54 protein-coding genes and 5 tRNA genes (2 of these 59 running past the window's edge) are annotated in these 56,299 nt (G+C 67.0%); 28 read left to right on the plus strand and 31 right to left on the minus strand.

What is annotated here, in order from left to right:
* The 3 genes in view from B4A39_RS03260 to B4A39_RS03270 are tightly spaced (at most 50 nt apart) and all read left to right on the plus strand, a layout consistent with a single transcriptional unit that may run on beyond the window.
* Positions 1–43: the end of a S9 family peptidase gene (locus B4A39_RS03260; protein WP_292033204.1), read on the plus strand. It extends 2,240 nt beyond the left edge of the window; 43 of the gene's 2,283 nt are visible here — the last part of the coding sequence; its start codon lies off the left edge, out of view; it ends in the stop codon at positions 41–43.
* 50 nt (positions 44–93) lie between these two features.
* A complete protein-coding gene (locus B4A39_RS03265) occupies positions 94–570 on the plus strand; it encodes a low affinity iron permease family protein (protein WP_292033205.1) in 477 nt (158 codons plus the stop codon).
* Positions 567–836 carry a SemiSWEET family sugar transporter gene (locus tag B4A39_RS03270; protein ID WP_292033206.1) on the plus strand — a complete coding sequence of 90 codons (270 nt, stop codon included), beginning with the start codon at positions 567–569 and terminating at the stop codon, positions 834–836. Before B4A39_RS03265 ends, B4A39_RS03270 begins: the two co-directional genes overlap by 4 nt.
* Here B4A39_RS03270 and B4A39_RS03275 read toward each other — a convergent pair.
* Positions 820–2,274, minus strand: coding sequence for an amidohydrolase (locus tag B4A39_RS03275; protein ID WP_292033207.1), 1,455 nt, complete (start codon positions 2,272–2,274; stop codon positions 820–822). The two genes, B4A39_RS03270 and B4A39_RS03275, sit on opposite strands and share 17 nt — an antisense overlap.
* An 81-nt stretch (positions 2,275–2,355) precedes the next feature.
* A complete protein-coding gene (locus tag B4A39_RS03280) occupies positions 2,356–5,475 on the minus strand; it encodes a TonB-dependent receptor domain-containing protein (protein ID WP_292033208.1) in 3,120 nt (1,039 codons plus the stop codon).
* A gap of 324 nt (positions 5,476–5,799) precedes the next feature.
* Here B4A39_RS03280 and ggt point away from each other — a divergent pair, with 324 nt between their 5' ends.
* Positions 5,800–7,539: a gamma-glutamyltransferase gene (gene ggt / locus B4A39_RS03285; protein WP_292033209.1), complete on the plus strand. Its 1,740-nt coding sequence runs from the start codon at positions 5,800–5,802 to the stop codon at positions 7,537–7,539.
* A 34-nt stretch (positions 7,540–7,573) separates the two neighbouring features.
* A complete protein-coding gene (locus B4A39_RS03290; RefSeq protein WP_292033210.1) occupies positions 7,574–10,039 on the plus strand; it encodes a zinc-dependent metalloprotease in 2,466 nt (821 codons plus the stop codon).
* Positions 10,040–10,063: 24 nt separating this feature from the next.
* On the opposite strand, the gene B4A39_RS03295 is transcribed toward B4A39_RS03290, so the two are convergent.
* The 18 genes from B4A39_RS03295 to B4A39_RS03380 all read right to left on the minus strand — a co-directional run bounded on the left by B4A39_RS03295 (position 10,064) and on the right by B4A39_RS03380 (position 30,205).
* On the minus strand, positions 10,064–11,197 hold the full coding sequence (locus B4A39_RS03295) for a P1 family peptidase (RefSeq protein WP_292033211.1): 1,134 nt from the start codon (positions 11,195–11,197) through the stop codon (positions 10,064–10,066).
* Complete coding sequence (locus B4A39_RS03300; protein ID WP_292033212.1) at positions 11,194–12,810, minus strand: ABC transporter ATP-binding protein; 1,617 nt, start codon at positions 12,808–12,810, stop codon at positions 11,194–11,196. Before B4A39_RS03300 ends, B4A39_RS03295 begins: the two co-directional genes overlap by 4 nt.
* 2 nt (positions 12,811–12,812) lie before the next feature.
* Positions 12,813–13,667: an ABC transporter permease gene (locus B4A39_RS03305; protein ID WP_292033213.1), complete on the minus strand. Its 855-nt coding sequence runs from the start codon at positions 13,665–13,667 to the stop codon at positions 12,813–12,815.
* Positions 13,664–16,252, minus strand: a complete 2,589-nt coding sequence (locus tag B4A39_RS03310) for an ABC transporter substrate-binding protein (protein ID WP_292033214.1) — start codon at positions 16,250–16,252, stop codon at positions 13,664–13,666. The genes B4A39_RS03305 and B4A39_RS03310 overlap by 4 nt, the downstream gene beginning before the upstream one ends.
* Positions 16,253–16,304: 52 nt before the next feature.
* Positions 16,305–17,624, minus strand: coding sequence for an aspartate aminotransferase family protein (locus B4A39_RS03315; protein ID WP_292033215.1), 1,320 nt, complete (start codon positions 17,622–17,624; stop codon positions 16,305–16,307).
* 186 nt (positions 17,625–17,810) lie between these two features.
* On the minus strand, positions 17,811–20,006 hold the full coding sequence (locus B4A39_RS03320) for a TonB-dependent receptor (protein ID WP_292033216.1): 2,196 nt from the start codon (positions 20,004–20,006) through the stop codon (positions 17,811–17,813).
* A 293-nt stretch (positions 20,007–20,299) separates the two neighbouring features.
* A complete protein-coding gene (locus tag B4A39_RS03325) occupies positions 20,300–20,869 on the minus strand; it encodes a cupin domain-containing protein (protein WP_292033217.1) in 570 nt (189 codons plus the stop codon).
* Positions 20,870–20,874: 5 nt separating this feature from the next.
* Positions 20,875–22,161: an acetylornithine deacetylase/succinyl-diaminopimelate desuccinylase family protein gene (locus B4A39_RS03330; protein ID WP_292033218.1), complete on the minus strand. Its 1,287-nt coding sequence runs from the start codon at positions 22,159–22,161 to the stop codon at positions 20,875–20,877.
* A 10-nt stretch (positions 22,162–22,171) separates the two neighbouring features.
* The gene (gene leuB / locus B4A39_RS03335; RefSeq protein ID WP_292033219.1) at positions 22,172–23,293 is read right to left on the minus strand and encodes a 3-isopropylmalate dehydrogenase; all 1,122 of its coding nucleotides are present in this window, start codon (positions 23,291–23,293) and stop codon (positions 22,172–22,174) included.
* Positions 23,277–24,041 (minus strand): glucose 1-dehydrogenase, encoded by a 765-nt coding sequence (locus tag B4A39_RS03340; RefSeq protein WP_292033221.1) that lies wholly within the window; start codon positions 24,039–24,041, stop codon positions 23,277–23,279. The genes leuB and B4A39_RS03340 overlap by 17 nt, the downstream gene beginning before the upstream one ends.
* Positions 24,042–24,059: 18 nt before the next feature.
* The gene (locus B4A39_RS03345; RefSeq protein ID WP_292033222.1) at positions 24,060–25,505 is read right to left on the minus strand and encodes an aldehyde dehydrogenase family protein; all 1,446 of its coding nucleotides are present in this window, start codon (positions 25,503–25,505) and stop codon (positions 24,060–24,062) included.
* 237 nt (positions 25,506–25,742) lie between these two features.
* Positions 25,743–25,832, minus strand: a tRNA-Ser gene (locus tag B4A39_RS03350).
* A gap of 95 nt (positions 25,833–25,927) precedes the next feature.
* Positions 25,928–26,890: an NUDIX hydrolase gene (locus B4A39_RS03355; protein ID WP_292033223.1), complete on the minus strand. Its 963-nt coding sequence runs from the start codon at positions 26,888–26,890 to the stop codon at positions 25,928–25,930.
* Positions 26,891–26,898: 8 nt separating this feature from the next.
* Positions 26,899–27,492 (minus strand): HD family hydrolase, encoded by a 594-nt coding sequence (locus B4A39_RS03360; protein ID WP_292033336.1) that lies wholly within the window; start codon positions 27,490–27,492, stop codon positions 26,899–26,901.
* 156 nt (positions 27,493–27,648) lie between these two features.
* Complete coding sequence (locus B4A39_RS03365) at positions 27,649–28,551, minus strand: methyltransferase type 11 (protein WP_292033224.1); 903 nt, start codon at positions 28,549–28,551, stop codon at positions 27,649–27,651.
* A gap of 82 nt (positions 28,552–28,633) precedes the next feature.
* Positions 28,634–29,494, minus strand: coding sequence for an AAA family ATPase (locus B4A39_RS03370; protein ID WP_292033225.1), 861 nt, complete (start codon positions 29,492–29,494; stop codon positions 28,634–28,636).
* Between the two features lie 73 nt (positions 29,495–29,567).
* On the minus strand, positions 29,568–29,774 hold the full coding sequence (locus tag B4A39_RS03375; RefSeq protein ID WP_292033227.1) for a hypothetical protein: 207 nt from the start codon (positions 29,772–29,774) through the stop codon (positions 29,568–29,570).
* Positions 29,771–30,205 (minus strand): hypothetical protein, encoded by a 435-nt coding sequence (locus B4A39_RS03380; RefSeq protein WP_292033228.1) that lies wholly within the window; start codon positions 30,203–30,205, stop codon positions 29,771–29,773. Before B4A39_RS03380 ends, B4A39_RS03375 begins: the two co-directional genes overlap by 4 nt.
* Positions 30,206–30,384: 179 nt before the next feature.
* Between B4A39_RS03380 and flbT the strand changes: the two genes are divergently transcribed.
* Together flbT and flaF are read left to right on the plus strand one after the other, a co-directional pair.
* Positions 30,385–30,810, plus strand: a complete 426-nt coding sequence (gene flbT, locus B4A39_RS03385; RefSeq protein ID WP_292033229.1) for a flagellar biosynthesis repressor FlbT — start codon at positions 30,385–30,387, stop codon at positions 30,808–30,810.
* Positions 30,770–31,132, plus strand: coding sequence for a flagellar biosynthesis regulator FlaF (gene flaF / locus B4A39_RS03390; protein WP_292033230.1), 363 nt, complete (start codon positions 30,770–30,772; stop codon positions 31,130–31,132). Before flbT ends, flaF begins: the two co-directional genes overlap by 41 nt.
* 283 nt (positions 31,133–31,415) lie before the next feature.
* On the opposite strand, the gene B4A39_RS03395 is transcribed toward flaF, so the two are convergent.
* From B4A39_RS03395 to B4A39_RS03425, 7 genes are all read right to left on the minus strand, one after another.
* Positions 31,416–32,195, minus strand: coding sequence for an exopolysaccharide biosynthesis protein (locus tag B4A39_RS03395; RefSeq protein WP_292033231.1), 780 nt, complete (start codon positions 32,193–32,195; stop codon positions 31,416–31,418).
* 81 nt (positions 32,196–32,276) lie between these two features.
* Positions 32,277–32,465 carry a DUF3008 family protein gene (locus tag B4A39_RS03400; protein ID WP_292033232.1) on the minus strand — a complete coding sequence of 63 codons (189 nt, stop codon included), beginning with the start codon at positions 32,463–32,465 and terminating at the stop codon, positions 32,277–32,279.
* 52 nt (positions 32,466–32,517) lie between these two features.
* The gene (locus tag B4A39_RS03405) at positions 32,518–33,684 is read right to left on the minus strand and encodes an isovaleryl-CoA dehydrogenase (RefSeq protein ID WP_292033233.1); all 1,167 of its coding nucleotides are present in this window, start codon (positions 33,682–33,684) and stop codon (positions 32,518–32,520) included.
* Positions 33,685–33,726: 42 nt separating this feature from the next.
* On the minus strand, positions 33,727–34,578 hold the full coding sequence (locus B4A39_RS03410) for a lysozyme (RefSeq protein ID WP_292033234.1): 852 nt from the start codon (positions 34,576–34,578) through the stop codon (positions 33,727–33,729).
* A gap of 41 nt (positions 34,579–34,619) precedes the next feature.
* Complete coding sequence (gene mgtE, locus B4A39_RS03415; RefSeq protein ID WP_292033235.1) at positions 34,620–36,035, minus strand: magnesium transporter; 1,416 nt, start codon at positions 36,033–36,035, stop codon at positions 34,620–34,622.
* Positions 36,036–36,098: 63 nt separating this feature from the next.
* Positions 36,099–36,183 (minus strand) — tRNA-Leu (locus tag B4A39_RS03420).
* 149 nt (positions 36,184–36,332) lie between these two features.
* Positions 36,333–36,638, minus strand: coding sequence for a FliM/FliN family flagellar motor switch protein (locus tag B4A39_RS03425; protein ID WP_409449549.1), 306 nt, complete (start codon positions 36,636–36,638; stop codon positions 36,333–36,335).
* A gap of 9 nt (positions 36,639–36,647) precedes the next feature.
* Between B4A39_RS03425 and lipB the strand changes: the two genes are divergently transcribed.
* A complete protein-coding gene (gene lipB / locus B4A39_RS03430) occupies positions 36,648–37,364 on the plus strand; it encodes a lipoyl(octanoyl) transferase LipB (RefSeq protein ID WP_292033236.1) in 717 nt (238 codons plus the stop codon).
* Here the strand turns inward: lipB and B4A39_RS03435 are convergent.
* Positions 37,340–37,744, minus strand: a complete 405-nt coding sequence (locus B4A39_RS03435; RefSeq protein WP_292033237.1) for a DUF805 domain-containing protein — start codon at positions 37,742–37,744, stop codon at positions 37,340–37,342. The two genes, lipB and B4A39_RS03435, sit on opposite strands and share 25 nt — an antisense overlap.
* Before the next feature lie 174 nt (positions 37,745–37,918).
* Here B4A39_RS03435 and B4A39_RS03440 point away from each other — a divergent pair, with 174 nt between their 5' ends.
* From B4A39_RS03440 to B4A39_RS03455, 4 genes are all read left to right on the plus strand, one after another.
* A complete protein-coding gene (locus B4A39_RS03440) occupies positions 37,919–39,397 on the plus strand; it encodes a hypothetical protein (protein WP_292033239.1) in 1,479 nt (492 codons plus the stop codon).
* A gap of 110 nt (positions 39,398–39,507) precedes the next feature.
* Positions 39,508–39,999, plus strand: a complete 492-nt coding sequence (msrB, locus tag B4A39_RS03445; RefSeq protein WP_292033242.1) for a peptide-methionine (R)-S-oxide reductase MsrB — start codon at positions 39,508–39,510, stop codon at positions 39,997–39,999.
* 49 nt (positions 40,000–40,048) lie between these two features.
* Positions 40,049–40,651, plus strand: coding sequence for a hypothetical protein (locus tag B4A39_RS03450; protein WP_292033243.1), 603 nt, complete (start codon positions 40,049–40,051; stop codon positions 40,649–40,651).
* A gap of 119 nt (positions 40,652–40,770) precedes the next feature.
* Positions 40,771–41,427, plus strand: coding sequence for a DedA family protein (locus B4A39_RS03455; RefSeq protein WP_292033245.1), 657 nt, complete (start codon positions 40,771–40,773; stop codon positions 41,425–41,427).
* Positions 41,428–41,500: 73 nt separating this feature from the next.
* Here B4A39_RS03455 and B4A39_RS03460 read toward each other — a convergent pair whose 3' ends face one another.
* Positions 41,501–44,797 (minus strand): amidohydrolase family protein, encoded by a 3,297-nt coding sequence (locus B4A39_RS03460; RefSeq protein ID WP_312217378.1) that lies wholly within the window; start codon positions 44,795–44,797, stop codon positions 41,501–41,503.
* 186 nt (positions 44,798–44,983) lie between these two features.
* Positions 44,984–45,058: transfer RNA gene (locus B4A39_RS03465), tRNA-Thr, on the minus strand.
* Positions 45,059–45,120: 62 nt separating this feature from the next.
* Here B4A39_RS03465 and B4A39_RS03470 point away from each other — a divergent pair.
* The 15 genes from B4A39_RS03470 to B4A39_RS03540 all read left to right on the plus strand — a co-directional run bounded on the left by B4A39_RS03470 (position 45,121) and on the right by B4A39_RS03540 (position 54,340).
* A complete protein-coding gene (locus tag B4A39_RS03470) occupies positions 45,121–45,327 on the plus strand; it encodes a hypothetical protein (RefSeq protein ID WP_292033248.1) in 207 nt (68 codons plus the stop codon).
* A gap of 102 nt (positions 45,328–45,429) precedes the next feature.
* Positions 45,430–46,719, plus strand: a complete 1,290-nt coding sequence (murA, locus tag B4A39_RS03475; RefSeq protein ID WP_292033250.1) for a UDP-N-acetylglucosamine 1-carboxyvinyltransferase — start codon at positions 45,430–45,432, stop codon at positions 46,717–46,719.
* Positions 46,709–47,206 (plus strand): DUF2948 family protein, encoded by a 498-nt coding sequence (locus B4A39_RS03480; RefSeq protein WP_292033252.1) that lies wholly within the window; start codon positions 46,709–46,711, stop codon positions 47,204–47,206. The genes murA and B4A39_RS03480 overlap by 11 nt, the downstream gene beginning before the upstream one ends.
* The gene (locus B4A39_RS03485) at positions 47,203–47,670 is read left to right on the plus strand and encodes a UPF0262 family protein (RefSeq protein ID WP_292033254.1); all 468 of its coding nucleotides are present in this window, start codon (positions 47,203–47,205) and stop codon (positions 47,668–47,670) included. The genes B4A39_RS03480 and B4A39_RS03485 overlap by 4 nt, the downstream gene beginning before the upstream one ends.
* A gap of 101 nt (positions 47,671–47,771) precedes the next feature.
* Positions 47,772–47,990 carry a translation initiation factor IF-1 gene (infA, locus tag B4A39_RS03490; RefSeq protein WP_003164348.1) on the plus strand — a complete coding sequence of 73 codons (219 nt, stop codon included), beginning with the start codon at positions 47,772–47,774 and terminating at the stop codon, positions 47,988–47,990.
* 8 nt (positions 47,991–47,998) lie between these two features.
* Entirely contained in the window at positions 47,999–48,598 is a 600-nt protein-coding gene (locus tag B4A39_RS03495; protein ID WP_292033256.1) for a Maf family protein, read from the plus strand.
* Between the two features lies 1 nt (position 48,599).
* Positions 48,600–49,637, plus strand: a complete 1,038-nt coding sequence (locus B4A39_RS03500; protein ID WP_292033258.1) for a ribonuclease E/G — start codon at positions 48,600–48,602, stop codon at positions 49,635–49,637.
* On the plus strand, positions 49,634–49,792 hold the full coding sequence (locus tag B4A39_RS03505; RefSeq protein WP_292033338.1) for a DNA gyrase inhibitor YacG: 159 nt from the start codon (positions 49,634–49,636) through the stop codon (positions 49,790–49,792). The genes B4A39_RS03500 and B4A39_RS03505 overlap by 4 nt, the downstream gene beginning before the upstream one ends.
* Before the next feature lie 72 nt (positions 49,793–49,864).
* A tRNA-Phe gene (locus B4A39_RS03510) sits at positions 49,865–49,940 on the plus strand.
* Positions 49,941–50,381: 441 nt separating this feature from the next.
* Positions 50,382–51,296: a MotA/TolQ/ExbB proton channel family protein gene (locus B4A39_RS03515; protein ID WP_292033260.1), complete on the plus strand. Its 915-nt coding sequence runs from the start codon at positions 50,382–50,384 to the stop codon at positions 51,294–51,296.
* A gap of 5 nt (positions 51,297–51,301) precedes the next feature.
* A complete protein-coding gene (locus tag B4A39_RS03520; protein WP_292033261.1) occupies positions 51,302–51,730 on the plus strand; it encodes an ExbD/TolR family protein in 429 nt (142 codons plus the stop codon).
* 18 nt (positions 51,731–51,748) lie between these two features.
* Entirely contained in the window at positions 51,749–52,462 is a 714-nt protein-coding gene (locus tag B4A39_RS03525) for an energy transducer TonB (protein WP_292033263.1), read from the plus strand.
* A gap of 137 nt (positions 52,463–52,599) precedes the next feature.
* The gene (locus B4A39_RS03530) at positions 52,600–53,346 is read left to right on the plus strand and encodes a M48 family metallopeptidase (protein WP_292033264.1); all 747 of its coding nucleotides are present in this window, start codon (positions 52,600–52,602) and stop codon (positions 53,344–53,346) included.
* An 82-nt stretch (positions 53,347–53,428) separates the two neighbouring features.
* A tRNA-His gene (locus tag B4A39_RS03535) sits at positions 53,429–53,505 on the plus strand.
* A gap of 43 nt (positions 53,506–53,548) precedes the next feature.
* A complete protein-coding gene (locus B4A39_RS03540; RefSeq protein ID WP_292033266.1) occupies positions 53,549–54,340 on the plus strand; it encodes a methyltransferase domain-containing protein in 792 nt (263 codons plus the stop codon).
* On the opposite strand, the gene B4A39_RS03545 is transcribed toward B4A39_RS03540, so the two are convergent.
* Positions 54,273–56,060, minus strand: a complete 1,788-nt coding sequence (locus B4A39_RS03545; RefSeq protein ID WP_292033268.1) for a patatin-like phospholipase family protein — start codon at positions 56,058–56,060, stop codon at positions 54,273–54,275. The genes B4A39_RS03540 and B4A39_RS03545 overlap by 68 nt on opposite strands.
* Before the next feature lie 79 nt (positions 56,061–56,139).
* Here B4A39_RS03545 and B4A39_RS03550 point away from each other — a divergent pair, with 79 nt between their 5' ends.
* On the plus strand, positions 56,140–56,299 hold the start of the coding sequence (locus B4A39_RS03550) for a carboxyl transferase domain-containing protein (RefSeq protein WP_292033269.1). 1,433 nt of this gene lie beyond the right edge of the window; 160 of the gene's 1,593 nt are visible here — the first part of the coding sequence; the start codon lies at positions 56,140–56,142; the stop codon falls past the right edge of the window.

Below are 56,299 nucleotides of genomic sequence, written 5' to 3' on the forward strand. Positions count from 1 at the left end.
GGACCGCACCATCGGCGCGCGCGCGCCTGAAGCAGACAAATAGCCTGATCCTGTCCCGGCGGAACAAGCGGCAAGCGCCGCCGTTCCGCCGGAATGGAAAAGCTGTTCAACCATTTCGCCAATGCGACGGCCAAGATCACCGGCCGTCCGTGGACCTTTATCGCCTGTCTGTTGCTGGTCCTAGTGTGGGCGGCGACCGGGCCGGTCTTTCAGTTCAATGAGACCTGGCAACTGGTGATCAACACCGGCACGACCATCATCACCTTCCTGATGGTCTTCCTGATCCAGAACACCCAGAACCGCGACGCGGCCGCCATGCACGCCAAGATGGACGAGCTGATCTATGCGGTCAGGAAGGCCGACGCCCGTTTCATCGGCATCGAACACCTGACGGACAAGGAACTGGCCCTGATCCTCGCGGAGGTTGAACAGCGGGCGTTGGCGATCCATGCGGGCAAGCCGGCGCAGGCGATCAAGGGCAAGCCGGCTGCGCGGGCTGATGAGATCGAGGCCGAACAGCCCCCGAAGGCGCGAACCGCCAGGCGAGCGTCCGCAAAGGCCCGATCGTGAGCGCCTTGGTCGCCAATGTCGTGGGTACGGCGGCGGCCCTATGTTCGATCACAAGTTTCGCGCCCCAGATGATCAAGATCTGGAAAACGCGAGACGCCTCATGCGTCTCGCTGAAAACCTATTCGCTGACCGTCACATGCTTCTTGTTGTGGACCGCCTATGGCGTGATGATCGGCGCCTGGCCGGTCGCCGTGGCCAACGCCTGCGCGTTGATCATGGCGGCCGGGGTGCTGGTGATGAAGTGGCGCTTCAGTCGCGGTAGTTGAGCGCTGGAGCGCGGTCGCCGAGCAGGGCCTGATACTGGAAGTCCGGGCCGCGACGGCGTTCGAACTCGACCTTGGCCGCCGCGATGGTGTCAGGGCTCTGGAACAGTTCGGCGGTGGTCAGGGCCAGGGTCTTGGCGGCCAGATGGGCGCCCTTCAGGCCGATGGTCGAACCGGCCGCCACGACGTTCTGCCAGCTGTGGCCGGCCGAGCCGGGGACGAAGGTGGCGGTGGACAGGCCGACCGTCGGCGTGACCCAGGACACATCGGAAACGTCGGTCGAGCCGCCGAAGTCGCCGCCGATCACGGCCGGTTCGATCTGACCGACGCTGGCCAGGTCGGGCTTGGTCGGCAGGGTCTTCTGGATCTCGGTCGCCAGGGCGACTTCCTCGGGCGTCCAGGTGATGCCGCCGACATGGCGCAGATTGCGGTCCATGACGTTCATCAGGGCCTCGTTCGGCAGCATGGAATAGACGCCGCCGATAGCCTCGAACTCGACGCGGGTGCCGGTGCCCAGCGCCGCGCCCTCAGCCGCCTTCTTCACCCGTTCCAGCACGTCGCGAACGATCTGCGGGTCGTTGTGGCGGACATAGTAGTAGCTCTCGGCGAAGGCCGGGACGACGTTGGGGGCCTTGGCCCCGTCGGTGATGGCGTAGTGGATGCGGGTGCGGTCAGGCACGTGTTCGCGCATCAGGTTGACCATGGCGTTCATGGCCTCGACCCCGTCCAGGGCCGAGCGACCCTTGTCGGGCGCCGCAGCGGCGTGGGACGAGACGCCGTAGAAGCGGAACTTGCCCGAGACATTGGACATGGTGTCGCCCTGGCGGGCGCTGTTGACGTTGCCGGGATGCCAGTGGACGGCCACGTCAACGTCGTCGAACAGGCCGTCGCGGACCATGTAGACCTTGCCCGAACCGCCTTCCTCGGCGGGGGTGCCATAGACCCGAAGTTCGCCCTTGATGTTGTTGGCGACCATCCAGTCCTTGACCGCGATGGCGGCATGGACGGAGGCCGCGCCGAACAGGTTGTGACCGCAGCCGTGACCGGCGTGGCCCCCAGCGGATTCCTGCATCGGGTTCAGGGTCTGCGACAGGCCGGGCAGGGCGTCGTACTCGGCCAGCACGGCGATGACCGGGCCGTCGCCGTTCTTGAAGCTGGCCAGGAAGGCGGTCGGCTCGTTGGCGATGCCGGGCGTGACCTGGAAGCCCGCCTCGGTCAGTTGCCCTTGCAGGAGTGCGGAGCTCTGAGTCTCCTGGTAGCCCAGCTCGGCGAACTTCCAGATTTCGAGCGCGGCGTGGTCCAGGGCAGGCTGGTTGCGCTCGACTGCACCGGTGATCTGGGCCCGGGCCTGGGGCGACAGTTCGGCCGCCTGCGCCGGAAGAACGGCGACGCTGGCCAGGGCGGCGGCCACGGCCAGCACGCGCATCGAGACGGGTTTCATCAGGAACTCCACAAGGGCATCAGAATAGTCGGAAGGGCGAGAGGCGACGTCGCGCCTCCCGCCCTGGATCGGTTCGTCAGGTCAGAACGACTTGCGGACGCTGGCGTACCAGTAGCGGCCGTAGGGCTGGTGAACGGTGCCGAGGTAGCCGTCCACGGCCAGAGGCGGCGCCTCGTCCGTCAGGTTGCGCACGCCGATGCGGATGGCGGTTCCGCTCATGCGGCCGTCTTCCCACTCGTATTCGCCATACAGGTTTCCGGTGATCTGCGAGTCGACGGTCCAGACCTCGCCGGCGGCGTTGGTGAGCGTGTCCTGATCGACGCTGCCGATGTAGGTGGTGTAGGCGCCGACAGTGATGTTCTGATAGCGCCAGGTCGCCGTGCCGGACCATTTCCACTCGGGACGCCCGCCCGAGCGGACCAGATCGCCCGCGCTGCCGCTGAAGGCGACGACCGGATCAATCTCGCCCCGGGCCTTGGCCTCCATGAGGGCCTGAACGCCCGGCGAGGGCTCCAGATAGTATTTCAGCAGGTGCGAGACGCTCAGATTGACGTTGAAGTCGCCCATCCGGGTGCCGCGCAGGCTCCACATGACGCCGAGGTCGACACCCTCGACTTCCTGAGGCTGGAGGTTGTCGTACAGATCCTTGACGTAGAGGATTTCGCCAGCGGCCTGCAGGCCGGTGCCGGCGAAGATGGCTACGTCTTCCGGCGTCGGCGCGGCGCGGACCACGTTCGGATTGGAGCTGCCCTGCTTGCGCAGCAGGTAGTCCAGCGTCAGGGCGTTCTGACCGCGGAAGACGCCGACCATGCCGGTCTGCTTCACGTTCCACCAGTCGATCGTGATGGTGAAGTCGCCCAGTTGGGCCGGGGTGAAGTCGGGCTGGATGACCGTGCCGAACGACAGGGTTTCGGACTCTTCCGGCTGCAGGTCGGGGTTGCCAGCGCGTTGCTCGGCGACGTTGCGGCGGATGCGGGCGGTGTTGACCGAGGCGGCGTCCGAGAAGCCGGGGCGGATCGTCGGGCTGACGCAGCTGCCCAGGCCGGCGATCGCGGTGCGCCGGGTCAGCGCCTCGCAATAGGTCCAGTCGGTGCTGCTGTTCGAGCGGGTGACGATGCTGGCGTTGATCTGCTCCAGGTTGGGGGCGCGGAAGCCCTGGGCCCAGGAACCGCGCAGCCGCAGGCCTTCGGCCAGGTCCCAGGCCACGGCGACCTTGGGCTTGGCGATGTCGCCGAAGTCCGAATAGTGCTCGTAACGACCGGCGATCTGGGCTTCCAGATTTCGTACGAACGGGATGTTCATCTCGGGCGAGATGATGGGCACGGCCAGTTCAGCGTAGGCCGAGTAGACCGTGCGGTCGCCCTCGGTGTCCGGGTTCATCGACGAGTTGATCAGGTCGCCATAGACCGCGCCCGAGGCGTCGGTGAAGGTGATGGTTCCGTCGATCCGGGCGTCGCGGTCGTCCAGCTGGGTCTCGCGACGAGCTTCGACGCCGGCCGCCATGCCCAGGTCGCCGGCGGGCAGGGTGAAGAGATCGGGGCGCGACACCTTGAAGTCCCACAGCGCCAGGCTGGTTTCCGTGTAGCGCCGCAATTTCTGGCGGATGGCGTCGAGCGCGGCCTGGCTGCTAGGCGTGCCGTCGCCGAAGCTGGGATTGTTCAGATCGCCGCCGTTGAAGGGGTTGTAGGCGTCGGGCGTCGACAGGGCGAGCTGCTTCTGCAGAGCCGTGGTCGAGACGTTGTCGCTGATGTCCTCGGCGCTGGCCTCGGAATAAAGGAGGGCGCTTTCCCAGTCCCAGCCGGCGAACTCTCCGCGCAGGCCGCCCAGGACGCGGTACTGCTTGTTGGTGACGTTGACCTCGATCGGGCCGAGGTCGTCGAAGCGATAGCCGCTGAGCAGCAGGTCGACGCCGCCGGCGGGGGCGGTGATGCCTGGCAGTCGATTGGGATTGGCCGCGCCCCCCGGCAGGGTTGTGGCCCCGAACGGGTTGTAGAAATTGGTCTTGGGAATGGTCAGGACGATCGACGACAGGGTGCTGATCGGCGCCTGATAGGCAGTCGTTTCCGCCTGATAATAGCCCAGCTCGCCGAAGGCCTCGACGCTGTCGTTCAGCCGATACTTGCCGTTCAGGAAGACGTTGAGCCGTTCGACCTTGGGCATGACGCTGACGCCCTGGGCGGCCGAGTCCGAATAGAGGCGCGAATCGATTGCGGTGCCGGACTTGAGGCACAGACCGGAGCCCAGCGCGGCGCTGCAGCCGGCGAAGCTCGACGGTTGCGTGCTGAAGGCTGTCAGGTTGGACGTGGCGCCGGGCAGGCGCACCGTGCCGCCGGTGGGGCGGAACAGGCCCCAGGCCGTCAGGGACGAGCGGCTGTTAAGCGTGGTGGCGGTTTCATAGCCGGTGCCGGCGAACAACGGGCGCTTGTCCAGCGACGCCGTGTAGTCCTGATCCGTCGTCGACAGTTCGGTGCGATGGTCATAGTTCAGGAAGGCCGAGAGATTGCCTCGTCCGTCGTTGAAGTCGCGACCGCCATAGGCGCTGAAGTTGGTTTCACGCATGCCGGTGCCTTCGGCCCCGCCGTACTGGGCCGAGACGGTCAGGCCGTTCAGGTCGTCGCGCAGTACGGTGTTGATCACGCCAGCCACCGCATCGGCGCCGTAGATGGCCGCAGCGCCGTCGCGCAGCACCTCCAGGCGCCGCAGACCGGTCACCGGAATGGCGTTGGTGTTGTAGGTCAGAACCGGGACCAGGTGTTCGTTGGCCTGGCTGGTCGGGTGCCCGACGACGCGACGGCCGTTCAGCAGCACCAGGGTGTTGCCGATGCCGAGGCTGCGCAGGTTGACCGAGCTGGTGTCGCCGCGCGCCGAGTTCGAGCTGGCCGGCAGGTAGGCCGAGTTGAACGTCACGTCGCCCATCTGGGGAATGGACCGCATCAGGTCGTCGCCCGACGTCGCGGCGACCGCCAGGATCTGCTCTTCGTTGACCACGGACACGGGCAGGGCCGCCGTCACCTTGGCCCCGCGGATCTGCGAGCCGACGACGACGATCTCGTCGACCTGTGTGGCCTGCGGCTCCTGAGCGTCCTGGGCGACGGCGCCCGTGGCGGCGCCGAACAACGCCGTGGTGGCCAACATGGCCGTCTTCAGGCTTCGACGAGCGAAGGCTTCACGCATGGTCTGGTAGTCCCCGTTGGTGGTCATCGAACCCGGCATCCCCGATGTTCGCTTGGCGGCGGTTTTTCAGGCGCGAGGCGTCCGTCCCGGAATGCGCGATTGAAGTGAACTGCGTCTGACCCGGAGCTTTCCCCTCAGTCAGGACTAGAAACGGACACAATCCCGCCGTCAACCGTTTCAGGTTAAATATTGCTGTTATTCAATATAATGGGCAAGGTAATCACTTTTAATCACCCTTGAGTTCGTCATTTGAGCAATGCTATCGCTCGATCAGATGCGTCGGCATGTGATGTGAGTTTAAGCTTTCGTCCCGTCGTCGGATGAAATCATGCGAATTGTGACGGGGTGGCTATGCGTTCTCATCTGACAGTTCTGGCGGTCGCGGCGGCGGCCTTGATTGCGGCGGCGCCCGCCCTGGCGCAGCAGGCCCCGGTCCAGACCCGGCCAGCGGTCGGCAGCGGCGGCGACATCGTCAACTACGGCCAGATCCACAGCCCGACGATCGGGCGGGGCGGCATGGTGGTGAGCCAGAGCGCGCTGGCGACCCAGGTCGGGGTGGATATCCTGAAGCAGGGTGGCAACGCCGTGGACGCGGCCGTGGCCGTGGCCTTCGCCGAGGCGGTGACCCTGCCGCGCGCGGGCAATATCGGCGGCGGCGGCTATATGATCGTGCACATGGCGGCGACGGCGGACCGCCCGGCCCAGGACATCGCCATCAACTATTACGGCACGGCGCCGCGCGCCACGACGCCGGACTTCCTGCTGGACGACAGCGGCAAGTTCGACCGCCGCGCCCCCTCCAGCTTCCGAAACGTCTCGGTGCCCGGCACGGTCGCGGGCATGTGGGAGGCGCACAAGCGGTTCGGCGCCCTGACCTGGGCCCAGGTAGTGGCGCCTTCGGTCAAGCTGGCCGAGGACGGCGTGATCCTGTCGGACGGCGAAGCGGACGCCACCGCCGGCCGCGCCACGGTTCTGGCCACCGACCCCGGCGCGCGCGAAGCCTATCTGAAGGCCGACGGCACGCCCTATCGCGCGGGCGAACTGTTCAAGCAGCCGCAACTGGCGTGGAGCCTGCGTCAGGTGCAGCAGGGCGGAGCAGACGCCTTCTATCGCGGCGAGTTGGCCAAGAAGATCGTCGAGGGCGTGCAGGCGCGCGGCGGCATCATGGATGCGCAGGACATGGCCGATTACCGCGCCGACGTGACCGCGCCGATCTGGTCCACCTATCGCGATCACCGCATCGCCTACATGCCGCCGACCGCTTCGGGCGTCAGCGTGGCCGAGGGGCTGAACCTGCTGGAGCACTTCCCCATGCGCGAACTGCGCTGGGGCAGCGTCGACAGCCTGCATCTGATTTCCGAGGCGATGAAGATCGTCTCGTCGGACCGCCGCCTGATCGGAGGCGCGCCGCAGTGGACGACGCCCGCGCAAGGTCTCGCCAGCAAGGAATTCGCCGCCGAACGGGTCAAACTGATCCAGATGGATCGTTCGCTGGCCGCCGCCGACATCCCGGAGGGCAACCCCTATCCGTATGAGAGCCAGGACACGACCCACTATTCGGTGGCCGATGCTCACGGCAATGCGGTGTCGAACACCTACACCCTGTCCAACTCCTATGGCGCGCATGTCGCCCCGGTCGGGACCGGCATCCTGCTGAACAACTCGCTCGACAACTTCTCGTGGGGGACGCGGGGCGAGCCAAACTCGCCAGCGCCGGGCAAGCGTCTGGGCTCGACCATCACGCCGATGATCGTGTTCGATGACGACAAGCCCTGGCTGGTCACCGGCACGCCGGGCGGCGGCTACATCATCGCCACCATGGTGCAGCTGATTTCCAACGTCATCGACCATCAGTTGAACATCGCCGAGGCGGCCATGCGCCCGCGCCTGAACCAGGGCGGCGGCGACAGTCCGCTGGAACTGGAGGGCGGCTTCTCGCCCGACGTCGAACGCCTGCTGGAGGCGCGCGGCCACACCGTTCGTCCATCCATGACAATGGGCAGCACCCAGTCCATCATGATCGAGGGCGATCGATTCCTGGGCGCGGCGGACACGCGTCGGCCCGACGCCCTGGCGCTGGGCGTCCAGTAAGCCGTTCAGTTTCAGTCAACCGCGGGGGCGGCCTATGGTGCGCGAAATTCTGCTGGCGAGCGTCGCCAGCCTGGTTCTGGTCGCGGGCGCCGGGCCCGTCATGGCTCAGACGGCTAGCGGGCGTCCCGCTGCGAGCGCCGCCTTCCAGGAGGGGCCGTTCGGCGTCCGTGTGGATCGCGAGAAGGGCAAGGTTCTGGTGCGACTGCCGGCGCCGGACGAAGGCGGGGTTTTGGGCCGCTACCTCTATCAGCCCGGCCTGTCTGCGGGTCTGGGCATGGACGGGGTCGGGCTGGACCGTTCGGGTCTGGGCCAGACCCAGATCATCGCCTTCCAGAAGGTCGGCAACCGCGTTCTGGCGCGGTTCGAGAACAACCGCTTTCGCGCCGTCGGCGCCGGGGCGGACCAGCAGAACGCCGTGACGGCCTCGTTCGCCCCGTCGGTGATCTGGGCGACCGATGTCGCCGAGACCCACGCCGACGGCTCGGTCACGGTGGACCTGTCCAGCTTTCTCGAACGCGATGCGGTCAACGCCGCCGCACGGTTGAAGCGCGGGCGGCAGGGCACGTTCAAGGCGGCGCCGACGCTGGGCTATCTCGATCTCGATCAGACCCTGGTCTTCCCCGACAACGTCGAGTTCCAGAGCGTCCAGACTTTCACCAGCGACGAACCGGGCATGGAGTTGTCGCGGGTGGCGCCGGATCCCCGCTCGGTGACCATCGCCGTGCGCCATTCCTTCATACGGTTGCCCGACGACGGGTTCGTCAGCGTGCCGCACGATCCGCGCTCCGGCACCTCGGCCCAGATTCTGGTGACGGATTTCGCCGCCGATCTGGATCAGCCGGTGGTCAGCCGTCTGGCGCGCCGCTTCCGTCTGGAGAAGACCGATCCGACCGCCGCGCGCTCGACGGTGAAGAAGCCCATTGTCTTCTATGTGGACCGCGCCGCGCCCCAAGCCATCCGTGAGGCCTTGATCGACGGCGGCAATTGGTGGGCGCAAGCCTTTGATCGCGCAGGCTACGTGGACGCCTTTCGCGTGGAGCTGCTGCCCAAGGGCGCGCACCCGATGGACGCGCGCTACAACATCGTTTCCTGGGTCCACCGCGAGACGCGCGGCTGGTCCACGGGCACCAGCGTCAATGATCCGCGCACCGGAGAGATCGTGCGAGGGGTGGTGCAACTGGGCTCGCTGCGGGACCGTCAGGACAAGATGATCTTCGAGGGCCTGGTCGGCGCCGACCGCAGCGGCACGGGGGGCGAGGACGACCCCGACCGTCTGGCCTATCAGCGCCTGCGCCACCTGTCGGCGCACGAGATCGGTCACGCCCTGGGCATCGCTCACAACTTCGCCGCTTCGACCTATGAGGATCGCGCCTCGGTCATGGATTATCCGGCCCCCTGGGTGATCGCTGACGGCGATCGTCTGGACTTCAGTCGCGCCTATACGACCGGGGTCGGGGCCTGGGACCGATACGTGGTGGACTGGCTGTATGGGGACGCGCCGGGGCAGGATCCGGTCGCACGCCGCGCCGCCCTGGCGGCCGACTCTCAGGCCAAGGGGTATCGCTTCGTTTCGGACAGCGACACGCGGGCGCTGGGCGGGGCCCAGCCCTACAGCGCCATGTGGGACAACGGGACGGATCCGGTGGCCGAGTTCGCCAACGTCATGGCGGTGCGCAAGATCGCGCTGGACCGTTTCGGCCTCGACAACATCCCCGACGGCGCGGCGGCGGCGGACCTGCAAAGGGTGATCGTGCCCATCTACCTTTATCACCGCTATCAGACGACGGCGGTGGCGCGCCTGATCGCGGGGGTGGACTACCGCTATGCGGTCAAGGGCGATGGGAACGAGACCGCGGAGGTCGTGCCCGCCGAACGCCAGCGCGCGGCGCTGGGCGCCCTGATGCAGGCCCTGTCGCCCGAGGCGCTGGATCTGCGCGATCTCTTGATCGACCTGCTGTCGTCGGGTCAGTCAGGCAATAGTGATCGCCAGACCGACATCGAACTGTTTGCGGGCAAGACCGACGCCGTGTTCGACCCGTCCTCGGCGGCGGCGACGGCCTCGGAGGTGGTGTTCGAATCCCTGCTGGCGCCCGAACGTCTGAACCGCCTGGTCGAGCAGCAGCGTCGCGATGAGGGGCAACTGGGCCTGCCCGAGACGCTGGATCGCGTGGCGGCGACGGTTGGCGGCGGCGTTGCGCTCAGTCCGCGCCAGATGGAGCTGCGTCGTGCGGTGCGCGCGCGTTACGTCGCCGGTCTGGCGACCCTGATCCAGGGCAAGGACCTGTCGTCGACGGCCCAAGGCGTGGTGCGAGACCATGCGCGGCGCTTTGGCGAGCAGTTGAAACGCTGCCGTGGCGACCGGCTGGAGACGGCCCAGTGCGCCTATCTGGGCGGGCTGCTGACCGGGCCGGTCGAGGATCTGAAAGCCCTGACCGAAGGGGAGCGGGCGGTTCAGCCCATTCCCCCCGGCGCCCCGATCGGCAGCGACGACTGGCTGTAGATCCCCCAGCCGCCGGGCGAGGGCTTACAGCTCCCGCCAGGTCTGGCCGGTCTGACCTTCGTAGTTGGCGGCGTGATAGACGCCGCGGGCGATGGCGCGGGCCAGCACGTCCGCGGCGACATTGCCGAGCTGCGCCACCGCGACCTGACGCATGGCCGGGTTGTCGATGACCTTCTTGCCGGTCGACAGGCAGAACAGGGTGTCGCCGTCGAAGGGGGCGTGGCTGGGGCGGATGGCGCGGGCCATGCCGTCCTGGGCCATGATCGCCAGACGCTGACACTCCACGCGGGTCAGGGCCACGTCGGTGGCGATGCAGGCGATGGTGGTGTTTTCGCGCGGACGGGCGCGGCCTTTCGACAGGCCCCAGTCCTCGGCCGAGGCGGCGAGGCCGGCCGAGCCCATGCCGCCGAACTCGTCGCCGATCTCGAACGGCGCGGCCCAGAAGGTCTTGCCGCCCGGCGCCACCACGGCGCCGACGCTGTTGACCGCCACGATGGCGCCGACGGTCCAGCCGTTGGCCATCAGGGCGGAGGCCGAACCGATGCCGCCCTTCAGCGCGCCCGCCTCGGCGCCATAGCCGGCGCCGGCGGTGCCGAGGTCGAAGCGGTCGCCCGCCGCCTCCAGCGCCTCGACGGCGAGGCGGCGATAGGGGGGATCCATTTCCCAGTTCTTGTTCCCGCCATTGGCCAGGTCATAGAGGCAGGCGGTCGGGACGATGGGCGAGGGCGGCACACCGGGCGCGCCGCCCATGCCGTAGCCGCGTCCGCGCATACCCATCCAGGCGGCGATGCCGTCGCCGGAGGCCAGACCGTAAACCGACCCGCCCGACAGGACGATGGCGTCCACCTCCTGCACCAGGTTTTCGGGCTTCAGCACGTCGGTCTCGCGCCCGGCGGGACCGCCGCCGCGCACGTCCACGGCGGCGACGGCGGGCTTTTCGGCCAGGATGACGGTGACGCCGGTACGGACGCCCGCGTCATGGGCCTGACCGATCTGAATGCCCTCGACATCCGTGATCAGGTTCAGCGGGCCGGTGCGGCCCGAAGCCTGGCTTTGGGCGCGGGCGGCGGACTGCGCTGCCGGTCTGGCGCTGGCGACGCCGGCGGCGGAGGCGGCGGCGCCGATCAGGGCCGAGCCGAGGACGGTTCTACGGTTCATCCGGCGGTTTCCTTTTCCAGAGCGTGATTGCGGACCAGATCCGGCGTCGCCGCCAGAAGTTTCTGCGTATAGGGGTGCGAAGGCGCGGCGAAGACGGCGGAGGTCTCGCCCTGTTCGACGATCTGTCCGGCCTGCATGACCAGCAGACGATCTGTCACGGTCCGCACCACGGTCAGGTCGTGGGTGACGAAGAGGTAGGACAGGCCGAGGCGATCCGACAGATCGGCCAGCAGGTCCAGCACCTGGGCCCGGACCGAGACGTCCAGGGCCGACACCGCCTCGTCCAGACAGATGACCGAGGGCTCGGTGATCAGGGCGCGGGCGATGGCGATGCGCTGGCGCTGGCCGCCCGAGAATTCGTGCGGGTAGCGGTCGGCGGCGGCGCTGTTCAGGCCGACGCGTTCCAGCATTTCATCGACGCGGCGGCGGGCCTCGGCGGCCGACGGCTTGGCGTCCAATAGGTGGAAGTTCTCGGCCACCAGATCGCTGACCTTCCAGCGCGGATCGAAGCTGCCGTAGGGGTCCTGGAACACCACCTGGATGTCGCGACGGATGGTCTTGAGCGCGGCGCCGCGTGCGGCGGTGATGTCGCGGCCCTTGACCCGGACGCGGCCCGCCTGCGGCGCCTCCAGCGCCAGGATGGCGCGCAGCAGGGTGGACTTGCCGCAGCCGCTCTCGCCGACCAGACCGACGCTCTCGCCCGGCTGGATTGACAGGCTGACCTGATCGACGGCGCGGAAGGACCTGGACTTGCCGAACAGGACAGGCGCGCCGCCGTATTCGCGGACCAGACCCTCGACCTGAAGCACGGGGGCGGCGTCAGTCTGTGGGCGGCTGCGGCGGGTAGGGGCATGGACAGCATTGGCCAAAAGGCGCTGCGAATAGGGATGCGTCATCCCGGTCTGGATGCGCGCGACGGGGGCGTCCTCGACCAGTTCGCCGTCCTTCATCACCGCTAGCCGGTCGGCGGTTTCGGCCACGACGGCCAGGTCGTGGGTGATGAGGATCAGGCCCATGCCGTCCTCGCGCACCAGCCGCTTCAGCAGGTCCAGAACCTGAGCCTGCGTCGTCACGTCCAGCGCCGTCGTCGCCTCGTCCGCGATCAGAAGCCTGGGCGTCAGAGCGATGGCGATGGCGATGGCGACGCGCTGCCTCTGGCCTCCTGACAGCTCGTGCGGATAGCGGGACAGGGGAAAGCGCTCGGCGGGCAGGCCGACGCGGTCCAGCACGGCGCGGGCGACGGCGAGGGCCTCCTTGCGCGACACCTTCTTGTGCAGGCGCACCGTTTCGGCGACCTGATCGCCGATGGTCATGACGGGGTTGAGGGCCGTCATCGGCTCCTGGAAGATGACGCCTACGTCGCGGCCGCGCACCTTTTGGAGGGCGGCGTCGGGGGCGCCGGACACAAGCTGGCCGTTCAGGCGGATTTCGCCGGTCATGGTCGCGCGCGGCGGCGTCAGGCCCAGCACGGCCAAGGCGGTCATCGACTTGCCCGAGCCGCTCTCGCCGACCAGGCCGAGGATTTCGCCGGGGGCGACGGACAGGCTGACGTTCTTCAGGATCGGCGTCGAACTGATCGACAGGCTGAGGTCGCGGATGTCGAGGACGCTCATGCTCAACGCTCCCGCCGCACGCGCGGGTCGAACAGGTCGCGCAGGCCGTCGCCGGTCAGGCTGAGGCCCAGCACGGTCACGAAGATGGCGAGGCCGGGCATTATGGCCAGCCACGGCGCGAAGCCGATCATGGTCTGGGCCTCGGCCAGCATCCGGCCCCAGCTGGCCGCGGGCGGCTGGGCGCCAAGGCCGACATAGGAGAGGCCCGCCTCGGCGACGATGCCAACGGCGAACTGGATCGCGGCCTGGACGACCAGCAGGCTCATCAGGTTCGGCAGGATGTGCTGGAGCGAGATCAGGGCTTTCGACTTGCCCGCCGTGCGGGCGGCCAGGACGTATTCGCGGGTCCATAGCCCTTGCGCCGCGCCACGCGCGACGCGGGTGAAGACGGGGATGTTGAAGACGCCGATGGCGATGACGGCGTTGATCGCGCCCGGTCCCATGACGGCGGTGATCATCACGGCCAGCAGCAGGGCCGGGAAGGCGAAGATCAGGTCGTTGCCGCGCATGACCAGTTCGTCGATCCAGCCGCCGCGCGCCGCCGCCGTCAGACCCAGCGGCGTGCCGACGCCGACGCCGATGCCAACGGCGACGAAGGCCACAATCAGGGAGTTCTGCGCGCCGGCCATGATCATCGACAGGACGTCGCGACCGAAGTGATCCGTGCCCGTCCAGTGGGCGGCGGAGGGGGCGGTCAGCTTGGCGGCGATGTCCACCGCTTCTACGTCATAGGGCGTCCAGACCAAGGCCAGCAGGGCGGTGGCCAGCACCACGGCGGTCAGCATCGCGCCAACGATCAGGGACAGGGGCCAGCGCACGCGGGGCTTCGCGACGGGGACGGCGGGGGCGTCGGTCATGCGCGGCGTCCCCTCAGGCGCGGATCGGCGAACAGATAGGCCAGGTCGATCAGGAAGCTGACCAGGACCACGGCGAAGACCAGCACCACCACCACGCTTTGCACCACGATCAGGTCGCGCTGGGTGATGGCCTGGAAGACCAGACGGCCGAGGCCGGGCAGGGAAAAGACGTTCTCGATGATGATGCCGCCTGCCAAGAGGAAGGGAAACTGAAGGCCAAGGATGGTCAGGACTGGGATCCAGGCGTTCCTAAGGGCGTGTCGCCACAGGGCCTGATTGACGCTCAGGCCCTTGGCGCGGGCGGTGCGGACATAGTCCTCGCTCATGGTGTCGAGCAGGGCGGTGCGCAGAACGCGGGCGAGGATGGCGGCCTGCGGCGCGGCCAGAGCCACGGCGGGCAGGATCAAAGCCTTGAAGGCGGGCCAGAAGCCGGCGCTCCAGCCGGGGAAACCGCCGGCCGAGAACCAGCCCAGGTTCACTGAAAACAGCAGGATCAGCAGCATGGCGATCCAGAAGTTCGGCAGGGCGACGCCGACCTGGGTGACGCCGATCAGGCCGGTGTCGATAGCGGTTCCCCTGCGGCTGGCGGCGGTGACGCCGATGGGCAGGGCGACGGCCAGAGACAGGATGGTGGCCATCAGGGCGAGCGGCGCGGAGACGGCCAGGCGCTCCGCGATCAGGCCGCCGACCGGCACCTGATAGGTGTAGCTGGTCCCGAACTTTCCGGTCAGCAGGTCGCCCAGCCAGGCGAGGTAACGTTCGAGACCTGTGCCCCCCAGACCCATCTGCTGACGCAGGGCGGCGATGGACTCCGGGCTGGCGTTCAGCCCCATCATGTAGGCGGCCGGATCGCCAGGCACGACCTGCAGCAGCAGAAAGATGACGACGGTGGCCGCCAGCAGGGTCAGGGCGTGTCCGCCCAGCTTCTTCAGCAACCAGGCCGCGCTGAAGCGCCAGGCGACGAAGGCCAGCAGGGCGACGCCCGCGATCAGGCTGATCCAGCCCCAAGGCAGGCCGCCGCCCGCGCGTTCGGTGGCAGCGGCGGACGCAGCCCCCGCGCCGGTCCAGTAGGCCCCGGTGACGTCGTTGGCGGCGATGGGGCCGTTGATCCACAAGCCGTTCAGGTCGGCCTTCCACACGCCGATGCGCGAGGACTGGAACAGGAAGCCGTTGACCGCGTCGTCGGCGATACGGCGTTGCAGATCGCCCAGCAGGCGGTTGCGCGCCGGCTCGTCCGGGGCGGCGTTGACCTGGGCCAACAGGGCGTCGAAGGCGGGGCTGTCGTAGCCGAAATAGTAGTCCTTGCGGCCATAGATGTCGTAATCCATCGGTTCGACGTGCTCGACGATGGTCAGGTCGAACTGGCGGCGCTTGAACACCTGATCCAGCCACTGGGCCCATTCCAGATTCTCGATCTTCGCGCGTATGCCCGCCTGGGCCAGTTGCGAGATCAACACCTCGCCGCTGCGCCGGGCGTAGGGGCGGGGCGGCAGGCGCAGGGTGACGTCGATGCCGTTTGGATAGCCCGCCTCGGCCAGCAGGGCGCGCGCCTTGGCCGGGTCGTGCGGATAGAGGCCGGTCAGTTCGACATAGCCCGGCGCCTGACGTGAATAGTGACTGCCGATGGGCTGACCGAAGCCGAACATGGCGCCCTGGATCAGGGCGTCGCGGTCGATGGCGTAGGACAGGGCGCGGCGCACACGCACGTCGTTGAACGGCGCCCTGGTGTTGTTGATGCCAAGGATGACCTTGCCCTCGGACGCGCCGACGACGACGCGGAACCGCGGGTCGCGCTGAAACTGGGCCACGTTTTCGGGCGCGGGGTAGTTGGGAAAGGCGTCCACGTCGCCGGCGCTGACGGCGGCGAAGGCGGCGGTCGGGTCGCTGATGAAGCGGAAGACGACGGTGTTCAGGCGGGGGGGCGTCCCCCAGTAGCCGTCGCGGCGGATCAGGGTCAGCTGGCTGCCGCGCTGCCAGCCCTGCAGCTTGAACGGGCCGGTGCCGACCGGCGTGACGGCGTTGGTCGCGGCGCTGCCGGGCGAGACCATGACTGCGTCGCCCCAGGCCAGAACGTAGGGCAGGGTCGCCATCGGCCGCGACAGGTGAATGCGCAGCGTCGCCGGATCGACAACCTCGATGTTGCGGATTGGCTCGAACAGGGCCTTCTGGGCGTTGGTGGAGCTCTCGGCCGTGATGCGATCCAGAGCGAACTTCGCCACCGAGGCGTCGAAGGGCGAGCCGTCCGAGAAGGTGACGCCGCGCCGCAGATGGAAGGTCCAGGTCAGGCCGTCGGGCGCGGCCTCCCACGACTCGGCGAGGGCGGGGGCGACGGCGCCGTTCTGGGTCAGCCGGGTCAGGCCCTCAAAGACGTTGCCGTACACCACTTCGTCCACCGCTGCCGCGGCGCCCGAGGTCGGGTCGAGGTTGGGCGGTTCCAGCGGCAGGCCCAACACCAGGCGGTCGCGGACAGGGGCGGCCTCAGCGCCGTGCGTGGGCGCGAGGACGGTCAAGCCGACCAGCAGCGTCGCCGCCAGCAGCGTGCGGCCCAGCCGATTCCATGCCTGACGCCCCCAGCCTCGCTTCACGCAGCCTCGCTTCCCGGTTGATGATGCAGCATCGCCCAAATCGCGCACGGCGTCAGGGCGTGTTTCGCAGAATGTCGGCCAGCCGTCCGACCAGTTCGTCGATCTGTTCGCGGCTGATGATCAGGGGCGGCGACAGGGCGATGACGTCGCCGGTGACCCGGATCAGCAGGCCTTCGTCAAAGGCGCGGTGGAAGACCTCTGTGGCGCGGGCGCCGGGCGCGTCGGGACGCGGGGCCAACTCGACGGCGGCGACCATGCCCAGGTTGCGGATGTCGATGACGTGGGGCAGGCCCTTCAGGCCGTGGACCGCCTCTTCCCAATAGGGCGCCATGTCCGTGGCGCGCTGGAACAGGCCTTCGCCTTCATAGACGTCGAGCGTCGCCAGACCGGCGGCGGCGGCCAGGGGATGGCCGGAATAGGTGTAGCCGTGGAAGAACTCGATGCCGGGGGCTGCGGCGCCATTGACCACGGCCTCGTATATCTCCCCGCGCACCCCGACCGCGCCCATGGGCACCGCGCCGTTGGTCAGGCCTTTGGCGCAGACGAGCAGGTCGGGAATGACGTCCAGGGTTTCGCACGCCGTCGCGCCGCCGACGCGGCCGAAGCCGGTGATGACCTCGTCGAAGATCAGCAGGATGCCGTGCTGACGGGTGATGTCGCGCAGCCGCTTCAGATAGCCGACCGGCGGCACGATCACGCCCGCCGACCCCGACAGGGGCTCGACGATGACGGCGGCGATGGTCTCGGCGCCGTGCTCGGCGATCAGGGTTTCCAGCTCTTCCGCCAGATGGCCGCCCCAGGTCGGCTGGCCGCGCGAGAAGGCGGCTTCGTCCAGGTTCAGCGTGTGCGACAGGTGATCGACGCCGGGCAGGGTGGGGAAGCCGCGTCGATTGTTCTCAAGGCCACCTACCGAAATGCCGCCAAAGCCGACGCCGTGATAGCCCTTCTGGCGGCCGATCAGGCGGGTGCGTTCAGGCTGGCCCTTGGCTTGCTGATAGGCCAGGGCGATCTTCAATGCGGTGTCGACGCCCTCAGACCCCGAGCCGGCGAAGAAGACATGGTCGATGTCGGCGGGAAACAGCATCGCCAGACGCGCGGCCAGTTCGAAGACCAGCGGGTGGCCGAGCTGAAAGGTCGGAGCGTAGTCGAGGATTTCGGCCTGGCGCTGGATCGCTTCGACGATCGGTTTGCGCCCGTGGCCAGCGTTGACGCACCACAGGCCCGCCGTGCCGTCGAGGATAGGGCGACCGTCGGGCGTGAAATAGTGCATGTCGCGGGCCGAGGCCAACAGGCGCGGCTGGGCCTTGAAACTGCGGTTAGCGGTGAACGGCATCCAGAAGGGATCGAGGTCGTTGGCGGCCCGTGTGGTCATGCGTGCACCCTTTCACTGCGTCCAGTAGCGGTTGAATGGCGAAGACTGGAAAGACTGTTATTTGCGCGGCTCAAGTCATTGAAATCATGATGCGCGCGCGGGCGTCGATCAGGATCATGAGCGTCCGGATCGCCAGCTTCGCCGGATCGACGCAGAGGGGGTTCCCGCCCTCTGCGTCGTCGGCGCTCAATACTGGAGGTTGAGCCGCACGCCGATGGTGCGCGGTCGGCCCGGCTGGGCGATGTCGGCGCTGGTGAAGAAGTTGCGTGTCAGGTCGTATTCCTGATCGAACAGGTTGCGCGCCCAGAAGGCGACCGACCAGTTGGCGTCCTCAGGCCCGACCGTCACGCTGGCGTTGGCCAGCCAGTAGGCCTCGACGTCGTACTTGGCGCCCAGCCATGACGGGTAGTCGTCGCGATAGGAGTAGTTGGTCTCGGCGGTGACGGCGAAGCCGCTGACGGTCCAGTCGTAGGAGATGGCGCCGTTGTAACTCCATGCGGGGAAGAGGATCGGGTCGCCCGCCTTGTCCTCGAACACGGCCATGTTGGCGGCGCGCGAGGCGGGCACGTCGAGGGCTTCGTATTCGTCATACTCGCCCTTCTTGTAGCTGAGCGCCTGGCTGATGCGCAGGCCCGGCGCCGGCTTCAGCACCGCCTCGAGTTCGGCGCCCCAGATGTGGGAGGACGGAGCGTTGGCGAAGCGGCCGACGGGACCATTGGCGCCCCATACCGCCGACAGGACCTGCTGATCCGTGTAGTCGTAGTAGTAGGCCGCGCCGTTGATCTGGATGGCGCGCGACGGATCCGCCTTGAAGCCGACCTCGTAGGCCCAGAGGATTTCCGGGTTGAAGGGCTCGATGCCGCTGCGGTCGCCGGTGTTGTAGGTGGTGAAGCCGCCCGACTTCGCCCCGCGGCTGGCCGAACCATAGATCAGCACGTTGTCGGAAGGCTTGAACTCCAGCGCCGCCTTGCCGGTCAGGGGCGTCATCTTGGTGTCGACGCTGGTCGGCGGCAGGGCGGTCGCGCCGCCGAAGGCGGAGCCGAAGCCCTGCAGCTCGCGGGTTTCTTCTTCGTAGCGCAGCCCGAAGATGGCCTTCAGCTGATCGGTGAAGGCGTATTCCGCCTGGCCGAACAGGCTCCAGGACTCGACCTGCTGATCATAGGTGACCTGAGCGTAGGTGCCGTAGATGTCGGTGAAATCCGAGAAGTAGCGTTCGTTCAGGTCCTGCTTCGAATAGTAGAATCCGGCGACCCATGTGAGGGCGCTGTCGTTATCCGAGGACAGCCGCAGTTCCTGGGACACCACGTCCACGTCGCTGCCGAAGAAGGTGTCGGCCTCGATCGAGGCGCTGGAGTCCCAGTCGCCATATTCGCTGCGTGTCAGCGTTTCGAAGCTGCTGATGCTGGTCAGGTTCATGCCCTTGAGCGCCAGGTTGGCGTTCAGCGACGTGCCCCAGGACGAGTTGTCGCGACCGGGCTTGGCGTCCACATCGCGTCCGATCGAGGCGGCGAAGCGAGGCGACAGGCCCCAGCCGGTCTTGGAGTGATCCTTGTCGGCGGGAATGGTGGGGCCGGTCCCGCCGCGCGTCGCCAGATTGCTGAAGAGATACAGGGCCTGGTTCTCGGACTTGTCGATCCCGCCGTGAACGTCGAGCAGGAAGGAGAGGGTCTCGCTCGGGTCCCAGGCCAGCAGCGCGCGGGCGCCTGTCCGGTCCGCGTCGCCGATGGTCTCGCCAGTGTCACGATTGCGCTGCCAAGCGCCGCCCTGCTCGGTCGAGATCGCCAATCGGCCGCGCAAGGTCGAGGCCAGCGGTCCGGAGACATAGCCCTCGGCGCGGAACTGCTCCTCGCTGCCCCATTCGGAAATCAGTCCGGCGGACAGGTCTTCGGTCGGGCGACGGGTGACGAAGCTGATGGCGCCGCCGGTGGTGTTGCGGCCGTAGAGCGTGCCCTGGGGACCGCGCAGAACCTCGACGCGATCGACGTCGAAGATCAGCCCCTGAGTCATGACCGGGACCGGATAGGCCACTTCGTTCACATAGACGCCGACGGTCGGCGAGTTGTTCGAGGCGTAGTCCTGGAAGCCCACGCCGCGCAGACGGAACTGCGCCGCGCCGCCGCCGAAGGCCGGCTCGACCTCCAGGTTGGGCGTGGCGTTCTGCAACTGGTTGACGTTGGTGATGCCCTGCTGGACCAGGCTCTCGCCGCTCAGGACGCTGAGGGCGATGCCGACGTCCTGGGCCGCCTGTTCGCGTCGCTGGGCGGTGACGATGACTTCGTCGATTGTCGTGGCGCGCTCAGGCGGAGCCTGCTGGGCCATGGCGGTGGTGGAACACAGGGCCGCAAGCGCCCCGGCGGATACGCTGACCAGAAGACGATTCATCGCCTCATCCCTCCCAATGAAACCGCGCGGATCGTTCTGAGCGATCTCGTCGCGGCTGTGAGCGGGACGAAGGTCCCGCCACCCCTGCATCTATCCTCAGCCTCAGGCCATTGAGCAATGCAGCAAGCAGTGCCTTACCTTCGGCCGCCTCCCTGTGTCATTCAAATGTCACGCATGAAGTAGCTGGCGATTTAGGCTGTCCGGCAAGCCTGTTTCTTTGATTGGCCAGCCGACTGACTTCATGGGGAATTTCATTCCGCTTGCTCACTATTTCGAGCAATCGCAACGCAGCATCAGAAGGTGGGCGGGGTGCAGGCGCTGATGACCACGCAGGGGACGTCGCCGACGTTTCGGAAGCGATGGGGCAGGGGGCTGGGGAAGAGGTATCCGTCGCCCGCCTTCAGCACCCGCGACTGGCCGTCGACGGTGACCTCCAGACGCCCGGAAATGATCAGGCCGCCTTCCTCGCCTTCGTGAGACAGCATGACCCGCCCGCTGTCGGATCCGGGCTGATAGGTCTCGTAGAGAATCTGCAGGCTGCTGTCGTGCCCTGAGCCGAGTTGGCGATAGGATACCTCGCCGCGCGAAATGTCCGTCAGCTCATCGTGGCGATAGAAGTGCTTGGTAGGCGTTTCGAACTCGGAGCTGAAGAACTCGCCCAGGGACACGCCGGCGGCGTCGAGCAGACGTTTCAGGGATCCGACCGACGGGCTGGTGCGGCCGCTTTCGACCAGGCTGACCGTGCTGGACGGCACGCCCGCCTTGCGCGCCAGGGCGCGCTGGGAAAGCCCCAGCCGATCCCGAAGCGCCCGCAGGCGCGGGCCGATGATGTTGTCGCCGTCGTCTGCATCGCCACGGGCCATGTCGCTCATCCTCGCTTGCGGGTCAGCAGGTCATAGGCCGCGCGGGCCATGACCTTGGCCGAGTTGGTCATGTCGTCGATGCCGACCCATTCGTCCCGCTGGTGCGCCAGGTCCAGCACGCCGGGACCGTAGGCGATGCAGTCCTTCAGCTTGCCGATGCGGTCGACGTGCTTCTGGTCGTAGGTGCCGGGCGAGCAGACGAACTGGGCCTTGCGTCCCAGCACCTCCTCGATGGCGGCGGCGGTGGTGCTGGCGACGGGACCGTCGCGGTCGGCCATGCTGGGGGCCACCTCGAACAAATCGCGCATCTCGTAGCGGAAGCCGTGGCGTTGCGCCGCCAGCCCGTCGAGGATGGCCTTCACCTCGCCCTTCACATCCTCCAGCGTCTCCTCGATCAGGAAGCGGCGATCAATGATCATGCGGCTGGAATCCGCGACGCAGGGCGCGGGCAGCCCATCGAAGCCTTCGGCCTGACCGCCGTGGATCGAGTTGATGTTCAGGGTCGACTGGCGCGCGCCTTCCGGGACGACCGGCATATCGGAATGGCGAGCAGCCATGACCGGATAGAGCTTGTCCTCAAAGGCCTGCATCACCGCATTCATGTGGCGGATGGCCGAGTCTCCGAGGAAGGGCATCGAGCCATGGGCGATGCGCCCCTTGGTCTCGATCTCGGCCCACCAGACGCCGCGGTGGCCGATGCAGACCCGGTCCACGTTCAGCGGCTCGGGGATGATGACGTGATCGACGCGCGGGGTGGAAAACCAGCCGCGTTCGGCCAGATAGGCGACGCCGCCGTAGCCGCCGGATTCCTCGTCCACCGTGCCGGAAATCTCCAGGGCGCCCGGCAGGGGCAGGCCGGAGTCGATCAGGGCCTCGACGGCTATGATGGAGGCGGCGAGGCCCCCCTTCATGTCACAGGCGCCCCGACCATAGACGCGGCCGTCCTTCACCTCGCCCCCGAAGGGATCGACGGTCCAGCCGGACCCGACCTCGACAACGTCGATATGGCTGTTGAAATGGACGCATGGGCCGGGCTCGGATCCTGTCCAGCGGGCGATGACATTGGTGCGGGGGTAGGCGTCGCTGTCGCCCGGCGAGCCCTCGCCGCGCACATATTCAACGGTGAATCCGCGCTTCTTCAGCCGCTCGCCAATGTATTCCGCGCAGGGGCGATAGGCCTCGCCCGGCGGGTTGATAGTGGGGAAGCGGATCAGGTCCTGGGTCAAGGCGACCAGGTCGTCGGTGCGCCCGTCGATCAGGTCCATGACGGTCTGCATTGTTGGGGCGCTCATCGATCGGACCTCATGCGGACAGGTGGTCGAGCGCGGCCAGAACCGCGTCGGTCATCTGGATGGTGGAGACGGGAGCGACGCCGGCCTCCGCGATATCGGGCGTTCGGACGCCCTGGGCCACGACGCGGCGCACGGCGCGTTCCAGCCGGTCAGCCAGGTCCGAGCGATTGAAGGAATGGCGCAGGCACAGGGCGAAGGACAGGATGGTCCCGATCGGATTGGCGACGCCCTGGCCCGCGATGTCGGGCGCAGAGCCGTGGATCGGCTCATAAAGGGCGCGGCTGCGGCCGGGGTTGTCGAGCCCTGACAGAGACGCCGAGGGCAAGAGGCCTAGCGACCCGGTCAGCGCCGCCGCCGCGTCCGACAGGATGTCGCCGAACAGGTTGTCGGTGACGATGACGTCGAACTGATCCGGCCGCCGCACCAACTGCATGGCGCAGTTGTCGGCGTACATGTGCGACACCTCCACGTCGGGATAGTCGGCCGCGACCTCGGTCGCCACGGTCCGCCACAGGGCGCCCGTTTCCATGACATTGGCCTTATCCACCGAGCAGACACGGCGCTGGCGGCTACGGGCCAGCTCAAAGGCCGTGCGGCAGACGCGGGCGATCTGGTCTTCCGTATAGGCCTGGGTGTCATAGGCGCGACGCTGGCCGTCCGCATCAATCTCGTTGGCCCGCGGCAGGCTGAAATAGACGCCCGCCGTCGCCTCGCGCACGATCAGGATGTCGAGGCCGCGGATCAACTCGGGCTTCAACGCCGAGGCGTCCAGAAGGGCGTCGAAGCAGACGGCGGGGCGCAGGTTGGCGTAGAGGTCCAGCGCCTGCCGCAGCCTCAGGATGCCCATTTCGGGACGCTGGCCGCGCGGCAGGTGGTCCCAGCGGGGGCCGCCTACGGCCCCGAACAGGACGGCGTCCGACGCCAGGGCATGCTCCACCACGTCTTCCGCAATGGGAGCCCCGACGGCGTCGATGCTGGCGCCGCCCGCCAGCGCCTCGCGCGTTTCGATCCGTAGGTCGCCGTTCCGGACGAACCAGTCGGCGATGCGCAGGGTTTCGCGGATGATTTCAGGCCCGATGCCGTCGCCCGGCAGAACCAACAGCTTGAACGCGCGGTCAGATACAGCGGCCACCATCCACCTCCATGGCCACGCCGGTGATCATCGAGGCGTCGTCCGAACAGAGGAAGGCGGCGGCGGCGCCCATGTCCTCTGGGGTCGAGAACCGACCTATGGGGATTGAGGCCAGGAATTTGGCGCGCACCTCGGGGGTGTCCTCGCCCATGAAGGTCTTCAGCAGGGGCGTGTCGCCCGCCACCGGGTTCAGGGCGTTCACGCGGACCTGGAAGGGCGCCAGCTCGACCGCCATGGCCCGGGTCGCGGTGATGACCCAGCCCTTGGAGGCGTTGTACCAGGTCAGGTTGGGCCGGGGGCTGACCCCTCCGGTCGAGGCGATGTTCAGGATGGCGCCTGATCCCTGCGCCTTCATGCTGGGCACGAAGGCTTTCGACATCAGGTAGATGGAGCGCATGTTGACGGCGGTGATCCGCTCGAACATCTCGTCCGACAGCTCGTCCAGCGGCTGGGGCATGTGACCGACGCCGGCGTTGTTGACGACGATGTCGACCCCGTCCAGCAGGTGGGTGGCCGTCTCGGCCAGGGCGGCGACGTCGGCGGCGCTGGAGACGTCCACCGTCATGCCCAGCGCCTGATCGCCCAGGGCCGTCGCCAGAGCGCGCGCGGCCTCGCCGTTCAGGTCGGCGACGATGACGCGGGCGCCTTCCTCGGCGAAGCGGCGCGCGATGCCGGCGCCGAAGCCGGACGCTCCGCCTGTCACGATCGCCCGCTTGCCCTCCAGCCGCTTCGATCTGTTCCCCTCCAAGTCGCCCGCTCCCTTGCGTTATCCGTGATGGGCCGCGACGGTCTTGAGCGTGGTGAAGGCGTAGAGCGCCTCGAACCCCTTCTCGCGACCGTGGCCCGACTTGCCGACGCCGCCGAAGGGCAGTTCGACCCCGCCCGCCGCGCCGTAGTTGTTGATGAAGACCTGTCCGGCGCGCAGCCGTTTCGCCAACCGCATCTGCCGTCCGCCGTCGGCGGTCCAGACTCCCGCGACCAGGCCGTAATCCGTGCCATTGGCGATGGCGACGGCGTCCGCCTCGGTGTCAAACGGGATGACGATGACGGCGGGACCGAAGATTTCTTCCTGGGCCAGGGGATGGTCTGGCGCGACACCGGCGAACAGGGTGGGAGCCACATAGGCGCCGCCCGGCGGCAGATCGCCCAGCGTCGCCTGCGCCGCGATCAGGCCGTCTGCGCGGCCCATCTGGATATAGCGCTCGACCATGGCCTGCTGCTTCTTCGAAACCAGCGGGCCGACGTCGAGGTCGTCCATCGCCGGGCCGACAGTCAGGGCGCGGAAGCGCTCGGCCATGCGGCGCACCACTTCGTCATAGACGCCGCGCTGGACCAGGACGCGCGATCCGGCCGAACAGGTCTGGCCGGCGTTCTGGACGCCTGCGTTGACAAGGAAGGGCAGGGCCTTGTCCAGATCGGCGTCGTCGAACACCAGTTGGGGCGACTTGCCGCCCAACTCCAGCGTCACCGGCACGGCGTTCAGCGCCGCCGCCTGCTGAATGGCCACGCCGACGCCGGTCGAGCCGGTGAAGGAGAGGTGGTTGACCCCTGGATGCGCCGCCAGCGCCGCACCCGCCTCGGCCCCCGTCCCGGTCACGACGTTGAGCGCACCGGCCGGCAGGCCGCAGTCGGCGGCCACATGGGCGAAGGCCAGCGCCGTCAGCGAGGCCTGTTCGGCGGGCTTCAGCACCACGGCGTTGCCGACGCACAGGGCCGCCACCACGGACCGGCCGATGATCTGCATCGGATAGTTCCAGGGGATGATATGCCCCGTCACGCCGTGCGGCTCGCGCAGGGTGTAGACGGTGTAGCCGTCCTGAAAGGGAATGGTTTCGCCGTGTAGCTTGTCCGCCGCGCCGGCGTAGAATTCCAGGTAGCGCGCCAGGGCGATCACATCGTTGCGCGCCTGTTTCAGCGGCTTGCCGACATCCAGCGCCTCCAGCTCCGCCAGAAGGTCGACGCGGGCTTCGACCTCGCGGCCGATGCGCGCCAGGATGCGTCCGCGTTCGACGGCCGTCTTGGCGCCCCACGCCCCGTCCAGCGCAGCCTGGGCCGCGCGCACCGCCGCGTCGATGTCCTCGATCCCGCCAGCCGCCAGCGCGCCTATCTGTTCGCCGGTCGAGGGGTTGTCGATGGCCAGAACGCCGCCGCCAGCCGGCGCGCGCCACTGGCCGCCGATGAAGACCTGATCGGTGGGAAAGGGCGCGACCATCAAGCTCTGCTCACCATCACTGCTCGCCGGAGCGACCATTCGCGGTCAGTGGGCATGATTATCGTTTATGCAACAAGCCCTTTATGGCGCGTGCCTAAGTCGCTGATTTGTCGTTGGTGATGATCAATATTCTGATCAAAAAGCCCGATCATGATCATGATCGGGGACTTGCGCGGCGTTCGGCCCTGAAGCGGGCGGCGGCAAGGTTGAATGTCTGGGGCGGGCCGGACAGGCCGGTGGCGGAGAGGGTGGGATTCGAACCCACGGTAGGCTTCCACCTACGCCGCATTTCGAGTGCGGTACATTCGACCACTCTGCCACCTCTCCGCGGGGCCGATATTCGCTTGGTCGAGCGAGGGGCTTCTCTAGTCAAAGGCGCGGCGGGCCGCAAGCGATTCGAGTGAAGAAATTCGATAAAAGTTTCAGCGCTGTCCGGGCAGGGTCAGGCCAGGCGCGGGACCGCCCAGCGGATCAGCGCCGACGAAGCGGAAAAGCTCGGCTGGACGGCCGCCGGTGTCGCTGGAAAACACGCCCGTCGCCTGCACCAGACCGGCGCGTTCGACGCCGCGACGGAAGTTCTGTTTGTGCAATGAAAGCCCCGCCACAGCCTCGGCGGCGGACTGTAGAGCCGACAGGGTGAAGGTGTCTGGCGTCAGGTCGAACAGGACTGGGCGGTACTTGAGCTTGGAGCGCAGGCGGCCGAGGGCCGTGGCGACGATGCGGCGGTGATCCGAAGCCATCGGCAGGCCGGTCTTGTCGCCGGTGGGCGATGGAGCGGGCCGGTCGTGGTCACGCGCGGACTCGGCGACCAGACCGGCTTCGTAGAGCAACTCATAGCGCTCAAGCACTCGCTCCTCGTTCCAGCGACGCTCGGGCGTCAGGGCGAACAGGGTTTCGACGCGGCCGAGGCGGCGGGCGTCGCCGTCGGCCCAGGCGCGCAAGGCGGGTTCAAGCGTCGCCATCGCGGCGGGCGGGCCGCTGCGCCAGTCCTCCCACGGGAAGATGTCGAAGACGGGGGTCCAGGCGGCGTCCCGGCCGGGAGCCTCAGGGGCGTCAGCGGTCAGGGCCAGGTAGCCGACCGAAACCTCGCGCGCGCGATCCGGGCCGGGCGTGGCGCGGGGCGAGGCGCGGCCCGCGTCGCCAAAGGTGTAGAGCTGCTCGACAAAGCCGAGGGGAAAGCCGGTCTGGGCCGTGACGAAGGCGCGCAGGGCTAGCTCGAATGTGCGGTCGCGGGCCGGGTCGAACGGGCCGAAGGGCAGGGCCGGCGCGCCGTCGGCGGCGTGGGTGGTCAGGACGACGGCCTGGCCCTCGCGCAGGGCGATGACCACCGCGGACAGGCCGATCCGTACGCCCTGCTCGTAACCCTGCCCCCCCGCTTGCGTCATGCCGTCCCTTATTCCGTGTGCCAGGCGTCGGCGCCGGGCAGGATGCCGACAGCTTCGGCCAGAACGCGGTAGCGGTCCAGATAGCGTTGCTGCGCCACTGAGGCGGGCAGGGGGTCGATGGTCAGGTCGTAGCCCGCGGGCGGGGCGCCGAAAATCTGAAGCGACTCGCGACGGTTGAAGCCCGCCAGTTGCGTCGCTTCATAGAAGGCGCAGGCCCGGTCGGCCTTCTTGATCAGGGTCTTGATCGTCTGCGGCGTCTTGGGCGGCAACTGGAAGCGGACATGGATGGCTGCTTCCAGGCGCGCTTCAAAGTCCTTGTAACCGGCGCCCAGCGCCGACTTGAAGGGCGAGATCATGTCGCCGATGACGTATTCCGAGGCGTCGTGCAACAGGGCGGCCAGGCGCCATTTCGGCTCCAGGCCCGGCCGGATGTGGGCGGCGATCTCTTCGACCACCAGCGAGTGCTGGGCGACGGAAAAGGCGTGCTCGCCGATGGTCTGACCGTTCCAGCGCGCGACCCGGGCCAGGCCGTGGGCGATGTCCTCGATCTCGATGTCGAACGGGGACGGATCGAGCAGGTCCAGACGACGACCGGACAGCATCCGCTGCCAGGCGCGCGGGGGTTTGGGCGTCTTGGGTTTGGGCTTGGGCGCCAGGTCTTCGTAGTCTTCGGGCAAGTTCGGCATCCTGCGCATGGGGCAGGTGAGGTGACGCATCCCGAACGCCCGATCAAGGGCAAGCGTTGCGATTCGTGGGGGTTAATCCCCGACGTTCAGCGTCACCAGCGCCTTGGCGGCGTCCATGACCCGGTTTTCATTGCGGTCCTTGGTGCGGACCGTGGCCACGACAATGGGGCCGCCGACCGGGCCGCGCGCCTCATAGCCGACCATTCGCCAGCCCGTTTCGGCGTCGGCGCCGTTGGTGGTCATGAGGAAGGTGGCACGCACCGACTGGCCGGGGGCGCTGGTGCGAATACGGGCGGCGCCGTCGTGGGCGTCGATGCTGACGGCTTCGTCGTTGGAGCGGACGTTGACCTGGCTCGACTTGTCGTCGGCGCGGATGGTCAGGCCGCCGATCCGAATATTCGCCCGGTCGCCGTCGGCGTCGATCCTCATGCCCGGCAGGCGAACCGTGGCCTTTTCGTCCTGGGTCTCGATATGCACGCCCGGGGCCGTGACCTGGGCGGTGGAGCCAAGGCCGCCGTGCGCCTCGGCGCGAGCGGCGTCAGCTTCTGCGCGGGCGACTTCGGCGTCGGCGCGCGCGGCGTCAGCGTCGGCTCGCGCCGCCTCCGCCTGATTGCGAGCCTCAGCGGCGCGAACCTCGGCCAGGGCCTGCGGCAGGTCGCCGGCCAGCCGATCCTCGAAGGCTTTCAGCGCTTCCTGACTGGAGCGGCCGTTCAGGGGGACGAGATGCAGCATCACCTCGGCGCCGCGCGGACCGCTGTAGGTGCAGGTGGCGCCGTCCGCCTGGGCGGATCCCTTGCGGGTCAGCACGCCCTGGGTCTGGGGGCATTGCAGGGTGTCGACGACCTTGAGCACGCCCTTGCCGTCGTTGTCCGACGATGAGGTGGTGATGCGCACCTTGCTGCTGCTCCCGCCATTGTCGTCGCAGGCGGCGGTCAGCAGAGCCAGAGCGCAGACGGGCCAGAGGAGGTGATGCATGGTCGGCTCCTGTTCGAGACCCGATTGTGCGCGCAGAACGCGGCTAATCCAGTGAAATCGCGGTAATGGCGGGCGACGGAAGTCAGCTTCCGGGCCGACCGCCCTCGCGACGGTTCAGAAAGGCCAGCCGCTCGAACAGGTGCACGTCCTGCTCGTTCTTCAACAGGGCGCCGTGCAGCGGCGGGATGAGCTTGCCCGGCGTCTTCTCGCGCAAGGTCTCGGGCGAGACATCATCGACCAGCAGCAGTTTCAGCCAGTCGAGAAGCTCCGACGTCGAAGGTTTTTTCTTCAGGCCCGGCGTATCGCGGATTTCGTAGAAGGTCCGCAGGGCCTCGGCGACCAGGCGCGGCTTGATGCCGGGGAAGTGGACCTCGACGATATCCTGCATGGTCTCGGCGTCGGGAAAGCGGATGTAGTGGAAGAAGCAGCGGCGTAGGAAGGCGTCCGGCAATTCCTTCTCGTTGTTCGAGGTGATGACGACGACGGGGCGGACTTCGGCGCGGATCGTCTCATCCGTTTCCTGAACGTAGAACTCCATGCGGTCGAGTTCCTGCAGCAGGTCGTTCGGAAACTCGATGTCGGCCTTGTCGATCTCGTCGATCAGCAGGACGGGGCGAACCGGGGCGGTGAAGGCCTCCCACAGCTTGCCCTTTTTCAGGTAGTTGCGGACGTCATGGACCCGCTCCTCACCCAGTTGGCTATCGCGCAGACGGCTGACGGCGTCGTACTCATAGAGGCCGTTGTGAGCCTTGGTCGTGGACTTGACGTGCCAGGTGATGAGCGGCGCGTTCAGCGCCCGCGCCAGTTCATAGGCCAAGACCGTCTTACCCGTGCCGGGTTCGCCCTTGATCAGCAGGGGGCGCTCCAGCGCCACCGCAGCGTTGACGGCGACCTTGAGATCATCCGTGGCGATATAGTCGGACGTGCCTTCGAACCGGCTCATGAAGGACCTGCTCCAATCCAGGGGAGAGGAGCAGGTAGCTTATCGAGACGCGCCTGAACAGACTGCGCGCAGGTCAGGTGATGCGCTTGGCGGAGACGGGGTCGCTGGCCGGGAAGGTTTCCTCGACGCCTTCGTCGATCAGGGCTTCCTGACGGTTTTCGGCCGTCTTCTCCTTGTCCTTCAACTGATCCGGCTTGCCGTCCTCACGCTCGGCCCGCTTGGCCGGGGGCGTGTTGGAGTCGCAGTCTTCCTGAATCTTGGTGGGGCGATGGTCGGTCATGCGGTCTCCTTGCTGTCGGGCCCATAGCCCAGGTCCTCAATGTCGTCGTCGGACAGGCGTTTGGCTTCCCAATGGGCGGCGCTTGACTGGGCCCCGCGCTGGTTGCGCATCAGGCCGGCGTAGACGAGTTCTATTTCCTCGGGACTGGCGCCTACCTCGCCTCCGGCGTCGGACTCGCTCAGGCGAACTGAATCTAGGCCAAGCAGGGCGTCCGCTTCGGCTTCGACGCCATCCAGGGCCAGGTCGCGATCCAGGTCGAGGTCGTCTTCGTCGAAGGCCTCCGCATCGGCGTCGCCATCGGCCTGGGTGACGTCCAGCACGTCGTCGACCTCGTCCAGCGACAGATCGCCGTCGCCTTCGTCGTCGATATGGGTCTCGTCATAGACTTCGGCTTGATCCTGAGGATCGAAATCGCTTTCCGGCCTGCTCATCTGCCTCTCCTTGCTGAGGAGGTAACGGCGACGGCTGGCGCGGCGTTCCGTGCGGTCGCCGTGTTGTGGAGGCCTCTACGTGTTTTCCAGGACAGGCGGGAAGAGATGGTTAACCACGCCGGTTTACGGTTCTTCAGCCGTGAACCGTTCAGGTTGCCGGTGCGCCACGGAGATGCCCTTTGCCGCTGAAACTATCGCTCAAGCCTGGCGAGAAATTCGTCCTGAACGGCGCTGTCGTCCAGAATGGCGATCGACGCGGCGTGCTGGTGCTGCAGAACAAGGCCAGCGTCCTGCGTGAAAAGGACATCATGCAGCCCGAAGACGTCACCACGCCGGCGCGCCGCATCTACTTCCCCGTCATGATGATGTATCTGGACGAGACGGAAGCGCCTAAATTCTATGACGAATTTGCGTTGCGGCTGACCGAGTTCATGGGGGCGATCCGCAATCCGGATATCCTGTCGGAATGCGTGTCCTGCTCCAAGCATGTGCTGGCGAGACAATACTATAAGGCCCTGATGGGCGCCCGTAAGATCGTGGATTACGAAGACCAAAGGCTCGGCAATGTCGCTTCAAGCGTACAAGACGGCGGCGACGCGGGCTGAATCACCGCGCGAAATGGAATACCGGCTGTTCGGACAGGTGACGCGCGCCCTGATGCACGCGTCCACGGTCGACAAGGCGGACATCACCACCCGAATTGACGCAATCGACTGGAACCGTCGGCTGTGGTCGACCCTGTCCACTTCGTGCAGCGAGCCTTCTAACGCCATGCCGCAGGCGCTGCGCGCCCAGATCATCTCGTTGGACCTTTTCATCGGCCGGCACAGCTCGGCGGTGATGCGCGGGGACGGGGATTTCGAGACTCTCATCGACATCAATCGCATGGTCATGCAGGGCCTGGCGCCGCCGGCCCAGGCGGCCTGATGGTTATCCTGACGCTTGCCTGATCACGATGGCGGGAGCGGTCTTTACGAACGCCGGGGGCCGGTTCTAGCCTGACCTTCCTGTTCAGCAGCTGAAAGGAGGTGGCCAGTGTCTCATTGTCATCAATCGCGAGCGACAGCCGCGATCTGGACCTCGCGGGAGGTCCGGGCCTGATCCTTCGGGAAGGCAGCGGTTCGGCCGTTCACGGTCAGACAATGAAGCGCCGCTGGGGCGACCCGGCGGCGCTTTTTTTGTGGTGTTGCGCCGCGTCGTTTTGCTTCCGTCAGAACAGGGCGCCGAACCAGTGGGCGATGCCGTGCACGATGGCGACGACGGTGGTCCAGACCAGGGTGACATAGACTCCGCAGATCGCCGTGCCGATCAGGCCCGCCAGAATGAAGACGCCGTCTCGCTGAATGATGCCGAGGCCGAAGATCACGAGAGTCAGGCCGGGCAGGGCGTCGCCGAACGGCACGGGCAGAGCCATCATCATGGCCAATAGGATGCAGATGATCCCGATCAATATGTCGGCGGCCTCGCCCGTCATGATCGGCCAACGCGGGCGGGTCAGGCGCTCGGCGCGACGCAGAAGTTCTATGGTCTTGGGGCTGTCCGGGCGCTTCCTGATGGCCTGCCGCACCCAGTCGGAAAAACCGTAGCGCGCGGTCCAGCGCCCGAAGCCGATCTGGACCTCGCCCAGCAGCACCCGGCGGCGCAGCCAGCGCGGCGCGGCGAAATGAGAGGCCAGCAGCCGTCGGTAGGTCTCACGGCCGATGGTGACCTTCATCAGCCACCGGGGTAGCCAGACCTTGTTGCGTTGCAGGGCCAGTTCGGCCGCGATCAGGATGATGGGAGCCGAGAAGACGGCCTTTCCCCCCGGCGGCCAGGGCAGCAGAGCCATCAGCGACAGCATCAGGATGACGGCGCCGAAGCCGCGCTCGCCAAAGGCCTCGACCATCTCCTTCAGCGTCAGCTTGGGATCTTCGCCGTCGCCGAGAGATTCCAGGACGTCGGAGAAGGTCCGATCCTCATCTGGCGGCAGGGGCGTGGAAACAAGCGTCATCAGGCGCGACTCGGGGAGCGAAGGTTCGCCAAGTTAGGGGCGGCGCGAACCCCACGCCATCCCTGTCGCACGGGGTGCGGCTTAATGTTTCGTCACGTGCTCGGGTTTGCCCTTTCGGGACGTATGGGCCAGCTCTTCGAGCTGGGCCTCGGTCATCGATTTCACCATGGATTTCGAAGCGCCCTTCAACTTGGACTTCGGCGTTTCGCCACGTTTGGCGGACAGGGCGGCTCCGGCGGCCTTCTGTTGAGCGGCGGATTTGGCGGGCATGGCGGCTCTCCTGCGTGAGGAGGACAAACCGCCCGCCCGCCGTCCAGTTCCGTCAGCCCAGCAGTTCGCGGCCGATCAGGAAGCGGCGGATTTCGTTGGTGCCGGCGCCGATGTCGTAGAGCTTGGCGTCGCGGACCAGACGTTCGACCGGCCATTCCTTGGTGTAGCCGGCGCCACCCAGGGCCTGGACGGCCTCCAGCGACACCTTCACGGCGTTTTCCGAGGCCAGCAGGATGGCGCCCGCCGCGTCGTAACGGGTGGTCTTGCCTTGGTCGCAGGCGCGGGCCACGGCATAGACATAGGCCCGGGCGCTGTTCAGGGCGACGTACATGTCGGCGACCTTGGCCTGCATCAGTTGGAAGCTGCCGATCGGCTTGCCGAACTGCTTGCGCTCGCGAACGTAGGGCAGGACGACGTCCAGCGCGGCCTGCATGATGCCCAGAGGGCCAGCCGACAGGACCGCGCGCTCATAGTCCAAGCCGCTCATCAGCACGCCGGCGCCGCCGCCGACCGGACCCATGACGTTTTCTTCCGGGATTTCGCAGTCCTCGAACACCAGCTCGGCGGTGTCTGAGCCACGCATGCCCATCTTGTCGAGCTTCTTGGAGACCGAGAAGCCCTTCATGCCGCGCTCGACCAGGAAGGCGGTGCAGCCCTTGGAGCCGGCCTCGGGATCGGTCTTGGCGTAGACCACCAGGGTGTCGGCCGAGGGGGCGTTGGTGATCCAGAACTTCGTGCCGTTCAGGACGTAACGATCGCCCTTCTTGTCGGCGCGTGTGCGCATCGACATGACGTCCGAGCCAGAACCAGCCTCCGACATGGCCAGGGAGCCGACATGCTCGCCCGAGATCAGCTTGGGCAGGTACTTGTGCTTCTGTTCGGGCGTGCCCCAGCGGCGGATCTGGTTGACGCAGAGGTTGGAGTGGGCGCCGTAGCTGAGGCCGATCGAGGCCGAGGCGCGCGAGACTTCCTCCATCGCCACGACGTGTTCGAGGTAGCCGAGGCCCAGGCCGCCGAACTCTTCCTCGACCGTGATGCCGTGCAGGCCCAGCTCGCCCATCTCGGGCCAGAGTTCGCGTTTGAACTCGTTCTTCTCGTCGATTTCAGCGGCGAGGGGCGCCAGCCGGTCGGCGGCCCAGCGGGCGGTGGTTTCACGAATGGCGTCGGCGTTCTCGCCGAGGCCGAATTCCATGGATTGGGGCGCGAAGGGAATGCTCATGCCGCAAGGCGTAGCATCGCGCACAGGCTTCGCAAAGCGGCCTTATGCGACGCGTTTATTGTTCCGCTTGCGCGTCAGGTTCCAGCCCGCGACGCCGATGAAGATCAGGCCGATGACGGCCAGAGCCCCGCCGATCAGAACGGTGCCGTCGGACGACTGTTGTGCAGCCAGAACGCGACGGAAGGCGGCGACGCCGGCGGCGAAGGCCAGCAGACCGATACCGCCGATGAAGATCACGGCGCCCGTGTCGTTCAGGACCGGCGCCTGCGCTGCTCGCCGCTCGTGACGAAGAACCTGCACGGTCGCGGGGGCCTCGTCATCGGCGCGCGAGCCGGAGTGAGGTCCTCGCACCGGCGCGGTCAGCAGCAGGTCCAGCGGGGCGGGACGGTCTGGCGCGGCGTCGAACAGGGCGCGCTCGGCCGAGCGACGGCGATAGGGCGCGTCGACGGGGGGCTGGACGCGGTCGGGCCAACCGCTCAGCGCCTCGGCCGCGCGCGCGGGCGCGCCGGCGTTCAACTGCTCCAGCACGTCCGAGCCCTCGAAGCGTTGGACGCCGACCGAGAAGATGAAGCTGGCCAGGGCGTCGAACTGATGCTGGTTCAGCGGGATCGAGACGCGGCTGTTGATCGCATCGACGATGGGCAGCAGGTCGTATTGCAATAGCAGTTCGGCCTCGACCTCGGTGATCGTCGCGCCGGCGCGGGCCGACTTCGTGTGGCCATAGCCGATGACCGGCGCTCCGTCGCGGCGACGCACGGTCCGGGGCCGGAAGCCCTCGAAGCTCTTGATCAGAAGCAGACCCTCGCGGGACACCTTCAGACGCTGTGACGGGGCTGCGGACACGGAATGACCCATTTCGAAACGGGCGCGCTCGCCCGCCAGGCGAAGCAGCAAGCCGCGTTCCGAACGGCGTCGGGTCAGAGCAGGACGCCTCCTTAAAGGAGGACGATGGTCGCCAGGCCGAGGAAGATTAGGAAGCCGAAGAAGTCGGTCGTCGCCGTGACGAAGACGGCGGACGACACGGCAGGGTCGAATTTCAGCTTCGACAGGGTCAGCGGGGTCAGCACGCCGACCGTGGCCGCCACCAGCAGGTTCAGGATCATGGCCGTGGCGATGACTGCCCCGATACGCCAGTCGTGGAACCAGAAGCCCGCCGCCAGGCCGACCAGGGGCGACAGCACCAGACCATTGGCCAGGCCCACGGTCAGCTCGCGCCAGAAGGTGCGCACGGCGTTGGAGGAGGTCAGCTCGCGCGTCGCCAGCGCGCGTACGGTGACGGTCAGGGCCTGGGTGCCGGCGTTGCCGCCAATGGCCGAGACGATGGGCATCAGGACCGCCAGAGCGACGATCTGCTGGATCGTGCCTTCGAAGAAGGCGATGACTCCGGCGCCCAGGATGGCCGTGAAAAGATTGATGCCCAGCCAGGGCACGCGACCGCGCACGATCTCCAGCACGCCCGACGACCGGTCTTCGTCCGAGACGCCGGCCAGACGCAGGATGTCCTCGCGGTTCTCTTCCTGAATGATGTGGACGATGTCATCGACCGTCAGCTGGCCCACCAGCCTTCCGCCGCTGTCAACGACAGGCGCCGAGATCAGGTTGTACTTCTCGAAGATGTAGGCGACCTCTTCCTGATCGACGTCGACGTCGATCTCGTTCACCGGCTCCATCAGCTCGGACAGCGGCGTTTCGCGCGGCGCGCGCAGCAGGCGGCTGATGGCGACGCCGCCGATCGGGCGGTTCACCGGATCGACGACATAGATGTCGAAGAAGAGTTCGGGCAGGTCTTCGCCCTGGCGGCGGACGTGGTCGATGGTGTCGCCCACGCTCCAGAATTGCGGCGCGGCCATCACCTCGCGCTGCATCAGGCGGCCGGCGGAATCCTCGGGGTAGCCCAGGGAGCTTTCGATCGCGGCGCGATCGCCCTCGGGCATGGCGGCCAGCACTTTTTCGCGCTGATCGTCTTCCAGGTCCTCGACCACGGCGGCGGCGTCGTCGGAGTCCAGCTCCTGCAGGGCCTCGGCCAGGGTCAGGTGGGGCACCCGCTCCAGCACTTCCTCGCGGATGCCGTCGTCCAACTCAGGCAGGGTGTCGGCCAGAAGGTCCGGCGGCAGCCACTGGACCACCACGGCGCGATGCTCGGCCGTCAGGAAGCCCATCAGGTCGGCGACGTCGGCGGGGTGCAGGTCTTCCAGCAAGCCGCGCAGGCGCATGCCGTCGCCGTCGTCGGCGGCGTCCACGACCTTTTCGACGAAAGACGCCGTCAGGGCGTAGTCCTCGCCCAGGGCGACGTGATCTTCGGTTTCGATTTCGTTTGCAGGGGCCGAGGAGGCGGAATCCGTGTGGGTCACGTGTCTGCCTCCCCGAATGTTTCAGCCTTGGTAGAAAGCCGAATGTCGCCCTGTCAGATCAGATGGTGCGGTCGAGAAGACTCGAACTTCCACGGGTTGCCCCACAGCGACCTCAACGCTGCGCGTCTACCAATTCCGCCACGACCGCTCGCATCGGAGGGCGGGCAATAGCGGAGAGGCGGCGCAAAGAAAAGGGGGTTTTGAGGAAATAGGCGAAGTCCCGGCTTTTCCTGCCGATTTCCTCTGACGAGCCGCGTCGGGTCGAGAAGGCGGAGCCTTCTGACCGCGGCTCCAAGATTATGCCGCGCCGGCCATGAAGTCGTAGATGTCGGCGGGGCGAGTCACGGTGATGGCGATGCGGTCGTCGCGAATCTCGATCTCGCCGCGGGCGACCGGGTGGTTGTTGGCCAGGATCCAGACCTCGTCGCGCTCGGAGGCGTCGAGCGGAATCACCGCGCCGCGGCCCATGCGCAGCAGCTGTTGCATCGGCAGGACCGAACGGCCCAGCACGACCGAAATCTCGACATCGACGGCTTCGATCTGGCTCAAGACAATACTCACAATCAACGGGCGGCCCTTGCGCCGTCGCGTCAGCAGACACATTGAAGCGTCATGCTTGCCGACCCGTTAAGCCTGACCGCAACTTCGTTGATCCGCGCCGACGGCCACCCTGTGCAGTGGGCGGTCTCGTTCGGCTATGTCGACTATGAGCCCGCCGTCGCCGCCATGGAGGCGCGCGTCGCCGCGATCGCCGCAGGTGAGGCGGAGGAGGTGGTCTGGCTGCTGGAGCATCCGCCGCTTTATACGGCGGGCGTCTCAGCCAGGGACGACGACCTGCTGGCGCCCGATCGTTTCCCGGTCCACCAGACGGGGCGGGGCGGGCAATTCACCTATCATGGGCCGGGTCAGAGGGTGGCCTATGTCCTGCTGGACCTGAACCGGCGCGGAAAGGACGTGCGCGCCTTCGTGCACGGATTGGAGGACTGGATCATCGGCGCCCTGGGCCAGTTCGGCGTCGAAGCCGGAATGCGCGAGGGCCGCGTCGGCGTCTGGGTCGAGCGAAAGGGCGCAGGCTGGAGCCGTGAGGACAAGATCGCCGCCATCGGCGTCAAGGTCCGCAAATGGGTCAGTTTCCACGGCATCAGTCTGAATGTGGAGCCTGACCTCGACCATTTCGGCGGCATCGTGCCGTGCGGCATCACCGAACACGGCGTCACCAGTCTGGTCGATCTGGGCGTTCTGGCTACGATGGACGAGGCGGATGGGGCGCTGAAGGCTTCATTCCAGCGCGTGTTCGGCCCGGTTCAGGACGGCGAAGCGCCGCTCTGATCCCCGGGTGGCGCGCCATAGCGATTGAAGGCTTTCTGCCCTGGCAACAGGGCCAGGTCGACGGCGGCGAAGAGCAGAACCGCCGCCGCGACCCAGTCCAGCGGCGCCTGGGGATGCGGCCAGGCCAGCGTGAAGGTCAGAAGGATCGGGCCGCTCCACCAGCCAGAGCGACCGCGATCGTGCAGACGCTGGGACAGCAGGCAGGCGGCGCTGTAGAGCAGGGCGGCTGCTATAATCCAGCCTAGGCCGTCGCGGATCGCCAGCGGCGCCAGCAGGTCGAACGCCGCCCAGAGCGTCAACAGCAGGCCGCCGGCGACGACAAAGCCGATTCGAGCGATGCGTCCGCTGGATGTCAGGAACAGGTCTGAGAAAGAGGACATTCAGGATCGGTTCTGCGGGTGCGACGCTTCCGATTAGGGGGCTGGCCGACTGGAGTAAACCGGCCGGCATCGCCTCAAGCGTCGCGGTCAATTCGTCGCGGGGCTTTAACGCGAGGCTTTCTTGGGTTTAAACACGCGCAAACCACGTTTCGACGGCCTCTCGGAGTTCCCATCATGCAACGTCTGCTCGCCGCGTCGGCGGCTGTCCTCGCCCTGGCTTTCGCGGCCAACAGCGCCTCGGCCCAGAACTTCAGCGACCTGGCGCGACAGGATCTTCAGGCCACCCACGACGCCCTGAAAGCCAACCATCCCGCCGCCGTGGTGCCGGGCGCAGCCAGCGAAACCTTCCGCAGCTGGATCGACGCCGGCCTTCAGGACGCGATGGGCAAGGCTGGTCAGGTCAACAGCGGCGAAAGCCACGCCTATCTGCTGCGCTACTACGCCAACGGTTTCCGTGACGCGAACATCGCCACCCGCCCGACCTTTGAAGGCGCGAGCCCCTTCTTCGCCACCAACTGGCCGGGCGTGGCCACCGCCTGGCGCAATGGCGAGTATGTCGTCTCCTACGTGCAGCCGGGCGTGCGCGGCGCGCCGCCGGTCGGCGCCGTGGTCAAGAGCTGCAATGTCCAGCCGATCGCCGACTTCGCCAAGGCCAAGCTGGACGGATTCGAGGGCGATCTGACGACGGAGGCCGATCGCGTCCGCACCGCCCCCTATCTGCTGTGGAACCGCAACAACCCCATGGCCGGCGGCATGCCGTCGACCTGCGAGTTCCAGGTCGGTCGCCGCACCCGCGACTATACGCTGAGCCCGCAGCCGGCGACTCTTGCGAACCTTGAGGCCGCCTATCGCGCCTCGGTCTTCACGCCGGGCGCGACCAAGCTGTCGATCGAGCAGGTCGACGGTCGCCCGTGGGTCCACGTCAACTCGCTGCAAGACGACGCCGGCTGGGACGCCTTCTATGCTCAGGTCGAAGGTCAGATCGGCGCCCTGCGCGGCGCCCAGGGCCTGGTTATCGACCTGCGTGGCGCCGATGGCGACTCGATCAACGCCACCTCGCGCGGTTACGGCCTGGCTAACCGCATCTGGACGCCGGAGTTCACCGTCAGCCGCCAGCCGGAAGCCGGTCAGATCACCTACCGCGCCACCGCAGCCAACCGCCAGTGGTTCGCCGATACGCTGAACCGCATGCAGTCGGATCCGCGCTTCGTGCAGGAATCGGCGCCGGTCATTGAACAGACCCAGGCCATCGTCGCGGCCTTCGACTCCGCGATCGCCGCCGGTCAGCAGACCTTCGTCATGCCGGGCCGTCCGTCGGTGGCCGACACCGGCGCCGCCAACCCGGTGCAGGGCAAGGTCGTGGTTCTGGTCGACGGCGGCTGCACCAACGGCTGCCTCGACACCCTGGACCTTCTGACCCGTCTGCCGAACGTGCAACTGGCCGGTTCGGCCACCGCCGTGGACTCGATCTTCATCGAGCCCACCGTGCAGCGCCTGCCGTCGAACTATTCGGACCTCAGCTACGGTCACAAGGCCTGGACCACGCGTCAGCGCGGCAACAACCAGGGCTACGTGCCGGCTCAGGGCCTGGCCTACACGGGCAACCCGACTGACGAAGCCGCTGTGCGCGCCTGGGTCGGTGGGCTCTTCTAAGGGGCCTATCGCCCTTCGGGCTAGTTGAGGCCCGCTGAGAGCTGCGAAGCGATTTGAACTAAAGGGGCCGGGCGGTGGAAACATCGTCCGGCCCTTCCTATTTTGAGCGCATGACCCAGACCGAATCCCCCACGCCGCTGCGTTCGCCTTCGGGCTTTGATCTGACGCCGCCGAGCGAAAGCCAGCGCGTGGCGCTGGAGGCCGACCTGTCGCCCGAGGAAAAGCGGGTCCTTCTGGCCCACGGCACCGAGGCGCCCTTCTGCGGCACCTTGCTGGGTGAGAAGCGTGCGGGGGTCTTCTGTTGCCGGGAATGCGGTCTGCCGCTCTTCCGGTCGGCGACCAAGTTCGAGAGTGGCACCGGCTGGCCCAGTTTCAGCGTCCCGGTGGACGAGGCTCACGTCCGCGCCGTGCGTGACGACAGCTACGGCATGGTCCGCGTCGAGACGCGTTGCGCCCGCTGCGACAGCCATCAGGGCCACGTCTTTCCCGACGGTCCACCGCCGTCCGGGCTCCGCTACTGCATCAACTCGGTAGCACTCAGCTTCGTGCCGGAAGGCGACGCCCTTCCGGATCCGTTAGGGCGTGGCGACGGTCATGCCTGACCTTGGCCGCATTTGCCGTTAGGGTGGTGACGAACGGGAGTAAGGGCGCATGATGATCGAACTGGTCGCGGCCGCGACGATGCTGGCCACCACGGACCCGGAGGGCGTGGTCGCCACCGCGCCTCGCGGCGATCAGGCCGTGCTCACGGCCTCGGCCGCGAACTTGGCCGAATCCACCACGGATGCGTCCCCCAGCACGACGGTGCAGAGCGCCTCGCCACATGGCCTGTCTACCGACGAGCAGATCGCCCGCTGGATCGGCGAGCGCACCGCCGAGACGTCCGGCAAGGCCCCGGCCGACCCCTGGCTGGAAGCTGAACCGCGAAAGATGCACGGGGAGTTCAGCGTCGGCATGGGCACCGGCGGCTATCAGGACTATTCGGCGGCCGTGTCCATGCCCCTGGGAGAGAATGGCACGCTGAACCTCAGCGTCAGTCAGACCAAGAACAGCCCCTGGGGTTATGGCTACGGCTACGGCGGTTATCGTGACTATCCCTATGGTGGCTATGCGCGCCCGTTTGGCGTGATCGAGCCGCCGAGCTTTGAGGGGACCTATCTCCGCGGGCGGCCCTATGCGCCGCTGCGAGCTCGCCCTGATGCGACCACCAGCACGACGACGTCGGTCGGCTTTTCCATGAAGAGCGGGAGCTAGGCGAGCCCTCGACCTGCGGCGTTCGGGCCACGGCTTGGCGTGTTTCAGCAGGGGCGTCCCATCGCCGCATTCCCTTTGGGCCGCGATCTCCCATATGCGTCGGGAGATAGAGGACCAGTATGGATAGTTTGCTTAGTTCGGTCGCGGAATTCATCGCCAGGCACCATGTCTGGGCTGGGGTCATTCTGGGGCTGGTCACCTTCTTCGAGTCGCTGGTGGTCATCGGCGCCTTCGTGCCCGCGACCGGCCTGCTGGTCGCTGCGGGCGGCCTGGTCGCAGCGGGGGTTCTGGATCCGGTCAGCGTCATCGCCGGCTGCGTCATCGGCGCGGTCATGGGCGACGCCATCTCCTACTGGATCGGTCGGCGACTGGGCACCGGCGTGCTGCGCCAGCCCATGCTGTTGCCCCACCGTCGCAAGATCGCCTGGACGCGGCTCTATTGCCGTCGCTACGGCGTGGCCTCCATCTTTATCGGCCGCTTCTTCGGGCCGCTGAGGGCTTTCGTGCCGGTCATGGTCGGCGTGTTGCGGATGCGCCAGCGCGTGTTCCAGCTGGCCAATGTGACCTCGGCCTTCGTCTGGGTCCTGGCCATGCTGGCGCCGGGCTATCTGGCGGCCAAGGGGCTGGCCAAGCTTGAGTTCATGAGCGAGGCCCATGGCCCCACCCTGATGTTGATCGCCTTCGCCGCTCTGGTGGTGGTTGCGGTGATTGGGATGCGCTGGCTGAAGGGAAGGGCGGCCAGGCGGTCGGCTCTGCTGGCGGCCGCGGTCGACTAGTCCCTAGCTTGCATCGTCCATAAAAAGGCCCGACCGGGTGGTCGGGCCTTCTTCGTTTCAGGACTGCGGCCCGTCAGTCGTGTCCGTGAGCATGACCGTGCGCGTCCGCCTCGGCCGAGGCTGCGCCGGCGCTCCAGGCCTGACCGTCGGCGGTCTGGTGCCAGAAGGGTTGACGCGGGGCCTGACCGACTTCGTTCATCTGGTTGTCGAAGATGCGGCCGTTGATCATCGTGTAGCCGATCTTGACCGTGTTTCGCAGGTTTTCCAGGGGGTTGGCGTCCAGAACCACCAGGTCGGCCAGCTTGCCGGTTTCCAGCGAGCCGATGTCCTTGTCCATGCCCAGGGCCGCAGCCCCGTTCAGCGTGCCGACGCGCAGGGCTTGGTGCGGGGTCATGCCGCCCTGTTCGAACATCCACAATTCCCAGTGGGCGGCGAGGCCCTCGCGCTGGCCGTGGGCGCCGATCTGCACCGACACGCCCTCGTCCGACAGACGCTTGGCCTCGCGGGCGATGGAGATGTGGTTCAGTTCGTCGGGCTGCACATGGACCGGGCGACGGGCGCGGCTGTCCAGGATGCGTCGCGGGACGTACTTCGTCAGGATCGGATCATTCCAGACGTCCGTGGCCTGATACCAGTAGTTCTCGCCCCAGTTGCCGCCATAGGCCACGACGAGGGTGGGGGTGTAGGCCACCTTGGTCTGACGCCACAGCTGATGCACGTCGGCGTACAGCCGCGCCAGCGGGATCGAATGCTCGATCGTGGTGTGGCCGTCCACCACCATGCTCATGTTGTGCTGATAGAGCGACCCGCCCTCGGGCACGACCATCATGCCCAGTTCGCGCGCGGCCTCAAGAATCTGCTGACGCTGGTCGCGGCGGGGCTGGTTGTAGCTCTTGACGCTCCAGGCGCCGACGGCCTGCATCCGGCGCAGGTTGGACAGGGCGTCGTCCAGATCATTGACCTGGGCGGTGAAGGGCGTTGCCGCGCCGTACAGGATGGTGCCGGTCGAGAAGATGCGCGGGCCGACCACGCGCCCGGCCTTGGCCAGTTCGCTGTGGGCGAAAATCTCGCTCGAATCATTGGACGGGTCATGGATGGTGGTCACGCCGAAGGCCAGTGCGGCGTAGTTGATCCAGGACTGCTGCGGGATGATCTCGTCCGAGCCCATGCTGCCGTGCCAGTGGGCGTCCACCAGGCCGGGGATGATGGTCTTGCCGGCCATGTCCATGACGCGGGCGTCGGCGGGGACGGTCACGGAGCCACGCGGGCCGATGGCTTCGATGCGGTTGCCGTTTATGACGACCACGCCGTCCTCGATGACCTCGTCGCCCTTCATAGTGATCAGACGAGCGCCGCTCAGGACCACGCGGCCGGTGGGCTTGGCGTAGTCAGCGCTGAAGCCGATCTTGATCCCATGCTCCGCCGGCTTGGGCAGTTCGGTCGGCGCGCCCTCCGCAAAGGCGAAGCTTTCGCTTAAGGGGCGCGAGAACAGCTCCGGACCCATGGACCATTGCAGGCGGCTGGAATCGCCCGACCAGTGCAGCCATTCGCCGGCGTCGCGGGTGACGCGGGTCTGGGGCAGGGCCTTGGTGTCGGCGCCGACCGTGACGGCGCGACCGGTGGCGACGAAGGGCGTGACATAGGCGTTGAAGCGCTCGGTCCAGGCCACCCAGTGTTCATCGGGCGAGACCGAGAACTCGGCCGCCCATTCGCTGCTCAGGTGCTTGCGTTCGTCGTCGCCCGACAGGTTGACCGATTTCAGCACGCGCTTGTCGCCGTCGCGCGCCGTCAGGAAGATGCGATCGTTGCGGGCGCCGAACTGCGGGTTGGAGCCGTTCTCGGTGATCAGGGTCGGCTCGCCGCCGCGCACCGAGGTGCGATAGACGCCTGGCTCTCGGCTCCAGAGGGCCGTGCGCAGGTAGCCGTCGCTGGAGGTGCGATAGACGATGGTCTGGCCGTCCGGCGAGAACTGGGGCTCCAGATAGTGCCCGGGATGAGCGCTGATGACGCGGCCCTCGCCGCCGTTGGCGGGTATCACCCGCAGCGTGCCCAGATCCTGATCGTTCCAAGTCGTATAGACGATGGAGCGGCCGTCGCGCGACCAGGACGGGTAGAGTTCGAAATGATCGCTCTGTCGCGTCAGACGACGCGGGGCGCCGGCGACGCCGTTGCGCAGGTCGCGAATCCACAGATTGCCGAGGGCCTCGAACACGACCTTGGAGCCGTCGGGCGAAGTTTGCGCCCAGCGGACCATTTTCACGTCGAACTGGTCAGGCGCGACCTCGACGGGGAAGCGCACAGCCTCCTGCACACGGCGGGTGTCGGCGACGTGGAACGGGATCTCGCTGACGGCTTTCGACGCCACGTCGATGCGGTGGATCTTGCCGCCGGCCCAGAAGACGATGGCGCTATTGTCGGGGGTCCAGCTCATCGTCGGATAGACGCCGTGGATGGCCCAGGTTTCCTGAAGGTCGCGGTCTAGGGCGTCGTAGACCGGGGTCTCACGACCCGATTCGAGGTCCATGACGTAGAGGACGGATTTGTATCGGTCGCGCCGGATGAAGGCCAGGGACTTGCCGTCGGGCGAGGGGGTGGGGCGAATCGAGCCGCCCGGGCCGGTGACGAAGGGCGTGACCTCGCCCGTCTCGCGATCCAGACGACGGATCACATAAATCTGGGTGTTCGGGTCCTTGGAATAGTCGAACACGCCGCCCGAGGTCGCGTCATCGCTGAAGTAGAGATAGCGGCCGTCGGGCGAGAAGGCGGGCTCGCCCGTGTCCTTCTGCTGGGTGCGACGCTCGGTCAGCTGCACCCCGCCGCCGCCGCTGCGGTGATACATCCACATCTCGCCCGCGCCGAGCGAGCGCGATGAGGTGAAATGCTTGCGGCCCACGACGAACTGGCCGTCCGGCGACCAGTCGGGCTGGGTTAGCAAGCGGAAGGTCTCGTTCGACACCTGTTTGGCGTTGGAGCCGTCGCGGTCCATGACCCACAGGTTGTCGCCGCCGCCTCGGTCCGAGGTGAAGGCGATTGAGCGGCCGTCCGGCGAGAACTTGGGCTGCATGTCCCAGGCCACGCCCGAGGCGATGGCGCGGGCCTCGCCTCCGCTGATCGGCATGACATAGATGTCGCCCAGCAGGTCGAAGACGATCTCGCGGCCGTCAGGGCTGACGTCCAGCGACATCCAGGTGCCTTCGGTGACGTCGATGGTCGCATCATGCGACGCGCCCGGCGGGTTCTGGACGTCCCATTTGGGTTTGGCGGGCGTGGTCGCGGCGGTCGCCGTCGAATCGCTGGCCGGCGCGTTCTGGGACGTGCTCTGGGCGAACGCCGGGAAGGCCACGGCCAGGGCCGCGACGGTGGTCAACAAGCTGCGCTTCATGGAAAGCCCCCAATACCCCTACTTCCGAGGTCGGAAGGTCTAGCGGGCGCGGAGCGGTCTTGACCAGAGATCAGACGCCAGGCGAACGCAATTCGTCCGCGTCAGGACAGCGCATGAGATTGTCGGGGAGAGTGGCCCGGACCCTTGCAAATCTTTGATCTGCAAGGGTCCGGATGGTGCCGCCGGGGGGAATCGAACCCACGACCTCAGCCTTACCAAGGATGCGCTCTACCACTGAGCTACGGCGGCGGTCACTGAGGAAGCGGCCGTATAGCCAACGGCTCCGGCCGGGCCAAGTGCAAAATGCATGCTTGATCAAAAACTTTGTACGGCGTCTGCTGCACGTCATGGATACACCGCCCAAAGACGCTGTTTCTCCCGCCCCGGCGCCGGAGCCCTCTCGCGAGCAGAAGGCCAAGGCGGAGCGGGCCGTGCGGCTGGCCGCCGCCCTGCGCACCAACCTGAAGCGTCGCAAGGCGCCGACCATTCCGTCGCGCCCGGCTACGGAACGCAACTGAAAGTCATCGTGCGGGCGCGCACACGGCTCTTTCGCGACAGCGTAAGGGCTTGCTAGATAAGCGGTTCGCCGGGGCGCAGTGTTTCCGGCCGCGAAAGATTCCATGGACAGCATCGTCATCCACGGCGGCAACCGCCTGAACGGCCAGATCGAAGTCAGCGGCGCCAAGAATTCGGCCATCAAGCTGATGGCGGCGTCAATCCTGACCGATCAGCCTCTGCTGCTGACCAATATGCCGCGTCTGGCCGACACCCGCTTCCTGGGTCAGCTGCTGCAGCAGTTCGGCGTGGCGGTGACGGAACGCGACGGTTCCGACGGGCAGGAGACGCTGTTCCACGCGCCGGAGCTGACTTCGACCTTCGCTCCCTATGACTTGGTGCGCCAGATGCGCGCCTCGTTCAACGTTCTGGGGCCGCTGCTGGCCCGCACCGGAAACGCCAAGGTTTCCTTGCCCGGCGGCTGCACCATCGGCGCACGCCCGGTTGACCTGCATCTGATGGCCCTGTCGGCCATGGGCGCGGCGATCGAGCTGGAGGAGGGTTACGTCTCGGCCACGGCACCCAAGGGGCTGCGCGGCGCCGAGATCGAGTTTCCCTTCGTTTCCGTGGGGGCGACGGAACACGCCCTGCTGGCGGCTGTGCTAGCCAATGGCGTGACGGTGCTTAAGCGCGCAGCGCGTGAACCCGAGATCGGCGATCTGGCCCGTTGCCTGATCGCCATGGGGGCGAAGATCGAGGGACTGGACACCGACGTCTTGACCATCACGGGCGTGTCCTCCCTGAACGGCGCCACCTGGTCCGTGATCCCCGACCGGATCGAGATGGGCAGCTACGCCCTGGCCGCCGCCATGGCCGGCGGCGAGGTGCGCCTGACCAAGGGACGTGCCGACCTGATCACGGCCCTGACCGACAAGATGATCGAGGCCGGGGTCGAGATCGAACCGACCGCTGACGGCGTCATCGTTCGCCGTGACCCTTCGCAGCGGCTGAAGGCCGTCAACGTCACCACCGAGATCTATCCCGGCTTCGCCACCGACCTGCAGGCCCAGTTCATGGCCCTGATGACGACCGCCGAGGGCGAGAGCATCATCCACGAGAACATCTTCGAGAACCGCTTCATGCACGCGCCCGAGCTGGCGCGTCTGGGCGCGGATATCTCGGTCCATGCGGGCGAAGCCCACGTGCGCGGCGTCGAGAAGCTGACCGGCGCGCCGGTCATGGCCACCGACCTGCGCGCCTCGATCAGCCTGGTGATGGCCGGTCTGGTCGCTGAGGGCGAAACCACGGTCGGCCGCGTGTATCATCTGGATCGCGGCTTCGAGCGGATGGAAGAAAAGCTTGGAGCCTGCGGCGCTGACGTGCGGCGCGTGAAAGGCGAGGCGGATGAGCACTGAGGTCGAGGCGGTCCCTGACAGTGATGCGGCGGCGGAAGCATTGTCGCCGATGGAGCCCCTGCGCCTGCTGGCGGAAGACGCCGTCGATCTGCAGATCATCTCGGCCGCGCTTCAGGACGCCATCATGCGTCCCGTCGACATTCGCTGGGAAAAGGAGGCGCGACGCCTGACCATCGTCCTGTCGCGCTTCTGCTGGGAATGCGGCGGCACGCGCGTCATGGCGGCGATGCAGTTCGGCGATGTCGAGGCGGTCAAGAGCCGCCGGCTGCCGCGCCTGCCCGAATCGGCGCTGGAGCTTCTGGCGCTTGATTTCGAACCGACCGAGGCGCCGGGCGGCCGGGTCATCCTGATGTTCGCCGGGGGCGGCGATCTGCGGATCGACGTGGAGTGCCTGGATGCGGTGCTGACCGATCTTTCGGATCGCTGGCCCGCGCGTGTGGCGCCGACCCATCTCGACGACGCCTCTGTTGACGAGGTCAAGCCGTGACCGGTCCGCACAAACTGTCGTCCATTGAGGTGGACGCCGCGAGCCTTCCGGCCGCCACGGCCGAGATCGAGCACCAGCGTCGCGTGGCCATTTTCGACCTGGTCGAACAGAACAGCTTCACGCCCGAGGGGGCTGAAGGCGGTCCCTACACCCTGCGGCTATCGTCGCAGGACAATCGCCTGGCCTTCGACATCGCGGGCCCAGACTTCGCCCGCACTCACGTTCTGTCGCTGTCGCCCATGAAGGCGGTGATCCGCGACTACGCCCTGATCTGCGAAAGCTATTACGAAGCGCTGCGCGGCTCCTCGCCCAGCCAGATCGAGTCTGTCGATATGGGGCGTCGCGGCCTGCACAACGAAGGGGCGGAACTGCTGAGGGGGCGTCTCGAAGGCAAGGTCGAGATCGACAAGGAAACCGCCCGGCGACTGTTCACGCTGGTTTGCGCCGTCTATCGACGCGGCTGAACTCGACTATTTCTGCGTTTTGGTGCATTAGGCGCCTCCTTCACGGCTCGCGTTCACGCCCGACGCGAGCCTTAAGCCGTTTTTCGGGCGAGAGAGACCGCATGGCCAAGGAAGAGCTTCTCGAGTTCCCCGGCGTTGTCAGCGAACTGCTGCCGAACGCCACCTTCCGCGTGACGCTGGAAAACGACCACGAGATCATCGCCCACACCGCCGGCAAGATGCGCAAGAACCGCATCCGCGTTCTGGCGGGCGACAAGGTGCTGGTTGAAATGACGCCCTATGATCTGACCAAGGGCCGCATCACCTATCGCTTCAAGTAAGGACGCGCGTGTCGCGTCCTGACCTTTCGGCTCCGAAGCTGGTTCTGGCCTCGTCGAGCCCGCGCCGCATCGAACTGCTGGCGCAGATCGGGGTGGTTCCCGATCATGTTGACCCCGCCGACATCGACGAGACGCCCCTGAAAGGCGAGACGCCGTCGCGTCTGGCCGAGCGTCTGGCGCGCGGCAAGGCCGAGGTCGTGGCGGCGCGATCGCCCGACGCCATCGTCCTGGCCGCCGACACGGTCGTCGCCCTGGGCCGCCGTCTGCTGGAAAAGCCGGCGGATGAAGCCGAGGCTCGACGCTTCCTCGAACTGCTGTCCGGCCGCAATCACCGCGTCTTCACCGGCGTCGTCGTGATCGCCAACGGCGAGACGACCTGCCGGGTCGTCGACACCCGCGTGTCCTTCAAGACCTTGTCGCCGGAAGAGATCGCCACCTACGTCGCCTCTGGCGAATGGCGCGGCAAGGCGGGCGGATACGGAATTCAGGGGGCGGCCGCCGCCTTCGTGCGCCGCATCGTCGGCAGCCATCCGGCGGTCATGGGCCTGCCTCTCTATGAGGCGGCCAATCTGCTTCGGGGCGCCGGCTGGCGGCCCAGGGGCGCCTGACATGGCCGATATCGAGGTCTTCCTCGATCAGGCGCCCGGCGAGACCCGCGGCGTCATCGCCCGCCGGGGACGTTTTCACCATCTGATCATCCACCGCGACAGCGACCGGCCGACCGATCGGCTGGGTGCACGCTGCGTCGGCCGCATCGCCCGGGTCGAACCGGGCCTGCGCGGCGCCTTCGTCGATCTGGGCGCAGGCGAGCCGTTCGGCTTCCTGCCGCTGGGTCAGAACGATCGGCCGGGGGAGGGGGTCAAGGTCGAGGTCGAGATCGTCGCCGAGCCTCGCGAACGCAAGGGGCCAGTGCTGCGCCGTTTGGGCGATGCGACCGGCGAACCGCGCCTGCTGGCGTCCGGGCCGGACGTCATGGCGATCCTGGCGCACTTGGCGCCCGGCGTGGCGCCCCAGACGGGCGTGGCCGCGATCCGCGCCGCTCTTGAGGCCGAGGAGGACGCCTTGTCCTCTTCCGTCGTCGATCCCGCCAGCGGACTGGATCTGATGATCCAGCGCACCCGGGCTCTGATCGCCGTCGATATCGACCATGCCCCGGCGCCGGGCCGTGATTCCCGCAAGGGGCGCGAAGCGGCGAATCGCGAAGGTCTGCTTCATGCCGCCCGTCTCCTGACCCTGCAGGGGTGGGGCGGACTGGTGGTGATCGACCTGATCGGCGCGGGTCTGCACGGGGACACTATAATGAAGGGCGTGCGAGCGGCCTTCGCCGCGGAACCGCAGGCCGCCTTCGGTCCCCTGAGCCGGTTCGGCGTGATCCAGGTGTCGCTGCCGTGGCGACGGACGCCGCTGGACGAGCGGTTGCTGGACGCTAAGGGGCGTCCCGGGCTGGAGGCGCGCGTGATGGACGCTGTGCGCCAACTGCGCCTGGCCCTCCTGTCCGATTCCGCCACACCGCGTTTCGTTGCGCGCTGCGCGCCCGAGGTCGCTGCTCTGGCCGCTCCGCTGGTCGAAGCCCTCGGGCCGAGGGCGGCCATACTCGCCGATCCGGCCATGGCCGCCGGCGCGGTCAGAATTGAAGAGGCTCGATAATGTCGCTCTGCCCCATCTGCCGTCGTCAGAAGCCCGATCCGGCCTACAAGCCCTTCTGCTCCAAGCGATGCGCCGACGTCGATCTGCAGCGCTGGTTCACCGGCGGCTACGCCATTCCGACCGACGATGTGGCCGAAGATGAAAAAGATCGCTGAATTGAGTGAATTGGCGTCTGGACAGCCTCTCCGGCCTCGCCTATAGACCCGCCTCTCGCGACGAGATCGCGCGCCTGGATAGCTCAGCTGGTAGAGCAGCGGATTGAAAATCCGCGTGTCGGTGGTTCGAACCCGCCTCCAGGCACCACTCCCCCTACAAGTTAATCCTCCCCGCACACGGGAAGCGCTGCCGCAAAATGGCCTAAATTTCGCCTTGGGAATTGCATTTCCGTAACATGGCGTGATGCGACGTTTTCGTGTCGCGTTCATAACAAGAAGAGCAAATTTTTTGCCGATGCCCGCGATTGCTGCACGTGCGAAGGGGAAAAGAAACTTTGCGCACTTGACGCTAAGATAGGCGTTCGCCAAAGGGGTCTTAACCGCATTCCTGCTTGCAGGTCGGGGCGACCGGGATATTGTGTCCTGGACCTTGGCGGCGACGCCCGTTTTCGAACGGCTGTTGCAGGAGGGCGGCTCCATACGTCGGGCTCGATCCCGACGATGGTGCAATTTCATTATAGGGACGGCCGACTGACGCGGTCCGTGTCTTGGGTTCCACGTGTCAGACCAAAGCAGGAACTGGCGAACAATGCTCGATAGCAAGAAGACGAATATCCTCCTCGCAATGGCCGGCGCCGCCGTCCTGATGGCGAGCTCGCCGGTTCTGGCGCAAGACGCCGCAACCCCCGCTGCTCCGGCAGCCGCCGCCTCGACCGCCGCTCCGGCCGCCGACGCTGCTGCTCCGGCTGCTGACGCCGCCGCCCCCGCCGCTGACCCGACCACGGTCAGTGAATCGGTTTCGGGCGGTCACGGCAGCGGCGGCATCACCCCGGTCTCCATGTTCATGGAAGCCACCGCCGTCGTTAAGATCGTCATGATCGGCCTGCTGCTGGCCTCGATCTTCTCGTGGACCCTGCTGCTCATCAAGCTGCTCGAGTTCGGCGCCCTGAACAAAGCCACCGACCGCTTCCTGGAAGCCTTCCGCGGCGCTCGCACGATCGCTGACATGCGTCGCGTTGCGACCTCGGAAGAGTTCGACGGCAACCCGCTGGCCGACATGGCCGCCGCGGCCACCGAAGAAATCGAACTGTCGCGTCAGGCTGGCCTGAGCGTCACCGGCGATCACCGCGACTCGGCTCTGCTGCGCGCCCAAACCGCCGTCGCCGCCGTGCAATCGGGTCTGCCGAAGCGCCTCTCGGGCGGCCAGCAGTTCCTGGCTTCGGTCGGTTCGACCGGTCCGTTCGTCGGTCTGTTCGGCACCGTTTACGGCATCATGAACTCCTTCATCGGCATCGCCGAGTCCAACACGACCAACCTGGCCGTCGTGGCTCCGGGTATCGCTGAAGCTCTGCTCGCCACCGGTATCGGCCTGTTCGCCGCTATCCCGGCCGTTATCTTCTACAACTACTTCAACACGCGCATCTCGAACTACGGCACGCGTTCGGACGGCTTCAACGCTGAACTGATCAACGCCATCTCGCGTCAGCTCGACAAGGGAGCGTAAGACGGATGGCCGCCAAACTTTCCGGTTCCGGCGGCGGCAAGTACACCGTCGAGGCTAATGCCGAGATCAATGTCACGCCTTTCGTTGACATCATGCTCGTCCTCCTCATCATCTTCATGGTGGCGGCTCCGCTCGCCACCGTGTCGGTGCCGGTGAAACTGCCTCGCGCCGTTGCGCCTCCTGGCAAGAACCCGCCGACGCCGGTCTTTATCTCCATCCAGAACGATGGCGATGTGTGGATTGGCGACCTGCGGTCTTCGCCTGGTTCGCTTGGTGAAGATCTGAAGGTTCAGATCGGACGCAGGAACCCCTCCGAAGAACGTATTTTCATTCGCGCAGACCAACAGACCCGGTACGGCGACTTCATGCAGGTCATGAACGCCCTCCAGGACAATGGTTTCTACAGCGTCGCCCTCGTCGGCGAAGAGAGTTAAGGGGGGCGGGCGAATAGCATGACAGCTGAACCTCACGTCCACCGAGATCCAATCCTGGATCCGCCGAAGAAGAAGAAGAAGCTTTCGACCGGGGCCATCGTGGGCATCGCCGTTTCGGTGATCGTTCACGGCCTGGCCGGCCTGTACTTGTATAACAACAAGTTCGTGCTGAAGGAGATGACCTACGAGGACGAGGCCGTCGACGTCGAGCTGATGGAGGTTCCGCCTCCGCCGCCGCCGCCGCCGCCGCCGCCGCCGCCTCCGCCGGACACTCCTCCGCCGCCGAAGCTTCAGGTGCGTGAACCGCAGATCAACACCCAGGCGCCTCCGCCTCCGGTGACTGTGGCCATCGAACCGACGAAGAAGGAAGACCGTCAGGAATACACGGGCCCGCCCGTGATCGTCCCCGGACCTCCGCCTCCGCCGGCTCCGCCCGCACCGCCGCGTCCTTCGGTCATCACCAACCCGAGCTGGTCTCGCCAGGTGGCTCCCGATTTCCCGGAACGCGCTCAATCGCGCGGCATCGAGTCGGGTTCGGCCAAGGTGAACTGCGCCGTTGCGCCTAACGGCAGTCTGTCGGACTGCCGCGTGGTGGACGAAGATCCGGCCGGCGCCGGCTTCGGCCAAGCGGTTCTTCGGGCGGCCCGTTCGGGTCGTCTGGCGCCGCGGACTGTTGACGGCGCCGCCGTCGGCGCCCGCGTCGAGTTCACGACCCGCTTCCGTCTGGACTAAGGATCTCTCACGAGATCAGGTTGAACGCCCTGGAGGAAACTCCAGGGCGTTTTTCTTTGTCCGGATGTCTGGGGTTGAGGGGTGGCGCTTCGCCTGAACCTTGAGCATGGTTGGGCTGAAGTAGAGGAGTATCCGTGATGAAGAAGACCCTGGTTGCTGCCGTCGCGGCCACGACGGCGCTCGCTTTGAGCGCCTGCGCCTACAACGAAACCCTTGGCCGCAGTCAGTTCCTCATCGTGGACGACAGCGCCCTGATCCAGCAATCGAACGCCGCCTGGGCCGAGACGCTGCGGACGCAGAAGGTGTCCTCGGACGCCGCCCAGAACGCGCGGGTTCGCCGGGTCGGAACGCGGATCGTGCAGGCGGCGGGCCTGGCCGACCGGACCTGGGACTACGCCGTGTTCGAGGACGCCAGCCCCAACGCCTTCGTCCTGCCCTCGGGTCAGATCGGGGTGACCACCGGCCTGTTGAAGCTGGTGCAGAACGATGATCAGTTGGCGGCGGTGCTGGGCCACGAGGTCGGCCACGTCGTCGCGCGACACGCGGCCGAGCGCTATTCCACCCAATCGACGACCGGTCTGGTGCTGGGCGCGGTCCAGAGCCGGGCAGGGGACTATTCCCAGGCGGTGGGGGCGGTCGGCGGCCTCGGCGCGCAGCTGGGGCTCCTGCTGCCGTTCTCGCGCAGTCACGAACTGGAGGCGGATCGGCTTGGCGTCGATTACGTCGCCGCCGCCGGCTACAAGCCGTCCGAATCCGTGGCGCTCTGGCGGCTGATGGCGCAGCAGCGACAGACGGGCGCGCCGGAATTCACCTCCACCCACCCCTCGGACCAGACGCGGATCACCGCCCTGCAGCAGTATATCGCCAGTCGTGGGTGGAACTGACGGGGGATAAGGCGAAAATCCTTCACAAGCGTATTGCCGACCGGGGCGAGGCCGGTTAGAGAACCGCCCTCGCGTTGATCGCGCCGCCTTAGCTCAGTTGGTTAGAGCGCCGGTTTGTGGAACCGGAGGTCCTCAGTTCAAGCCTGAGAGGCGGTACCATCACTCCAACGAATCGCTGCTGGCGACGTGGAGTGATGACGACATGAGCGACGCTTTCCCGGTGTGGGACCCCCGTCAGTACAATCGGTTCGAGGCCCAGCGTGATCGCGCCGCGCTGGATCTTCTGTTGCGTCTGCCTGAGGATTTCGCGCCTGCCGAGGTCTGGGATTTGGGCTGTGGAACCGGCCAGCATGCGGCCCTGCTGAAGCGCCGCCATCCGGCAGCCCATGTGCATGGCCTGGATGCCAGTGCGACCATGCTGGATCAGGCCCGCGCCCTCTCAGTCGAAGTCGACTGGGTCATCGGTGACATCGCCGCCTGGTCGCCGGCGCGGCCCGCCGACCTGCTGTTCGCCAACGCCTCGCTGCAATGGCTGCCCGGTCACGAAGCGCTTTTTCGGCGGTTGGCCGAGAACCTGGCCCCCCGCGGCGTACTAGCTGTTCAGATGCCTCAGAGCTGGGACACGCAGCACCATCGCCTCATGCGGAAAACGGTCGCGGAGGGGCCGTGGGCGGACCTGTTCGAGACGGCCACCGCCCGGGTTCAGGTGATGACGGCTGAGGCCTATTACGACGTGCTGTCGCCGCTTTGCGACGACATCGACATCTGGGCCACCACCTATCTGCACGTCCTGTCCGGCGATGACGCCGTTCTGGAATGGATGAAGGGCACGGCGTTGCGACCCTACCTGACCGTTCTGGCGGATGATCCGCCGATGCGCGAGGCCTTCCTGAAGGCGTTGGGAGAGCGACTGTCGGCGGCCTTCCCTAGGCGGACGGACGGAGCAACTCTTCTACCATTTCCTCGTCTGTTTCTGGTTGCGCAAAGGCGCTGACGCTGCGGCGATGCAGGTGCTCGACCGGGCAATTCAGGCTGGTCAGCGCCGCCTGCGCGGCGGCGTAGCCTGACGAGACGGCGGGGTCATAGGCCTTCCAGTCGCGAATATCGACGCCCTCTGGGCGGGGCTGGATCAGCAGGTCGGTGTCGGCGCGCGCCTGCTTCAACTCCGCTTCTGTGGTCAGGGTGGCCGACCGCATCAGAACCGAGACGATGGGCGGCCCCTTCTTCCATGCGCCGGACAGGACCCAGCGCCACCACGAGGGCGGATTCTCCAGCGCCTGAGGGTCCACGCCCCGGGTCTGGGACACATCGACGCCGACCACCGGCCCGCTGTTCAAACGACGCATGACCTCGCTGGGGAAGTTGCGCAGCACCGCCCCGTCGACCAGCACCTGTCCGTTCATCACCACGGGCGGCATGACCCCCGGAATGGAGATGGAGGCGCGCAGGGCGTGACGCAGCATCCCTTCGCGATGCACCTCGACCTTGCCCGACGTCAGGTTGGTCGAGACGGCGAAGAAGGGCAGGGGCATGTCCTCAATGTTCACGTCGCCATAGGCGTCCTGCATCAGGCCGGCGACTTTGCGCGCATGGGTCATGGCGATGATCGGGAAGGCGATGTCCGACAGAGGATCGGATTCCACGAAAGCCTTGCGGATACGCTCGTCCAGTTCCTCGCCGGACCAGCCCAGGCCAGGCCCGGCGGCCACGACGGCGCCCATGGACGAGCCGCCGATGAAGTCGATCGGCACCCCGGCTTCGCGCAGCGCCGTCAGGGCGCCGATATGGGCGTAGGCTCGCGCCCCGCCTCCGGACAGCACCACCCCTACGGCCGAGCCGGTGACGATCCGCGCTATCCGCGCCGTGTCGTCGAACAGGCCCTCCACCGCATGGAACCAGCGGCCGGGCCGGAAGGCCTCCAGCCAGGCCCGCGTCCGGGTCGGGCGGGCCATGTGGGCGGGACGCAGCAGGATCAGGTCCGTCAGGGGATGGGCCTCATCCTCGACCTCGGGCTGCAGAACGGGGGCGTGCGGCGCACGATCGGCGTCGCCCACCATGAAGACCCGGTCCACCTGCCGTGCGCACAGCGAGGCCCAGCCGGGCTCGTCGGATTCGGCGATGTAGAGCACGTAATCGTGCGCGTCCTCGACCCCCGAGAACCATTCCGCGGCGGAGGCCAGGGCCGTCTGATCGATGATGCGGCAGGTGAAGCCCTGGGTCTCGACGGCGCGGGCGACGCGCTCCACGAAGCTGCGAATCGGCTGGGCGCGGGCCGAGATGAAGCCGAAGACCGTCGGGTCCGATCCCGTCGCGTTGCGGTCGCGGGCGCGGTTCAGCATGATCTGGCCCAGTTCGGCCATCAGGGCCGGCTCAGCCCTGGCGGCGTCGAAGAAGGCGTCCCGCGGCAGGGCGACCACGTCGCTGTCGCGCAGGGCCACGACGTTGGCCAGGTGGGTTGTTCCGGCCAGCATGGCCATCTCGCCGACCGGATCGCCGGGCTTGATCACGCCGACGAACTGCGGCCCCCGTCCGTTGTCGTCGCGGAAGACGCCCAGCCGCCCGGCCCGCAGCAGGTAAAGGGTGTCGGCGGGATCGCCGGCCGAGAACAGCCGTTCGCCTCGGGTCAGGGCGAACCAGCTGGCGCGGGTGTTCTTTGTGCCCTCGAAGACGCGCGCGAGCGCGGCTTCCAGCGTGTCGGGACGATCAGCAGCCATGGTGGTGGTTTATGCCGGATTTCGTCGGACAGGAAAGCCAGCGCTTCCCCCGGACGCGGAAGCCTCCTAAACCTTGGGCATGCCCAAGCTGATTTCCGCCGTCGATCGCAACAGTCCTGCTTTCAAAGCGCTGGATGCGCACAATCGCGCCCTGCGGGATGAGCTTTATGAAAAGGTCTCCAAGGCGGCGCGGGGAGGCTCCGACGCCAGCCGCGATCGCCATGTGGCGCGGGGCAAGC

The sequence above is a fragment of the Brevundimonas sp. UBA4553 genome (assembly GCF_002387245.1).
GTDB lineage: Bacteria > Pseudomonadota > Alphaproteobacteria > Caulobacterales > Caulobacteraceae > Brevundimonas.

Coding starts and splice junctions, on each gene's coding strand:
- B4A39_RS03540 (WP_292033266.1), top strand. CDS start 53,549: ATGAGCGACGCTTTCCCGGTGTGGGACCCCCGTCAGTACAATCGGTTC.
- B4A39_RS03400 (WP_292033232.1), bottom strand. CDS start 32,465: ATGCCCGCCAAATCCGCCGCTCAACAGAAGGCCGCCGGAGCCGCCCTG.
- B4A39_RS03305 (WP_292033213.1), bottom strand. CDS start 13,667: ATGACCGACGCCCCCGCCGTCCCCGTCGCGAAGCCCCGCGTGCGCTGG.
- B4A39_RS03315 (WP_292033215.1), bottom strand. CDS start 17,624: ATGACCACACGGGCCGCCAACGACCTCGATCCCTTCTGGATGCCGTTC.
- B4A39_RS03525 (WP_292033263.1), top strand. CDS start 51,749: ATGACAGCTGAACCTCACGTCCACCGAGATCCAATCCTGGATCCGCCG.
- msrB (WP_292033242.1), top strand. CDS start 39,508: ATGACCCAGACCGAATCCCCCACGCCGCTGCGTTCGCCTTCGGGCTTT.
- B4A39_RS03395 (WP_292033231.1), bottom strand. CDS start 32,195: ATGACGCTTGTTTCCACGCCCCTGCCGCCAGATGAGGATCGGACCTTC.
- lipB (WP_292033236.1), top strand. CDS start 36,648: ATGCTTGCCGACCCGTTAAGCCTGACCGCAACTTCGTTGATCCGCGCC.
- B4A39_RS03265 (WP_292033205.1), top strand. CDS start 94: ATGGAAAAGCTGTTCAACCATTTCGCCAATGCGACGGCCAAGATCACC.
- B4A39_RS03545 (WP_292033268.1), bottom strand. CDS start 56,060: ATGGCTGCTGATCGTCCCGACACGCTGGAAGCCGCGCTCGCGCGCGTC.
- B4A39_RS03405 (WP_292033233.1), bottom strand. CDS start 33,684: ATGAGCATTCCCTTCGCGCCCCAATCCATGGAATTCGGCCTCGGCGAG.
- B4A39_RS03300 (WP_292033212.1), bottom strand. CDS start 12,810: ATGAGCGTCCTCGACATCCGCGACCTCAGCCTGTCGATCAGTTCGACG.
- B4A39_RS03520 (WP_292033261.1), top strand. CDS start 51,302: ATGGCCGCCAAACTTTCCGGTTCCGGCGGCGGCAAGTACACCGTCGAG.
- flaF (WP_292033230.1), top strand. CDS start 30,770: ATGTCGCTTCAAGCGTACAAGACGGCGGCGACGCGGGCTGAATCACCG.
- B4A39_RS03530 (WP_292033264.1), top strand. CDS start 52,600: ATGAAGAAGACCCTGGTTGCTGCCGTCGCGGCCACGACGGCGCTCGCT.
- B4A39_RS03320 (WP_292033216.1), bottom strand. CDS start 20,006: ATGAATCGTCTTCTGGTCAGCGTATCCGCCGGGGCGCTTGCGGCCCTG.
- B4A39_RS03275 (WP_292033207.1), bottom strand. CDS start 2,274: ATGAAACCCGTCTCGATGCGCGTGCTGGCCGTGGCCGCCGCCCTGGCC.
- B4A39_RS03360 (WP_292033336.1), bottom strand. CDS start 27,492: ATGCTGTCCGGTCGTCGTCTGGACCTGCTCGATCCGTCCCCGTTCGAC.
- B4A39_RS03515 (WP_292033260.1), top strand. CDS start 50,382: ATGCTCGATAGCAAGAAGACGAATATCCTCCTCGCAATGGCCGGCGCC.
- murA (WP_292033250.1), top strand. CDS start 45,430: ATGGACAGCATCGTCATCCACGGCGGCAACCGCCTGAACGGCCAGATC.
- B4A39_RS03380 (WP_292033228.1), bottom strand. CDS start 30,205: ATGAGCAGGCCGGAAAGCGATTTCGATCCTCAGGATCAAGCCGAAGTC.
- B4A39_RS03480 (WP_292033252.1), top strand. CDS start 46,709: ATGAGCACTGAGGTCGAGGCGGTCCCTGACAGTGATGCGGCGGCGGAA.
- B4A39_RS03365 (WP_292033224.1), bottom strand. CDS start 28,551: ATGCATCACCTCCTCTGGCCCGTCTGCGCTCTGGCTCTGCTGACCGCC.
- B4A39_RS03435 (WP_292033237.1), bottom strand. CDS start 37,744: ATGTCCTCTTTCTCAGACCTGTTCCTGACATCCAGCGGACGCATCGCT.
- B4A39_RS03455 (WP_292033245.1), top strand. CDS start 40,771: ATGGATAGTTTGCTTAGTTCGGTCGCGGAATTCATCGCCAGGCACCAT.
- B4A39_RS03375 (WP_292033227.1), bottom strand. CDS start 29,774: ATGACCGACCATCGCCCCACCAAGATTCAGGAAGACTGCGACTCCAAC.
- B4A39_RS03280 (WP_292033208.1), bottom strand. CDS start 5,475: ATGACCACCAACGGGGACTACCAGACCATGCGTGAAGCCTTCGCTCGT.
- B4A39_RS03355 (WP_292033223.1), bottom strand. CDS start 26,890: ATGACGCAAGCGGGGGGGCAGGGTTACGAGCAGGGCGTACGGATCGGC.
- B4A39_RS03325 (WP_292033217.1), bottom strand. CDS start 20,869: ATGGCCCGTGGCGATGCAGACGACGGCGACAACATCATCGGCCCGCGC.
- B4A39_RS03345 (WP_292033222.1), bottom strand. CDS start 25,505: ATGGTCGCGCCCTTTCCCACCGATCAGGTCTTCATCGGCGGCCAGTGG.
- B4A39_RS03330 (WP_292033218.1), bottom strand. CDS start 22,161: ATGAGCGCCCCAACAATGCAGACCGTCATGGACCTGATCGACGGGCGC.
- ggt (WP_292033209.1), top strand. CDS start 5,800: ATGCGTTCTCATCTGACAGTTCTGGCGGTCGCGGCGGCGGCCTTGATT.
- B4A39_RS03425 (WP_409449549.1), bottom strand. CDS start 36,638: ATGTGTCTGCTGACGCGACGGCGCAAGGGCCGCCCGTTGATTGTGAGT.
- B4A39_RS03290 (WP_292033210.1), top strand. CDS start 7,574: ATGGTGCGCGAAATTCTGCTGGCGAGCGTCGCCAGCCTGGTTCTGGTC.
- B4A39_RS03450 (WP_292033243.1), top strand. CDS start 40,049: ATGATGATCGAACTGGTCGCGGCCGCGACGATGCTGGCCACCACGGAC.
- B4A39_RS03370 (WP_292033225.1), bottom strand. CDS start 29,494: ATGAGCCGGTTCGAAGGCACGTCCGACTATATCGCCACGGATGATCTC.
- B4A39_RS03295 (WP_292033211.1), bottom strand. CDS start 11,197: ATGAACCGTAGAACCGTCCTCGGCTCGGCCCTGATCGGCGCCGCCGCC.
- infA (WP_003164348.1), top strand. CDS start 47,772: ATGGCCAAGGAAGAGCTTCTCGAGTTCCCCGGCGTTGTCAGCGAACTG.
- B4A39_RS03440 (WP_292033239.1), top strand. CDS start 37,919: ATGCAACGTCTGCTCGCCGCGTCGGCGGCTGTCCTCGCCCTGGCTTTC.
- B4A39_RS03500 (WP_292033258.1), top strand. CDS start 48,600: ATGGCCGATATCGAGGTCTTCCTCGATCAGGCGCCCGGCGAGACCCGC.